Source organism: Rhodococcus sp. NPDC079359 (assembly GCF_040702585.1).
GTDB lineage: Bacteria > Actinomycetota > Actinomycetes > Mycobacteriales > Mycobacteriaceae > Rhodococcoides.
The window spans coordinates 224,503-281,301 of record NZ_JBFBLH010000007.1; the positions used below are offsets into that span (position 1 = coordinate 224,503).

Here is a 56,799-nt window from a genome sequence, read left to right on the forward strand (position 1 = left end):
ACGTCGTTCTCGTCGACGGCTGGAAGGACGCGGTGAAGGAGCTGACCGGCGGCCGTGGCGTCGACGTCGTCGTCGATCCGGTGGGTGGTGACCGGTTCACCGACAGCATTCGCTCGCTCGCACCCTCGGGCCGAATCCTGGTGCTGGGCTTCACCGGTGGTGAGATCCCGACGGTCAAGGTCAATCGACTGCTGCTCAACAACGTCGACGTCGTCGGCGTCGGTTGGGGTGCCTGGTGGATGACGCGCCCGGGTTACCTCGCCACTCAGTGGGCCGAGATCGAACCGCTCCTCGCCGATGGATCGCTCGGTGCGCCGGAGCCGTCGGTGTTCCCGGCTTCCGATGCTGCTGCTGCCATTGCCTCGCTGGAGAACCGCACTGCGGCAGGCAAAGTGGTGCTCGACTTCACTCGGTGATGCTGTGTCGAGCTGCCGGCTCATTCCGGTAGCTCGACACCCCTCGCCTCGGCCAGTGCCGCGATCTCGGCGGGAAAGACGTTCTTGAACACGAACGGGTCGGTACCCAGGGCCCAGTTCGGGGCCAGTTCGATGGCGTATCTCTCGAAGTAGCCGAGTTGCTTGGCCACCAGGATCAATTCCTCCGGGCTCGACGTCTTGTACTGCTTGCCCATGTTCACCAGCGCTCGAATGAAGTCGGCCAGGCTGAAGTGCGCGAGCGTTGCCGAGAGCATCGGAGCGAACACCGACTGCAGGATCGCCCCGACCTCGGCGTCCGAACCCATCTGCGGCGCAACGATTCCCAGCCGCTTGACGGTACCGGCCAGTCGGGTGAAGTCGCCGTCGATCACGGTGGCGTGAAACAGATCGAGCAGCAGTGCGCGCCACTGCTCGTCCACCTCGCCCATGACTCCGAAGTCGAGGAATGCCACCCTGCCGTCGTCGAGCACCCACACGTTGCCCGCATGCACGTCGCCGTGGAAGAGACCGTGCAGCACAAGGGCTTCCATCCAGACCTTGGCGGCGCGGCGGACGATGAGCTCGGACTGCTCCCCTGGCTCGTAGCGGTCGAGTGGGGAGCCGTGCATGCGTTCCATACAGATGACGCGGCCGCCGCAGTAGTCCAGGAACACCTCGGGCGCGGTGACGTGGGCGTTGTCGCCGAACGCGCCGATGGCCGCGCGAAAGCTGGCCTGACGCTTCGCTTCCACGGCGCTGTCGAGTTCGGCGAAGGTGGCGGCGTGCAGGTCGACGATGATCGCCGACGCGTTGGCCGTGGCGAAGAACGGAATGAACTTCTCCAGTCCGCGGGCGATGAGGTACGCGATACGAAGGTCGATCTTCATGCGGTGATAGATGCCTCGCCGCTGTACCTTCATGACCACTTCGCGGCCGTCGTCACGGCGCACGCACAGATGCACCTGAGCGACCGAGGCGGACGAGAGCGGCACGTCGTCGAACGAGGAGAACAGGTCGTCGATTCCGCGGCCCAGATCGGCCTCGATCACCGCTCGTGCCTGCGACCCGGGAAACGGTGGCACTTCGTCGAGGCAGCGCAGGCAGGTGTCGGCGAGGACCTTGGGAAACAGCCCGGGCGAGGATCCCATCAGCTGCCCGACCTTGACGAAGGTGGGGCCGAGAACGAAGAAGGCGTCGACGACGGCCTCCGAGGCGTGCAGCGGCCACCCGCGCCGTGGCGCGCGCACCCAGCGGCCGATCGCGACGACTTGGAAGTACGCCAATACCGTGCCGATGACGATGAGTCGCAGCAGTTCTCGTATTCCGAACGTCTTCAGCTGGGGTGCGGGCTTGGGATTCATACGTGCACCCCCACCGGCACGCGCGCCGCCGAGGCTTCCAGGCGCGTCAACAGTCGATCGAACCGCGTCGCATCGTCCGAGGCGCGTGAGAGCACCAGTGCGCCCTGAATTCCGGCCACGATCTCCTCGGCCAGTTCGGCTGCCGATTCGCCGTGTCCCAGGCGGCTCAGTACCGGGGTGAGCGCGTCGATCCAGTGGGTGAAATGGGCTGCGACGCGGCCCGAGAACACAGCACGTTCGAGACCGAGTGTGAATGCGCCGAACAGGCACACCAGACGATTGGACCGGAAGTATCGCGCGGTCTGCTCGAACATCTCGTGCGTCGTCGACGCGGCATCGGTGCCGTGTCGCAACGGCTCGAACACGTTGTGGTGGAACCACTGCTCCACGTCGTCGAGGACGGCCTCGGCCATCTCCTGCTTTCCACGCGGAAAGTAGTGGTAGAGACTGCCTTTCCCCAGGCCGGTCTGTTTGCTGATGACCGCGAGGGAGGAACCGTCGAACCCGTGGTCGCGGAACACCCCTGCGAGTATCGGCACCACGTCGTGGCGATCGCTCATGAGCCGGTACTGTACCAATCGGTACACGCCAGGTGTATCGGGGCTCCGGGAGTGGAGCCTGCGAAATGACCCATCGGGGCTCCGGGAGTGGACGTGCAGCTGTGAAGAGAACGACCGTCCTGGCCGCCGGGGCCTTCCTCGTCGGTGGAGTGACCTATCTGGCCGCCGAAGCCGTCGCCGCACTCGGTTGGACGGACCGGCCGTACAGCTACGCCCGCAACAACATCAGCGATCTCGGAATCCCCGACATCTCGCCGCTGCACGCGGTGATGAACACCGGCTTCGTCGTCGACGGCACGTTCTTCGTCCTGGCGGGGCTTGGACTGTCCGTGCTCTTCGAGGGCCGGGCGCGGTGGATCGTCGCCGGCACCTCCGTTGTGCACGGTGTCGGCAGCATCGTCGTCGGGCTCGCCCACGCCTCGGTGGACGGGGCTTCGACGCCCCATGCGGTGGGTGCAGGCATGGCTATCGTCGGCGGCAATCTGGTGTTGCTGGCGGCAGGTCGGTACGGCGGCCGCGTCGGCGCGCCGCGCTGGTACACCGTGGGCAGTGCGACTGCCGGAGTGGCCGGTCTGGTGGGGCTGACCCTGTTTCTCGCCGATACCGGAATCCTCGGCGGCGGAACCTTCGAGCGCATCTCGGTCTACACCATCATCGGATGGGAGATCGTCACCGGCGCAACGATTCTGGTCAAGCGTCGCCTATCCGAACTCGGGTGACTCCTTGGCGAGAAAGGCGCGCACGCCCTCCCTGCCGTCCGCCGACTCGAACGCCTCCTCGAACACCGGCAATGCCCGTTGCGCCGGTAGGCCAGGGGACTCGCCGAACGTGAGAGCGAGGGCACGCTTGTTCGCTCGAACAGCAGAACGGGACTTGTGCGCCAGCGTCTGCGCCAAGCCCAGTGCCACCGACAACGACTGCCCGCGTGGAGCGACCCGATTGATCAGACCCCACTCCAGTGCAGTCTCGGCCGAGATCGGCTCGCCGAGCAACACCAGTTCGGCGGCAAGCGCCTGACCCACCCGCCGCAGCGCGCGCATCGACCCGCCGCTGCTGGGGATCACACCGAGGTCGATTTCCGGGAGTCCGAGTCGAGCCCCCGCGTCGGCGACGACGAGGTCGCAGCACAGCGCCAACTCGAGGCCGCCGCCCAACGCGAATCCGTGGATTGCCGCGACCGTCGGCAGCGGCAGATCGTCGAGCATCTCGAGGGTCGCGTTCTCGAGAATGCTCTTGCGGGCGAGCACGTCACCGCGGTCCTGCATCTCGGGCATCTCGGAAATGTCCGAGCCGGCGCTGAACACCCGGTCGCCGGTGAGAACGACCGCCCGAATCGCGGCGTCGTCGGCCAACTCGAGAAGGACGGCGCGCAGTCGCCGCGTCGCCGGACGGGTCAGCGCGTTGACCGGCGGGTTGCTCAGCGTGATCTGCGCGACGGCGGCGTGCGGAAAGGTCAGGACTGGAGACGGCGCGTTGGGCATACCTGAACGGTAGAGCGTGCGGCTGACCTGGCGATTGGGAGACTGCCGAGATGGCATGTAGCGTGGTGAACACCCGACGCGGGGTGGAGCAGCTCGGTAGCTCGCTGGGCTCATAACCCAGAGGTCGCAGGTTCAAATCCTGTCCCCGCTACTACACAAGTCAGGCCCGACATCGATGATGTCGGGCCTGACTTGTCTCGTCGGTATCAGGGTTGCAGTCTGAACTGCACGACCGCCGTGACGTTCTCGATGGCGTCGTCGAGTGCGGTCTTGCGCGCTCTGGCGTTCGGTGCAGACAGGATGTCGAGTCGATCGGACTGACCCATCGGAATCAGTGCCGCCAGCGACCAGATCTTCTCGGCGGCCGAGATCGGCAGGCCCAGGAAATCCGGAACACCGGGCGTGGAAACGACTTCCGACGATTCGAGTCGACCGATCAGCTCGTAGAGATCCTCGACCCGCGCCCAAGTGGCGTCGAACTCGGTGTCGGCGATCACCGCATCGGTCTCTTCGTCCGGCCACGCTCGAACGTCGGCCTGTGGGTACGGATCGTCCGGCAGCCAGGCGTCGATCCTGATCCGTTCGCCGCCGACGCATTCGAGCAGATACCGGCCGTCGCCGATGGACTCGTGACCGATGATGTGTGCCGTCGTGGCCACATCGTGCCGGACGTCGCCGCCACCGGCCTCGTGCCCACGCGCGATGAGGACCACACCGAAGCTCGGATCGTCCTGCTTCAGGCAGTCGTGGACCAGAGCTCGGTAGCGCGGCTCGAAGATGTGCAGTGGTAGGCGTTCACCGGGGAGCAGCACGCTGCCGAGCGGGAACATCGGGGTCACGCTCACGGGTGCTGCAACGGAACAGCCGCCGGGGTGATGGCCGCAGGCGCGCTCTTGTCGGACTCGTTGGCACCGAGGAACTCGTCGAGCAAGCGGAAGAAGAAGTCCGGCTCGTCGAGCTGGGGAAAATGGCCGGCGTCGGGAAAGATCTCGACGCGACTGTTGGGAACTTCACGTCGAATGTTGTCGGCGTGCTTGGCGGGAATCATCCGGTCCTTGCCGCCCCAGACCAGCAGCGACGGAATCGACTCGAACTTTTCGAAATGTTGCTTCGCGCTCACGGTCTGCCCCCGCGGGCCCACCACGGCCCGCGTCGACGCCAGGAACGCTCCACGGGTGGAGCGGTCTGCGACCGAACGGAACGACCTCCAGGTCTCGGCCATGCTGGGACCGGGCTTGACCGGCAGACCCCATTTGCCCAATTGCGCCAGCGCGCTTTCGGTATTCCTACGGAACCAGTCCGATGCGAGCAGTGGCAACACCAGCTCACTGCCGGGCAGCGTCGCTGCCTTGAGCACCAGGCTCACCTCCGGACCGAGGCCGCCACTGCTGACCAGCGCGAGGCGATCGACTCGCTCGGGAAAGAGATACGTCAGCTGCATGGCGATGCCGCCGCCGAGAGAATGACCGACCATCGGTGCGGAGTCGATGTTCAGGTGGTCCATCAGGTCGCGAATGGTGGCCGCGTGCGAACTCAGCGAGTAGTCGCCGGACGGCTTGTCGGAGTCTCCGTGCCCGAACAGGTCCGGAGCGATGACGCGATACTTCTGCGACAGACGCTCGAGCTGCGGGCCCCAGGACCGATGCGATCCGAGCAGGCCGTGCACCAGAATCACGGGTGGGCCGTCGCCCATGTCCACGTATCGCAGGACGTCCTTGTGTAGTTCTACCGACTGCAATTCGTACGATGAACTCATGGTCGACCTCCTCGTCGTGTGATGCCCGGATCGGCGCGTGGCTCGGTGAGCCGTTGGCACAAACGTACAAGCTGAGCCCACACAACGACAGACCGTCGATCAGCGCGCGACGCCCGCTTCGTCGAAGGTGTTCGCGATCGTCTCGGCCAAGTGCTCGGCCATCGGTTCACGCAACATGTCGACGTGATCTCCGGAGATGTCGACGAAGGTCAGCTCACCACGGCCGACCGTCTGCCACGACCGGAGATCTTTCACGTTCTCCGCTGTGCGAACCACGGTCATCGAACCCGACCACGGTGTCGGCACATGCTTGTTCAACGCCACGTACCCGATACTTGCGAAGACCAACCACTCCATCGTCGTCGGGTACCGCAGCAATCCGGCGCACTGCATACGCAACCAGAGGGCCGCGGTGCCGATCCGGCCGAGGTGGAAGCCCGCCTCTTCACGCGTCTGAGCCGGCGGGGCAGCCGGAACCTCGGTACCGCCGGGCAACCTGTCCAGCAGGTGCCGAAACAGCCGCGTGTCGAGGAGCAGCAGGTGGGGAGACCCCAGGCCGGAGTCTCGGATCTCCTCCGCCATCGCGATGGCTATCCAGCCGCCGAGCGAGTGGCCGACCAGGTGGAACGGGCCGTCCGGCTGGACTGTGCGAACGGCGTCGACGTAGCGTTTCGCAGTTCGCCGGATGGTCCGGTCCGGTCGTCCGCGCTTGCCGCGGCCGTGCGCCTGCAGGGCGTACACCGGCCGGTCGGCGTCGATGTGCTTGACGAGATTCAGAAATGCCATCGCACCGACGCCTGCACCGCCGATCAGGAAGATCGGGGCCTTGCTTCCCTCTGTGCGCAGCGGCACGAGCACATCGTGTTCGCCGGCCGTGCGTCGTCGCGCAGTTGCCGCGTCTTCGAGGCGGGCGTCGACTGTCACGGCCAATTCTCGAACAGTGGTCGCCGCGAACACGTCCTCCGGTGTCAGATCGATCTTCAGGTTCTCGCGGAGTTGGGCCAGCATGGCCGTGGTGGTCAGTGAGTTTCCGCCCAGCGCCAGGAAATCCTCGTCCCGTCCGATGGTGTCCAGCCCGATCGCGGTGCGCGCGGCCTCGGCCACGATGTACTCGGTCGGGCCGACTGCGGTGCGCTCGACGCGTCGATCGGCTGGCTCGGGCAGCGCGCCGCGGTCGAGCTTGCCGCGTTCGTTGCGCGGCATCGCGTCGAGCGCGACGATGTGGGTGGGCACCATCCACTCCGGCAGCGTCCGGCGCAGCGACGCTCTGATCTCGCCCACGGAGGGTCGACGACCGGAACGCGCCGAGCACACGTAGGCAACCAGGTCGGTGTCGGTGCCGGAGGTCCTGCCGATCACCGCTGCGTCGCCGATCTCCGGCATGGCGCGCAGTGCTGCCTCGACCTCGGCCGGCTCCACCAGGTATCCGCGCACCTTGACGGCGTCGTCGATGCGGCCGGCCAGGTGCAGCGTCCCGTGTTCGTCGAGTCGTCCCAGATCGCCGGTGCGGTACCGGAACAGACCGTCGCCGAGCGCGGCGAATCGCTGGGAATCCCGACCGGCACCGCCGAGGTAGCCGTCGGCCAAGCAGCTCGACGTCACCCGTATCTCGCCGATCACGTCCGGTGCACACGACGAACCGTCGGAGGTCACGACTTCGACCAGCTTGCCTGCGATGGGTCTGCCCGCAGGGAGAAAGCCCGACGGCAGCGCTCGTTCGATCGGGTATTCGCTGTAGGCGACGGCACCGGCCTCGGTGGTCGCGTACCAGTTGACCACCGTGGCGCGGGTGTCGAATCGCCGCCGAAAACCGTCGGCATCGTCGGCGTGCAGGGATTCCCCGTATGTGATGACCAACCGCAGCGTGGGTACGGCCCGCCCGGTGGGTCCGTGATCGGCCGCGGCGACTGCGCGCAGCAGCGACGACGAGCAGTGCAGCGTGGTCAGGGAATGCGCGGCTGTCCACTCGACGGTGCTGCTGGGCACACCTGCCCTCGGGTCGCGGCAGTGCACGGCGGCACCGCTGAGCAACCCCGCGAACAACGTGTTCAAGCCGGCACCGAAGCTGACCGGAAGCGAGTTTCCCACGCGGTCGTGTGGGCCCAACGCCAAGGCGCTGGCGACTTCGTATGCCTTGGTCAGGCACATGCGGTGACTGAGGATCACGCCCTTGGCGGTGCCGGTGGATCCCGAGGTGTAGTTGATCACCGCGGTGTGGTCGCCCGACAGCGTCGGCAGCGGCACACACGAGTCCATGGCGGCGGCGACGGTGGTGGAGTCGATCGCCGTCGCACCTGCTTGGTCGATGATCGTGGCGCGGCGCTCGGCGGGAAGCATGGGGTCGAGCGGCACCAGGGGATGACCGGCGGCGACGACGGCCAGCATCAGCACGATCGAGTCTGTCGTCGCGTCGGTGTCCACGGCGAGCGGCCGAGAATCGGCGGGAAAGAGCGTGGCGATCTTGCGAGCCAGAGAGTAGGCGCGATGGAGGAGCTCGTCGAAGGTCAGGGAAGAGCCGTCGACATCGAGTGCGACGGCGTCGGGCAGTGCGTGAGCCACCTCGCGGTAGCGGGCCATCAGGGTGTCGCGGCGTTCCGGCCGGCACAGTGGGGCCAGTGAAAGACGGGTCGGCGCATCGATGTCCTGAATCGACATGATTCTCCTTGCACGAGCCCGACCCGTGATGTCGGAGTCGGTTTGAAACCTACAAACCGGCTCGAAGACTGTTTTACCGACTCAAAGGTAGACGTGCGGGACCTTTCTGTGCAAGCGGAAAACCGGACATTCCACAACAATCGGGTGACGTTGCGGAATGCCCGGTCTGTTTCGGACTTGGCCCTACAGGTCCGCGATGGCCTCCAACGGCTTCGTACGCGCGGCTCGCACGGCAGGCCACAGTGCCGCCAGAACACCGACTACGGCCGATCCGAGCAGCATCGCCACCACCTGGCCCCACGGCACGGTCATGGTGCCCAGGCCCTCGTCGCGCAGGGTCTGCACGAATCCCCACCCGAACGCGATTCCGAGGACCACGCCCACGATCGCGCCGAACAGCGCGATGAGCAGCGACTCGAGATAGATGATGCGACGGACCTGCGGCCGCTGCATGCCTATCGCGCGCAGCATGCCGATCTCCCGACGCCTCTCCACCACCGACAAGGCCAGCGTGTTGACGATGCCGAGCACAGCGATGACGACGGCCAATGCCAGCAAGCCGTACAACACCGCGAGCAGCGTGTCGATCTGCTGTCCCTGGCTACCCTTGAACTCCTCCACGTCTTGAACCTGGACGACGACGAACGGTTTGGTCGCGGCTTCGAGGTCGGTGCGCAGTGTGTCGAGGTCGGTGCCGGGTACGGCCTTGACGAGAACCAGAAGGTCCGAGCGGGTGATCGACGGCGTCACCTCCTGGTAGATGTCGCCCGAGACTATCCAGTTCCCGATCAGCGGATTGTCGGTGAAGACCCCGGTGACCGTCACCGGGACGGACGCACCGTCGACGGTGTCGAAGGTGACCTCGGTTCCGACGGTCCAGCCGCGGCTCGCCGCTTCGGTTTCCGACACCGAGAACCCGTTGCTGTTCAGATCTGCCGTGCCCTGGACCATCGACAGCTCGAGCAGTCCCTCGGGGGAGCCGTCGATCGCGGCGCCGAACTCCTCCTGGCCTGCGATCGTCACGAACACCGGGTGCAGCACCGCAGTACGGTCCACGCCGGTCACCTGCTGCGCGGCCGTGGTGGCACCGGTCGGAACGCCGATCGACTGCGGGCCGGAGAGGATGTAGTCCGCCTCGACCCCGGTGTCGACGAGTGAGTCGACGCTGGCCTTGGCGGTGGATCCGAGCACGCCGATAACGGTGACGAGCATGAGTCCGAGCATCAGGGCGAAGGCGGTGGCCGCGGTGCGTCTTGGGTTGCGTACCGAATTGGTCCTGGCCAGTCGCCCGATCGCTCCGAACGGACGGGTGATGACGGCCCCGAGTGCGCCGACGACCGGCCGTGACAGCGACGGCGCGGCCAGTGCGGTGGCGACGATCAGCGCGACGGCTCCCGCGCCGACCGTGGCAGCGGCCGCCCCGCCGGTCGACTGCGCGCCGATGATCAGTGCGGCAGCGCCCGCGATTCCGAGGCCGACGCCCACGAACGTTCGGGTACGCAGGGTGTCGCCCGCGGAGGCGAACTCCTCGCGCATCGCGGCGACCGGTGGAATCTTGGCTGCCCGCCGGGCCGGCGCGTACGCGCTCAGCACGGTGACGACGATGCCGACGGCGAACGCGACGACGACGGTGCGCGGCTCGAGTGCCAACGGTCCCGACGGCAGACCCAGATCGAAGGCGTTGAGCAGTGCCCGTAGCCCGTAGGCCAGCCCTACCCCGCCGACGAAGCCGAGGATGCTGCCGATGACGCCGACAACGAGAGCTTCGAGAACGACCGATCGGCTGACCTGCCCGCGGCTGGCTCCGACGGCGCGCAGCAGTGCCAATTCGCGGACGCGCTGAGCGACGATCATCGAGAACGTGTTGTAGATGATGAAGGTGCCGACCAGCAGGGCGATCCCACCGAAGGCCAGCAGGAAGTAGTTGATGAACGACAGTGCCGACTCGACCTCGGCCTGAGTCTCGGCCTGTACGTCCGCGGCGGTCTGGACCTTCAGGTCGGGGAACGCCGCGGCGATCTCGTCGCGAAGATCGCCCTGAGTCAGCCCTTGCGCGGAGAGATCGTTGCCTGCGACGTCGATGTACTGCACGTGGGCACCGTCGGTGAACAGCTCGTTCGCCTGGCTCTGCACGAACTGGATCCCGATGTATCCACCGGATTCTGTTGCTGTCGAATAGATTCCGGTGATCGTGATGTCGGTGATGCCCTTGGACGGCACGAGGACCTGGGTGGCGTCGCCCACCTTCAGTCCGGCGCGCTCGGCACCACCGGCGTTGATCGCGACCTGACCGGGAGCGGTGGGAGCCGAACCGTCGACGAAGGTGGTCGGATCACCGAGTCGTTGGTCGTCGGGGAGATACGACTCGCCGATGGTCGGTGCGCCACCGGACTGTACGGCGGCACCGTCGGACCCCAGCAGTACCAACTGTCCGCCGACGTACGGCGATACGGCGCGCACGTTCGGCAACGCCGAGATCGCCGCGATGTCCTCGTTCGGCACGCCGGACGAGCGTGCGTCCTCGGGGCTCACTCGAACATCCGCGCCCTGCGCGGTATCGGCGAACAGAGAGGAGAAGGTGCGCTGAAGGGTGTCGGTGAACACGAACGAGCCCGCGACGAATGCCGTGCCGAGCACGACGGACAGCACGGTCAGTGCCAGTCGAACCTTGTGTGCGGCAAGGTTTCTCAGTGACACCTTGCGCATGGGATTGCCCGACGACTTTTGTCGAGATGGTTTGTTGGAGACAGATTTCTTGGCGATGGAGTGCGCCATTATCGGACCGTCTCGAGTTTCTTCATCCGCTCGAGTACGGCGTCGGCCGTGGGCGAGTTCAGCTGATCGATGACTGCGCCGTCGGCGAGGAACACGACGCGGTCGGCGTAACTGGCCGCGCGTGGATCGTGCGTGACGATGACGACGGTCTGATCGAATTCGTCTGCGGCAGTGCGCAGAATCGACAGCACCTCGCCGGACGAGCGGGAGTCCAGGTTACCGGTGGGCTCGTCGCCGAACACGATGTCGGGTCGGCCTGCCAGTGCACGGGCGCACGCCACTCGCTGCTGCTGTCCGCCCGAGAGTTCGCTGGGGCGGTGATCGAGGCGGTCGCGCAGGCCGAGTCGGTCGACCACGGTGTCGAGCCATTCTTTGTCCGGCGTGCGGCCGGCGATGTCGAGGGGCAGGGTGATGTTCTCCAGCGCGGTGAGGGTCGGCACCAGGTTGAAGGCCTGGAACACGAATCCGATTCGGTCCCTTCGCAATCCGGTCATCTCCTTGTCGGAGAGCGCCGTCAACTCGGTGTCGCCGATGGTCACCGTTCCCGAGGATGCGTTGTCCAAGCCGGCCAGGCAGTGCATGAGCGTGGACTTGCCCGAACCCGAGGGGCCCATGATGGCGGTGAATTCTCCGCGAGCGAATTCGACGCTCACCCCGGACAGTGCGTGGACCTGGGTGTCCCCTGATCCGTAGACCTTCGATACGTCGACCGCACGTGCGGCAATGTCGCTCATGGGTGCCAGTGTTCCAGCGTTCTGCGCCGGTCGCTATCAGGGGAGACCCTGAACACCACCTCTATGATGGGCGTCATGCGCATCGGAGCCCACGTCCGCGACAGCAGCGACCCTCTCGGAACGGCCGAGGCTCTCGGCGTCGACCTCGTCCAGATGTTCCTCACCGATCCGCAGAAGTGGAACAAGCTCTCCCCACATCCTCAGGGCGAGGCGTTGCTGGCCGGCGATGTCGACGTGGTGGTGCACTCGTCCTACGTCCTCAATGTGGCGAGCTTGAACAATCGGATCCGCATTCCGTCGCGCAAGGCCGTCGTCGAGCAGGCTGCTGCTGCGGCCGAGATCGGGGCCATCGGTTTGGTCGTCCACGGCGGCCACGTCCGTGAGGGTGAGGACACTGCCAAGGGAATCGACAACTGGCGCAAGCTGTTCGAGCGCCAAGCGGAGCAGGGCGGCTTCGCCGTGCCGATCTTCGTCGAGAACACCGCAGGCGGAGACTCCGCGATGGCACGCCACTTCGACGACATCGCCCGGTTGTGGGACGCGATCGGTGAATTCGGTGCCGGCTTCTGCCTGGACACCTGTCATGCGTGGGCCGGGGGCGAGGATCTGGTCGACGTGGTCGACCGGATCAAGGCCATCACCGGACGAATCGATCTGGTGCACCTGAACAACTCACGCGACGAGTTCGACTCGGCCAGGGACCGGCACGCCAATCTCGGCACCGGGACGGTCGACGCCGAGATTCTGACCGCCGTCGCACTTGCGGCCGACGCGCCGGTGATCCTGGAGACTCCGCCCGAGGGGATCGAAGACGACGTCAGGCTGCTGAAGAGCCTGTAGTGGTGAGAGCGAGGTCGTTCACGGCCGACGCCCACAGCCGGATCAGTTCGTCGATGCCCGGCAGATTCGCAGCCCAGGCGATGCGCGCGAGTGCGGTACCCGCACCCGTCACGGTGATCCCGATGTCGATGGCGTGATCGCGACTGGGCTCTGCCAGTGCATCCTCGTGCACGATGATCTGTGCTCCTGCGCGCGAGGCCAGCGCGGGATAGTTGCGGGCCAGCGCGTAGTCGCAGCCGCCGTTCGGCACCGAGTCGAGTCGCCTCGCGACCTCGTCGACGAGGTGCTCACGGTGCGAAGGGACGGCGAGCGCGTCGACGGGAAGCGTGGGAAGCCGGACCGGGTGAAGTGCGCCGGTGCTCTCGAGGTCGAGGTCCACCAGCACGCCGGCCGAGGAGCCGCGACGGTTGTTTCTCTGCCACGTGGACACGGCCGAGCCCAGAGCGGCGAGCAGCAGAATGCGGCGGTGGTGTCGGCCGTCGGGCAGAGTGAACGTCATCGACGTCTGTTCGAGGACTGCGGTGTGTTCGGTGAGCAACGGCCGCTCCGCCGGAGTCAGGACGGCCACCCAGTACGGAACCTGTTCGGCTACCTCGGTGCAGAGAGTGCGTCCGAGCTGAGCCGGACTGATCGTCTCGCGGTGCACGAGTCTGAGCGGTGCGAACACGGTCACGGCGACGAACCCCACTTTCGGTGCAGATTGTCCTAGCCTTACCTAACCCTCGCCAGGCTAGCTCAAGCCGTGATCGGACGCCAGGACGCCCCCTGTCGGGATCGGTTCAGCCGGTGGCGCGCAGCGCCGGAATGCCGGGAGCGACCGGCAACCTTCCGGTCTCGAGCTCGCCGAGCAGGCCCTCCGACCAGGTCAGCAGCCCGGTGACGTCGAGGTGGTGCGGTGGGTTGCACTCGAAGCCGACGAGCCGGTCGTGTCCCTGCCGAAGCAGCGAGGCGGCGCCGACGCGATTCCCGCGCATCAGATGGGTCAACCCGACGGCGAGTTGGGCGAGGCCCTGCCACAGCGGACGCTCGTCGGACGGGCAGCTCCTCCAGGTGCCTTCCAGTACCTCGTGCGCATGGAACGGCATGTTCGCGTCCAGGAATCTCTGCGCTTCGACGAGAGCGGCGGTGGGCGGAAGCCGAAGGTCGTCCGGCACCCGTGGGGTTCCGTTTCCACCGCGAGCCATGGGACGCCCAAGACCGTCACGAGGCCTGGCATTGAGGGGTTTACCGTGCGCATCACGTTCGCGTTCGGCCATGGCGGAAACCCTAGTGTGTGGTGGCCCGCACCACCGTGCTCATCGGTGGGAAGACGAGCGCGCGGTGATGACACCCAGCGCGATCAGCGCTGCAGCAGAGGTCACGACCATCGTGGTGGCCACAGCGATCGCGTCGTTTCCGAGCACGCCGACGATCGGCGCGACGATGGCACCGAGTCCGAACTGAGCTGCTCCGAGGAGGGCAGCGGCACCGCCTGCTGCCTCACCGTGCCTGGACAGTGCGAGCGCGGGCGCGTTGGGCATCACGAATCCGACGGCCCCGAGCACGAACCACAGAGGGACGACGAATCCGGCCATGCCGCCGACCCCGGTGATCGCCAGGACCGTCATGACAGCACCCGCGAACACGGCGAAGGACAGCGCCGTCAGCACGATCTGCACCGGTGCGAAGCGTCCGAGCAGAAGGACGTTGAGCTGCGAAGCCCCGATGAGCGAGATGGCACCGGCGGCGAAGACGATCGCGAACTGCTGCTCGTCGAGGCCGAACTCCTCCTGCAGGACGAACGACGACCCGGCGATGTACGCGAACAGCGAGGCCATCGCCAGTGCGGCGACGAGGACGAGAACGACGAACTGGGCGTCCCGCAGCAGTGAACGGTAGGTACGCAGTACCGGCATGACGCCGCTGGCGCGGCGACGCTCGGGCGGCAGCGTTTCGCGGAGCGACACGATGGCAAGAGTCATCAGAGCGACACCCATGATCGCCAGCGCCGCGAACACGAGACGCCACGATCCGACCAGCAGCACGCCACCGCCCAGCGACGGAGCCAGCACGGGAGCGACGCCCATGACCAGCATCAGGCGGGACAGGACGGTCGCGGCGGCGCGGCCGCTGAACAGGTCGCGCACGATGGCCATCGCGACCACGGCTGCGGCCGCAGCACCCAGACCCTGTACGACGCGAAGGCCACCGAGAACAGCGATGTTGGGAGCCACGATGCATGCCACGGAGGCCAGGATGTGCACTCCGGTGCCGACGATGAGTGGCAGCCGTCGGCCGACGATGTCCGACAGCGGCCCGATGATCAGCTGACCGAGGGCAAGGCCGACCAGGGTGCCTGCGAGGGTGAGCTGCACGGCGGACGAGGACGTGTTCAGGTCGTCGGCGATCGCCGGAAGAGCCGGCAGATACATGTCGATGGTCAAGGGGCCGAGCGCGATGAGCGCGCCGAGCACCAGGATCACCCGCAGGCGTTCCTTGGAGGTCGGCTCGGGGGACGTCTTCGTTGCCTGTGCTTCGGCTACGGCTGTCTCGGTTGCTGACGTGTTCGGTGCTAGGGCCACCCGAGGTTCAGCAACCGGGGTACTCGTTCTGTTCCCGTTGCTGACTACAACTTTCGTGTTCTAGGCCACGGCATCGGACAGTACCGTCAGCTTCTCGACTTCCTGGCTGGTCAGAGCCAACGCCGGCGCATCGAGCAGGGCCGGTAGCTGAGATATCTTGCTCGCACTCGCGATCGGGGCGGTGACTCCCGGTCGGGCCAGCAGCCAGGCCAGCGCGACGCTCGAGATCTCTGCCGCACGGGATTCGGCGATCTCGCGCAGACCCTGCACCACGTCCAGACCGGCATCGGAGAAGTATCCGGTGGTCAGTCGTTCTCGCTGCTTGCCGGCCAAGTCCTCGCGGGTGCGGTACTTGCCCGTCAGGAACCCGGCGGCGAGGGAGAAGTACGGGAACACACCGAGGTCGTTCTCGACGGCCAGGTTCTGCAGCTCGCCCTCGTAATCGCGACGGGCCACGAGGTTGTAGTGCGGCTGCAGTGCGATCGGCGGAGCGAAACCGTTCTCCTTCGTCAGTTCCAGCCACTCGCGAACGCGTGCAGGCGAGTAGTTCGAGATTGCGACGTGCCGGACCTTGCCTGCTTCGACCAACCCGTCGAACGCGGCGAGGGACTCCACGAGTGGGGTCTTCTCGTCGTCGTAGTGCGCGTAGTAGACGTCGATGTGGTCGGTCTGCAGCCGGCTCAGCGACGCGTCGGCGGCAGCCCGGATGTTGTCCGCGGCCAGTCCGCGGAACTCGGGATGCTGGCTGACCTTGGTGGCGATGACGACGTCGTCCCGGTTTCCGCGGGCTCTGGTCCAGTTGCCGATGATGGTTTCGGATTCGCCGCCGGAGTTGCCGTCGGCGAATGCCGAGTACGAATCCGCGGTGTCGACGAAGTTGCCTCCGCCCGCGGTGAACGCATCGAGAATCTCGAAGGACGCAGCCTCGTCGCTGGTCCAGCCGAAGGTGTTCCCGCCGAGGGCGAGCGGAAAGATGTCGAGATCGGAACGGCCGATGGCAACCACGGACAAACCCCTTACGTTGGCGTACAACTCGACTGTACGAGCAGTTCGGGGCTCAATGCCACGTGTGGTCCACCAGAGCGGTTCGCGGACCGAATTTGGGCTTGGTGGCCTTGCCGCTCAGGTACAGCAGCCGAATCGCGCGATGCCGATGCGGGGCCAGGGGCTGCAGATACTCGACCATCTCCGCGTCGTCGATCGGTCTACCCAGCAGTGACCAGCCCACCACCGACGCCAGGTGGTAGTCGCCCACCGACAATGCGTCGGGATCCCCGAGGGCGCGTTGCGCGGTCTCGGCCGCCGTCCAGACACCGACGCCCGGGATGGCTCGCAGCCTGCGCGCAGCGTCCTCCGGTGTCATTCCCGACGCCTCCTCCAGGCGTCCGGCCGCGCAGGCAGCGCGGACGATGGTCTTGGATCGGGCCGGGTCGACGTTGGCTCGGTGGTAGTCCCACGACGGAATGCGGCGCCACACGTCGGGTGTGGGGAAGACGAACATCGGCTTGGGCGTCGGACCCGGTGCCTTGTCGCCGAACTTGCTCACCAGGTACCGCCACGATCCGAATGCCGAAATTCCGTGTACGCGTTGTTCGATGATCGCCGGAATCAGGGCCTCGAGTACCAGTCCGGTTCGACCCAGTCGCAGGTGCGGTAGCTGCCGATGGGCTTCCCGGAGAATCGGATGCTCCGGTGCGAAGGTGCCGGCGTCGTCGTCCAACCCCAGCAGAGCGGGTGCCGCGTCCAACAGTTCGGGTGCGCCGGGGCCCCAGGCTCGAACCTGCGCGCTCGTCGGCGACACCTGTGTCAGGCGGTAGGTCACCGGGCCCGAACTCATCCTCGACGTGCGCCAGATCCCGCCGTCCGGCGTCGACTCGTAGGTGGGATCACCGCCGCCACGGCGCAACGGCGACACCGACATCCGGACGTCGATGCGCTGCTCGGACGTGACCAGGCGCGCGATCCCGTCGGTACCGGCGTCGTCGGGCATCGGTTCGTCACCTCCGAACGGTCGTGGCCATGCGGACCGAGTGGGTCCCCGTCAGGGCGTCGGTCGACACTGTTGCAACGTCGACGGCAAGATACATAGTGCCTCGCGGAGCGCAGGAGTGCCGCACGGAGTCTCTCGCCGCCTCTGGCCAGGTCTACAGCGTCAGGAGGATTTTCGTGGCTCGATCGAGTGCCGCATCGTTCGTCGGAGTCGCGTACGCGTTCGTCGTGGCGATGATGGGTACGACCATGCCGACGCCGCTCTACGCGTTGTACGAGGTCGAGTTCGGGTTCTCCGTATTCGTCGTCACGCTGGTGTTCGCGGCGTACGCGGTCGGTGTACTCGCCGCCCTGCTGGCTTTCGGGCGGTGGTCGGATTCGCTCGGTCGTCGTCCGATGCTGTTGGCGGGCATCGGGTTCGGTCTGATCAGTGCCGTGGTGTTCGTGACTGCGGGCTCGCTCACGGCGCTGGTGATCGGGCGGGTGCTGTCCGGATTGTCGGCTGGAATTTTCGTCGGAACCGCGACGGTGACCCTGATCGAACTGGTGCCGGACAAGTGGCGGGACCGTGCCCCGGCGATCGCCACGGCGGCCAATATCGGCGGCCTCGGCCTGGGTCCGCTGGTGGCCGGGTTGCTGGCCGAATACCTTCCGCAACCGCTACGCCTGACCTTCTTCGTCGACATCGGCCTGCTCGCGGTGGCCGCTCTGGCGGTGTTTCTCGCTCCCGAAACCGTTCGGGTCGCAGCGGGGGCGCGCCCGCAGATGCAACGACTGTCCGTACCGGCGGACGTTCGTGGCACTTTTCTGCGCGCGTCGATCGGTGGTTTCGCCGGTTTCGCAGTGCTCGGCCTGTTCACCGCGGTATCACCGGGATTCATCGCGGGGGTGCTGCAGATCGACAACCATGCCGTCACCGGTGTCGTGGTGTTCGCGGTCTTCGCGGCATCCGCGACCGCGCAGATCCTGCTGGGCCGGGCCGATCCGACGTCGGCGCAGCGCTGGGGTTGCTTCGTTCTGACGATCGGGCTGGTGGTCCTGGCGCTGTCGCTGCTCCTGACGTCGCTGCCGGTCCTGGTGATCGCGGCGCTGCTGTGCGGCGTCGGGCAGGGCGTGACGTTCAGCAACGGTATGGCGGCCATCGCCGCTGGGCTTCCGCCGGAACGTCGAGCAGAAGTGACCTCGACGTTCTTCGTGGTGCTGTACGTCGCCATCTCGTTGCCGGTCATCGGGGCCGGGGCTGCGGCGAACGAATGGGGATTGGTGACTGCGGGACTGGTGTTCTCCGCGCTCGTCGCAGCGCTCGCGGCGGTGGCGTTCGTGCTGCTCACCCTCGACGGCAGGAAGGCCAGGGAGTCCCACTACGCCTGACCCGGTTGGCAGTGCGCCGGAATCGAATTCGCACTGCCGCGCAGTCGAGTGCCAAGTACCTCGGTGTTCGTGCGCGAGTCACCCGGAGTTTGTCGGTGCCCCGAAGTAGGGTCTGAGACCGTGATCATCGTGAGTACGGACGGCTCGTGTCTGCGTAACCCCGGCGGAGCAATCGGGTGGGCGTGGGTCAACCACACGGGGCCGAGCAACTCCGGCGGTGAGCCCTCGGGCACCAACCAGGTTGCCGAGCTCAGGGCCCTGCTGGAGGCGGTTCTGGCGCACCCGGGCCCCGAGCCGCTGTTGATCGAATCCGACTCGCAGTACGCGATCAAGTGCGCGTCGGAATGGCTCGCGGGCTGGAAGCGCAAGGGCTGGAAAACAGCGGGCGGTACTCCGGTGCGCAACCTGGAGCTGGTGCAGAGCATCGAGCGAGCCATCACCGAACGTGAGGGTCCGGTCCGGTTCCGGTGGGTCCGCGGACACGTCGGCAATCACTTCAACGAAGCGGCCGACGCCTTGGCCGGTGAGGCCGCACGCGCCGTGGCCGCCGCCGGTACGCCGGCACCGGTAGCGACAACACCGGCTCCGGTGGCTGCTGCCCCTGCCTCTCAGGCACCGGTGACACGGCCCACGTCCGACGACGCGGTCCCGACGCTGTTCTGATCGGGCATCCCGCCCGGACGTGAGAATTGGACAACGGCAGCCGGTAGAATCTGGACATTCCACTCGAATCGGATTCTCTGACACCGGAGGCGTCGAGCGCACTGTGCACTCCATAGACTTCTTTCGGCCACCCGTGGCCGCTGCTCCGGCCGTTCGTTCTCGCGTGATCGCATGGTGATCACCGCGCTGCTTTCCTTGCTCCTCGGCTTCGTGCTCACCGCCGCGATCATCGCGGCCAACGGGTACTTCGTCGCCCAGGAGTTCGCTTACATGTCCGTCGACCGGGCGACATTGCGTACCGGTGCCGAGAAGGGCGACGCGTCGGCCGAGCGGGCACTGAAGGTCACCAAGCGCACGTCGTTCATGCTGTCGGGCGCGCAGTTGGGTATCACTGTCACCGGTCTGATGGTCGGATACGTGGCCGAGCCGTTCATCGGAGAATCGCTGGGCGAGCTGCTCAGCAGTGCCGGAGTGCCCATCGCGGTGGGCATTTCCATCGGCACGGTTGGCGCTCTCGTGCTCGCGACCGTCGTGCAGATGATCTTCGGCGAGCTGTATCCGAAGAATCTCGCCATCGCCAGTCCCGATCCGCTGTCCCGACGCCTTGCCCGCTCGACGCTCATCTACCTGGCCGCCTTCGGTTGGCTGATCACCTTCTTCGACAAATCCTCCAACGCGATGTTGCGTCTGCTGCGAGTCGAGCCGGTGCACGACGTGGACAGCAGCGCCACCGCGAAGGATCTGGAGAGCATCATCGAAGACTCCCGCGCGAGCGGGGATCTGACCGAGGACCTCTCGTTGCTGCTCGATCGCATCCTGGACTTTCCCGAGCGCGATGTCGCACACGCGATGATTCCTCGCACTCGGGTGGATGCGGTCACGCCCACCACTGCCATCGGTGAGATGCGGGCGCGGATGGTGCGTGCGCACACCCGGTATCCGGTGATCGGCGACCGTGAGGAGCCGATCGGTGTGGTGCAGCTGGCCGAGGTGATGGCCGCTGCGCCCGACGACACGCGGCCGGTCACCGAGATCATGCGGGCACCGCTGATCGTGCCGGAGCTCATGCCACTCGAAGATGCCCTGGAGTTGTTGTCCAGCACCAAGAACGAACTGGCGTGCGTCATCGACGAGTACGGCGGATTCGCCGGGGTGCTCACCATCGAGGATCTCGCCGAGGAATTGGTCGGCGAGATCACCGACGAGCACGACGACGAGGACATCGCAGGCGTGCACGATCAGGAAGACGGAGTGTGGCTCATGGACGGCGACGTCCACGTCGACGAGGTCGAACGCACGATCGGTCGCGACATGCTGTTGCCGCGAGGCGATTACGAGACGCTCGCAGGCCTGCTCATCGCGGAGGGCGGGAATCTGCCCGAGGTCGGAGACACCGTTCGTATCGATCTCGCGGTGTTCGGAGCCGATCTGATGGAAGACGAACCGCCGCGTCCGTCCCTGGAAGTCGAGGTGCTCGAGGTGGACCGGCACGTGCCGAGTGAGCTGAGAATCAGACTGCACGAGAACTCGCCGGACGGCAGCGAGGCGTCGTCGGAGTCGGACGAGGACGCGGAGCGATGAACGCGTGGGTCGTCGTCGCGGTGACGGTACTGCTCATCGCGCTGAGTGCGTTCTTCGTCGTCATCGAGTTCGCGCTGCTCGGTGCCCGTAGGCATCGACTGGAGGAGAAGGCAGGCACGAGCCGATCGGTTCGGGCCGCGCTGCGCGGAATGAACGAGTTGACGATCATGCTGGCAGGCGCGCAGCTCGGCATCACTGCCTGCACCTTCGCTCTCGGTGCCGTCACCAAGCCTGCCGTCGATTCCTGGCTGGGCCCGGTGTTCACCTCGTGGGGTGTGCCGGGATGGTTGGCCGGAACCGCCGCGTTCGCGCTGTCGCTGTTGCTCGTGACGTTTCTGCATCTGGTGATCGGTGAGATGGCCCCGAAATCCTGGGCCATCGCACACCCCGAACTCGCTGCCACCATCATCGGGTTGCCGTCTCGGGCGTTCATCCGCCCCTTCCGGCTGTTCCTGGTGTGGGTCAACAAGATCGCCAACACGCTCGTCCAACGGTCGGGAGTGGAGCCGGTCGAGAACGCTGCGGTCGGCGGCCGCGACGCCGAGACCATCCGCAACCTCGTCGAGTACTCGTCGCAGGTCGGCGTACTGGAACCGGAACTGCAAACCCAGATCACCCGGGTGATCGAACTCGAGACGCTGACCGTCGAGAAGATCACGGTGCCCGACTCCAAGGCGACGTCGGTTCCGCACGGTGCCACGGTGTCCGACGTGCAGGCCGCGGCGCTGCGGTCCGGTCACCTGCGGGTACTGCTCACCGACAGCGCAGGCGCGACGCCCGGTGTCGTGCACGTGCGCGACACGTTGCTGGCAGCCGCCGAGGAACCCGCCGCCGACTACGCACGGGAGGCCTACTCGGTCGACGGATCGACACCGGTGTACGAGTTGCTACGGCAGATGCGCAACCGCAGCGTTCAGCTCGCGGTTGTCGAGACCGACGGACAGTTCCTCGGCATCGTCACGCTCACCGACGTCATCAAACGCGTACTGCCCACGGCTCGTGCTGCACAGCAGGACAATTCAGCCGCGCGGTTGCATCCGACTGTTGGGTAGCGCAGGTGCGTGCAGTCGAGATCCCGGATAGCCCTCGACGGTGCCGAACTGCTCGCTGCCGCGCTCGTAGGCGGCCCGGTACTCGACGACGTCCTCGTGGCTGCGGCCGACGAAGTTCCACCACATGACGATCTGCTCCCCGAACGGCGGTCCACCGAGCAGCAGCATCCGCACCGGCTCTCGGGTCGGATTGTGCAGATCGAGCGTCGAATCGCCCGGTTCGCGATAACCGAGTTCGGCTGCGGCGAGGACGGTCTCGTCCATCGTCACGGTGCCCTGATCGACGATGACGCCGTGTTCGAACGTCGGGTCGACGTCGAGGGTGACGCGGGCTCCGGCGTCGAGCACGATCTCGGCTCCGAGGAGTGGGGTGAACGTGGCCACCGGCGAGGTCTCGCCGAGCAGTGAGCCGAGAAACACTCGAGCCGTCAGCCCCTGGCTCGTGTGAGTCCGCGGCACGTAGTGCTCGAAAGCCGGCTCGGTGAAACGAGAGCGAGCCGGAAGTGCCACCCACAGTTGCATGCCGTGCAGAATTTCGGTCTCCGGGGTGGAGGTTTCGGAGTGACTGATGCCGTAGCCGGCCGTCATCAGATTGAGCTCTCCAGGACGCACCATGGCATGCGATCCGACGCTGTCGCGATGCTCGATCTCGCCGGAGAACAGCCAGCTGACGGTCTGGAGTCCGGTGTGCGGATGCGGCGGCACGTCCATCGACGACGTGTCGGGGCCGTAGTGGTCGGCGAAGCACCACGCGCCGATCAATGAACGCTGTCGCTGGGGGAGCGTGCGCCGGACCTTCAAGGCGCGAGGACCGCCGAGGGGAACCTCGCGTGGGGTGAGAATCTCGATGGTCATACGTGCAACGCGGTTCCGCTGAGCAGCCGCACGTCGTAGGACTCGGCCGCACCGTGCACCTCGGTCGATCCACCGTGGACCGTGTACAGCACCGCATACGAGGTGAAGGTGGCCGGTTGGCCGTCGTCGGAGTCGATGGTGACGCGTGGCAGTACGACCAGCAGGTGGGTCCGGTTGCCGTCCGACAGATTTTCGACGACGGTGCGAACCTCGAAACCCAGGTCGGATCGAGTGACATCGGTGGACTCGAGCGTCTGTCCGCTCAGAACGAGTTGCGCCGCCCAGACGCCTGCGGATCGATGGGCATCGAGGGTCCCGGTGATGTCGTCGCCGGTGAAGTCGTAGTGATTCGCTGCTGTGAAAGGCATGGTCACAGGCTATGCCTCGGGTCGACGAAAAACTTCGAAAGAATTTCTCATCCGGTACCCATCCGCCTTGCGAGGTGCTGCGAATGTCCAATGAGACACCCGCTACTGCTGTCGCCCCCGACCGCCGTCAGTAGTGGGTGTCTCCCTTTGTGTGTGGAGCACAGGTGTCCACACCGGTTGGGCAAGCGACCGTCGAGCGCTACGCAGGCTGGGCGAGACCGGATCAGGAGATTTCGGGCGAGCCGAAACGATGATCGGTACGCTTTCGCACCTGGGCAGTTCGTTTCACAAGGGGAGCCACATGCACGAAGACTCTCGATTGCCCGCATCGCGCCACGGCGAGCGAACGAATGCGTCCCTACGACCACGTTCGGGGCGGGTACACGGCGAGACACGTAGTCGCCACCGCAAACGGTCGACCACCGTCTCGTCGCCGAGATCGATCTCGAGCATCACCGTTCCACCGCTCGGTCCGCAACCCAGTGCGGCTCAGGTCATCCGCCATTGGTTCGCTGCTCCGCACGATTTCGACTGGATTTTCGTGCACAAGTCGACTCGTCCGCTGCACCGATTGATCCGAGTCGTGTTCGCGAGCTGTGTGGCGCTGTACGCCGCCGTGTCGATGCTGATGCTGGCCTCACCGAACGGGCCGACCGGATCGGGTCCGGTTGCCTACGTGATCTTCATCCTGGTTCTGCAGTGCGCCGCCATCGTGTATCTGCTGTTCGGGCCGCTGCCGGACCGCAAGTGGCAGGTGGTGACTTTCCTGGTATTCGGCGATGTCGGTCTGGCGTCGGTGATTCTTCTCGATGTACCCACGTCGGCGCTGATCGGCACGTTCCTCTTCGCGCTGACGGGGTCGATGTGCACCTTCTTTCTCGGACCGAGGCTGCTCGTAGCGCACCTCGTGTTCGCCAATCTGGTGATCGTCTACATCGGGGCGGCCGCGTACGTACAGGGATTGTGGGGTCCGTGGGATGCGATCGCCGCAGTCCTCGTCGCCGGAGGTGCGACGTCGGGTGTCCCGATCTTCGCCCAGATCGCCTGGTCGCTGGTGTGCGAGGATGCACGGCAATCCGAGATCGATCCGCTGACACGGATGAAGAACAGACGCGGACTGCAGAACGCCATCGAGGATCTGTGGTCGGTCGCTCGCGGCGAGCGGTTGGCATTCGTTCTCGTTCTGGTCGACATCGATCGGTTCAAGAGCGTCAACGATCGCTACGGTCACGACCAGGGTGATGCCGTCATCGTGCTCGTTGCCGACCGTCTCCACGGTCACCTCGGGAAGTCGGGCGTGGTGGCGAGAACCGGGGGCGAGGAGTTCGTGGCCGTCCTCGTCGGCGAGGCAGAACAACTGTGTGAACTGGTACTCGAGGTGAGTGGCACTCTGACGGATTGCTCGGATCCGATACCGGTGACAGTGAGCGCAGGCGCAGTCGTGATCACTCCTGATTCCGACGCGTGGACATCAGGGGTCGACGTGGTCAACGATGTCACGCGCGCGGCGGACTCCCTCATGTACCGGGCGAAGGCGAACGGCGGAAATCGAACGGTGCTCGAGTCGATGTAGGGCCCAACTCACTGAGCCTGCTGACCAATCGATCGGTGTCGAGACCCGAACATCCGACGGCGAATTCATCCAGCGGGACGAGGGCGTGGAAGTCGACCCGCACATCACGGTCGTAGGCGACGTCCACGAGATTCGCGAACCGCTGCGCGGCGAACTCGTCGACAGTCGACAGCGGGGGCACCTCGGTGACGGTCAAGCTGGCTGTCTCCTCGAACAGTCGAAGGTAATCGCCCGTCGAGCGAGCGGCGCAGCAGAGATCGGCAAACGTCCGACCGTCGATGCCAGACTCGAGGATCCAACTTCCCGACGCGAATCGCGACCCACTGGTGCCGGCGGCGCGGTAGTCGACGGGACCGTCGACGCAGATCACCTCGAGATTCCTCTTCAGCTTCTCGATCGTCGGAACGAAGGTTGGGTGGTACAGCGGATTGGGCAGCAGGTCGTCGGGGGCGTAGTTGGAGGTGACGACCAGAGCGACCTCGCGGGCGAAGAGGGCGTCGAGCATGCGCGTGATGAGCCGGGCGTTGTCGATGTCGTGGACGTGGAACTCATCGAAGCACAGCAGTTCGGCCTGCACTCCGGTGTCGCCCGTCGAGAGGACGTCGTCGATGGCAGCGTCGATCGAGAAGCCGTGACGGAAGTACGCAGCGTGCAGGTCGCGAAAGAAGCTATGGAAGTGGACGCGCTTCTTCGCTGTGGTCTCGGCCCCGGCGAAGTAGGCGTCGAGCAGCCAGGTCTTGCCGCGGCCGACCGGACCCCACAGGTAGACGCCGACGGCACCGGGGGTCGAGAGCGCGTCGGCGGCTGCGGCTTGCGCGTCGTCGAGGGTGAAGTCGGCTTCGAACGTGTCTCGCGGTGCGCTCGGCCTCATGATCGAACCGTACGCCGCGATCCTCTACTTTTGTAGAGTGGGTGTGTAGGGTCACGCTCATGGATCGCCGAACCGCCATCGCAGATACGGCGCTCGAAGTCATCGCCCGCGACGGCCTGCGGGCACTGACGCATCGGGCGATCGATTCGGCGCTCGACTACCCGGCAGGGTCGACGTCCTACTACTTTCGCACCAAGTCCGATCTGTTGGCTGCAGTGGCCGCCCGCCTCGTCGAGCGTTCGCATGCGTCGTTCATGGAAACAGCCGGCGACGAGAGCGATGTCGCCACGGTCGTCGCGCGCTATCTCCACGATGCGCTCACTCATCGAATGATCGAGCTTCGGGCCCGCTACGCTTTGATGCTCGATCCTGCTGTTGCGCAGGATGTTCGGGATGTGCTGGCTAGATCGTTCTTCTCGCTCGACAGGGCGCGGGAGTTGTTCGACGAGCCGGCTCATGGAGGTGGCCTGGTCTCGCTCTGCGAGGGCTTGATCGCCGACGTGGTGTTCGGCCGCCGCACATCGAAAAATGTTGCAACGCTGCGAATACCGATCTCCGTCTACCTGCAGGGTACCGGGAGTTCACTGCGAGGGACCCGGGTGGACACCGACCCTCCGTAGCCTCGTCGAGCATGCGATTCGGTCGATTCCTGCCTCTGGTGTGCGTTCCCCTCGCGGTGTTGACGGGGTGCGGAACGGACACGGCAGCGGACCCGACCCCGCTCGGCTCGTTCGATCTGCAGGCGCACCGCGGCGGACTCGGCTTGGTTACCGAGAGCACCATCGAATCGTTCACCAACGCACTGCAACTCGGGGTGAGCACCCTCGAATTGGATACTCAGATCACCGAGGACGGCATCGCGATCGTCACCCACGACCGCAAGGTCTCGGACAGCAAGTGCGTCGATACCGGTGCGCTCACACCGGGGGACTCCGAGTTTCCGTACGTCGGGAAGTTCGTGAACACACTGACACTCGCGCAGATTCGCACTCTCGACTGCGGAGCCCTACCTCTCACGGACTACCCGGAGCAACGACGCGTGCCCGGCGCTCGGATGCCGACCCTCACCGAGGTGTTGGATCTGGTGAAGTCGGCCGAAGCGCCGGATGTGAAGCTGAACGTCGAAACCAAGGTCGAGGCGGGCAGCCCCACCGAAACTGCTCCGCGCGAGCAGTTCGTCGACACGGTTCTGGCGACCATCCGCGACGCAGACATGCTGGACCGGGTCACCGTGCAGAGTTTCGATTGGGGCGCACTGAAATTGGTCCGCGACGCCGAACCCGAGGTGCCTGTGGTGGCGCTGACCAACGGTGACTTCCTGCAGGTGGGCCAGGACGGTGCTTCTCCCTGGCTGGGCGGAATCGACGTCGACGATTTCGGTGGAGATGCGATTGCCGCGATCGATTCGTTCGGAGCGTCGGCGTACTCACCCGTGCAGGGGACCCCGCAGAGCGGGAAGGTCGGCGACCCCGACTTCGAGCTCTACGTCACCCAGGACATGGTGGACTCCGCGCACGAGCGCGGAATACGAGTGATCCCGTGGACCGTCGACGATCCCGACACCATGCGCGCGCTGATGGATCTGGGCGTCGACGGCCTGATCACCGATTACCCCGACCGATTGCGCACCGTCATGAGCGAGCGCGGACTAGCATTGCCCGCGCCCGCCCTGTGACGATTCCCCGTCAGAACGGGTAGCCGACTCCGGTCAACTTCTCGCTGGCGTCCCACAGCTTCGCAGCAAGAGCGGGGTCCTGTGCGGTCTTGGTCATGCTCGCCGGGCCCGGCTTACCGCGCGTCTCGAACAAGGACTTGGGGCCGCTGTACGTGCCGCCACCCGCAACGTCGACCGCGTAGAGCGTGGGACGTGCTCCGGCACTGGCGGATTGCGAAAAGAACTTCAGTCCGATCGGAGCGAGAGTGGACAGGATCTTGTTGCTGCCCAAACCGTCTGGGCTCGAGTACAGCTCGGTGGCCGAGATTCCGGGGTGCGCGGCATTGCTGGTGATCTTCAGTCCGGCCTTGTCGATCCGGCGCTGGAGTTCGAGCGCGAACAGGATGTTCGCGAGCTTGGAGTTCGCGTATCCACGCTGGGGGTTGTACCCACGTTCGAGCTGGAGATTGTCGAAATCGAGCTTGGGGCCCTGCCGGTGCGCGACGGAAGCGATGGTGGTGATCTTGGCGTCCGCAGCGAGCTTGGGGAACAGCAGGCCGGTCAGGGCGAAGTGGCCGAGGTGATTGGTGCCGAGCTGGAGCTCGAACCCGTCCGCCGTCTCGGTTCGCAACGCAGGCATCATGACGCCGGCGTTGTTGATCAGCACGTCGATCGACTCCGGTGCCGACGCGGCGTACTCACGAACCGAGGCCAGGTCGGCGAGATTCAGGGTGGCGGTGTCGACGGTTCCGTTGGGTGCCTCCGCCGAAATTTTGGCCGCGGCGGCATCGGCCTTGTCCTTGTTGCGGCACGCGAGCGTCACGTGGTCGCCTCGCTTCGCCAACTCCAAGGCGGTGTAGTAGCCGATACCGGTGTTCGCACCGGTGATGACAACGCGTCTCTGCTTGGTTTCGGGCACGCCGCCAGGCTACCGGTCTGTTTTAGACTTTGCCCGTGAGCAGAGCAGAAGCCGACGAACATGCGGAGTTTCCGAAGGGCACCGGAAATCCCGCGTCTAGGGCACTCCGCGCGGCGGGATACCGGTGCCTGGACGATCTCGCCGGGGTGCCCGCGGCCGAGCTAGAGACACTGCACGGTGTCGGTCCGAAATCGCTGGCAGTCATCCAGGCAGCACTGGAGCAGACCGGTCGATCGCTGGGTTGAATGCCCCAAGTCTCAGACTCAGTGACTCGGTTGCGTCAACGCCGACCTGCCGGTTCTGCCTCGAAACTTCATCGTCGTGCGTGCCTACCAGGGCCGAGCAGATCCGATGGGCCGTGGAATCCACGTTTATCGGACTCTCCTCTCCTGCGACATACCGGGCTACAGTGTTTCGACGAAGCAGCTGGGCGCACGGCATTTCAGGAGGCCGTCCATGGCGGAACTCGAGTACGACGCGGTGGTGACCTCGCTGCGCGCTGCCGGGTGTGTATTCGCCGAGGAGGAAGCAGAGATCCTCGCCGAGTCCGCGTCCACTCCGGCCCAGCTGCAAGAGATGCTCACACGCCGCATCGCCGGCGAACCGCTCGAGCACGTTGTCGGGTGGGTGTGGTTCTGTGGTCGACGCATCGCCGTCGAACCGGGCGTGTTCGTTCCGCGACGCCGCACCGAGTTTCTCGTCGAATGTGCTGCAGCGCTGCGTCCTTCGGTGCTGTTGGATCTGTGTTGTGGATCTGGAGCAATAGGGCTGTCGGTCGGTGGCGTCATGGAATTGCACGCCGCCGATATCGACGCCGCGGCGGTCGCGTGTGCCAGGCGCAACCTCGATGCCGACGGGGGCGCGGTGCCGGTCGGTCACGTGCACGGCGGTGACCTGTACGACGCACTACCGCCGGAACTGCACGGCAGATTCGACGCGATCGTCGTCAACGCTCCCTACGTCCCGACCGGCGACATCGGGCTGATGCCGAGAGAGGCGCGGATCCACGAGCCGCACATCGCGCTCGACGGCGGTACGGACGGTGCCGGGATTCATCGTCGCGTCGCCGTCGGCGCGCCGGAATGGCTGGCCCCAGGCGGGCATCTCCTCGTCGAAACCAGTGCAGCACTGATGCATTCGACGCTGCAGACCGTGGTCGAGGCGGGATTCGCAGCCAGTATCAGCGAGTCCGAGATGTTCGACGCCGTCGTGGTGATCGGTTCGATGGGCGAGCTGTGATCGACCGGGTGTTTCGATCGTGGGTCTTCGTGGCATTCCCCGGGGCATGACTACACTGCTGTTTGCGGTAACCGCTGCCGATCACTGGACCTTGAACGACGGAAGTAAGCACCCCACCGGATACTGGGCCGAGGAGCTCGTCGAGTCCCATCGCACGTTCGTCGACGCAGGCTGGGACATCACGGTCGCCACGCCGGGCGGCAAGGCTCCGGTCGTCGACCAGGGCAGCCTCGCGGTCGATGCCAACGGCGGCGACGAAGAGAAGGTGGCGGATCAGAAGAGCTACCTCGCCTCTATCGAGTCGATCCTGTCCTCGCCCGCAAAGCTCGAGGAGCAGAAGGCGTCGGACTTCGACGTCGTCTTCGTTCCCGGCGGTCACGGACCGATGGAAGACCTCGCCGTCTCCGAGAGCTTCGGTGCACTGGTTGTCGACTTCCTCGACTCGAACAAGGTGGTGTCCGCGGTGTGCCACGCACCGGCCGCTCTTCTTCCTGCCGTCCGCAGTGACGGAACCTGGGCATTCGACGGGTACGAGCTCACCGGATTCACCGACGAGGAAGAGACCCAGGCCGGTCTCGCCGAGAAGGCTCCGTGGCTGCTCGAGACCCGGCTGCGCGAGAACGGCGCGAAGTTCGATTCCGTCGATGCGTGGGCACCGAACGTCGTCGTCGACCGCAACCTGTACACGGGTCAGAACCCGGCGTCGACGCGTCCTCTCGCCGAGAAGCTGGTCAGCGCGCTGAAGTAGCAGGTCTGGACGGTCGGCGTTCTGCCCACGGAGAACAGTGGACACCGAAGGGAACATCACTACTGCTTTCGAAGTTGAGCCCCAATAGCTCAATCTTTTGGAGGAGAAGTGACCGAAACCGTTCGTGTCCCCGTGCTTTTTCTGACCGACCCGATCGTCCTGCCCGGAATGGTGGTGCCCGTCGAGCTCGACGAGGCTGCGCGCGCCGCCGTCGACGCGGCGAAGGCGAGCAACGATGACACGTTGCTCGTCGCGCCGCGTCTCGAAGACCGCTATGCCGCGTACGGCGTCCTCGCCACGATCGTGCAGATGGGACGCCTGGCCGACGGCCGTCCGGCCGCGGTCATCAAGGCCGGCCGCCGCGCCCACATAGGCCACGGCGTCAGCGGACCCGGCGCTGCCCTCTGGGTGGAAGCCGAACCCGTACCGGACGAGGCCGCAGGCGATGACCTCAAAGCCCTTGCTGCCGAATACAAGCAGCTCGTGGTGGCGATGTTGCAACGTCGCGACGCATGGCAGGTGATCGACTCGGTCAACAAGCTCACCGACCCGGGCGCGATCGCCGATACCGCCGGCTACGCGTCGTATCTCACCGACGTGCAGAAGCGGGACCTTCTCGAAACACCGGACGTGGCAACGCGTCTGACGTCCTTCATCGAGTGGACCAGGGCCCATCTCGCCGAAGTCGAGGTCAACGACAAGATCTCCGGCGATGTCCGCGAGGGCATGGAGAAGACCCAGAAGGAATTTCTGCTCCGGCAGCAGTTGGCGGCCATCCGCAAGGAACTCGGCGAGGACGAGCCCGACGGTGCCGACGACTACCGCGGCCGTGTCGAGGCTGCGGACCTGCCCGAGAAGGTGCGCGAACAGGCGCTGCGTGAGGTCGGCAAACTGGAACGGGCCAGCGATCAGAGCCCCGAGTCTGGCTGGATCCGCACCTGGCTCGACACCGTGCTCGATCTGCCGTGGAACAACACCACCACCGACAACAACGACATCGATTCTGCACGTGCGGTTCTCGACGCCGACCACCACGGCCTCGACGACGTGAAGGATCGAATCGTCGAGTACCTGGCCGTCCGGGCGCGTCGCTCCGAACGTGGTCTGCAGTCGGTCGGTGGGCGTGGGTCCGGTGCCGTCATGGTGCTCGCGGGCCCGCCCGGAGTCGGCAAGACCTCGCTCGGCGAGTCGGTGGCCCGTGCGCTCGGTCGAAAGTTCGTGCGCGTCGCTCTCGGTGGCGTCCGCGACGAGGCCGAGATCCGTGGGCACCGTCGTACGTACGTCGGTGCATTGCCGGGTCGGATCGTGCGGGCCATCGGTGAGGCGGGATCGATGAATCCCGTTGTCCTGCTGGACGAGATCGACAAGGTCGGCTCGGACTATCGCGGCGACCCCAGCGCCGCTCTGCTCGAGGTGCTCGACCCGGCGCAGAATCACACGTTCCGTGATCACTACCTCGATCTGGATCTCGACCTGTCCGACGTGGTGTTCCTCGCCACCGCCAACGTGATCGACCAGATTCCCGGCCCGTTGCTCGACCGGATGGAACTGGTGACCATCGACGGCTACACCGAGGACGACAAGGTCGTCATCGCCCGGAACTACTTGCTCCCCCGTCAGATGGACAGGGCGGCAATCACATCCGAGGAGGTGACGGTCACCGACGCCGCGCTCCGCACCATCGCGGCCGAGTACACCCGTGAGCCGGGAGTGCGCCAGCTCGAACGCCTGCTGGCCAAGGCCTTGCGCAAGGTCGCGACGAAGTTGGTGGGCACAACCGAGGTTCTGTCCATCGACGAGCCGGACCTGGTGACCTACCTCGGTCGTCCGCGCTTCACCCCCGAGGCGCACGAGCGCACCGAAGTGCCTGGTGTGGCAACGGGTCTGGCGGTCACCGGACTCGGCGGCGACGTATTGTTCATCGAGGCTGCGTCGACCGAAGGCGATCCGGGTCTCAAGCTCACCGGTCAACTCGGCGACGTGATGAAGGAGTCCGCGCAGATCGCACTGTCCTACGTGCGCTCGCACGCAGCACGATTCGGCGTCACGCAGGAATCTCTCGACCGCAGCATCCACGTGCACGTTCCGGCGGGCGCGGTGCCGAAGGACGGTCCGTCGGCGGGTGTGACGATGGTGACGGCCCTGGTGTCGATGGCCACCGGACGGCCGGTGCGCTCGGATGTCGGCATGACCGGTGAGGTCACGCTGAACGGTCGGGTGCTGCCGATCGGCGGGGTGAAGCAGAAGTTGCTGGCTGCGCAGCGTGCGGGCCTGAAGACGGTGTTCATACCGGCGCGCAACGAACCGGATCTGGACGATGTGCCCGCAGAGGTGTTGGAGGCGTTGGATGTTCGCCCGATGACCGACGTCGCCGACATCATTGCGCTCGCCCTCGAGCCGACGGCCGCAACCGTGGCGGCGTGAGTTCGGTGCAGTCGAGGTCGGTAAGGGGATCCGCACTTGACCTCGACCTATGTCGAGGTTCTACGTTGGTGACATGAGGTTGATGACATGAGCATGGAGATGACCGCCTGGAACCAGATGTATCGCACGATGAACAGGCCGGACACTCAGTCGTCGTTCTCGAAGGTGACGGCCCGCAGGATCCTGAGGTTCGCTGCGCCGCATCGCCGTGCCCTCGGTGGGTTCCTGGTGCTCAGCGTGGCCCTGGCCGTTCTCGCCGTGGCCACGCCGGTGTTGGCCGGCCGGGTGGTCAACGCCATCGTCGACGGGCGCGAGCTACGAGTGGTGGTGTGGCTCGCCGTGGCGATCGCGGCCATCGCTCTGGTGGACGCCGTGGTCGGTCTGATCAATCGGTGGCTCTCGTCGAACATCGGCGAGAGTTTGATCCTGGATCTGCGGACCGCGGTGTTCGATCACGTGCAGCGCATGCCGGTCGCATTCTTCACCCGAACCCGCACCGGTGCGCTGGTGAGTCGACTCAACAACGACGTCATCGGCGCGCAGCGCGCATTCAGCACCACGCTGTCCGGGGTCGTCAGCAACCTGGTGACGTTGGTGCTGACCCTGGTGGTGATGATCGGGATCTCCTGGCAGATCACGCTTCTGGCATTGATTCTGCTTCCGGTGTTCGTGCTTCCCGCTCGCCGGATGGGTCGACGCCTCGCGCGGTTGCAACGTGAAGCGGCAGCTCACAATTCGGCGATGAGTACGCAGATGACCGAACGATTCTCGGCACCGGGAGCAACACTGGTGAAACTGTTCGGTCATCCCGAACAGGAATCGGTCGAGTTCGCGGTGCGCGCCAAGCGCGTCCGAGACATCGGTGTACGCAGCGCCATGGTGCAGACGGTGTTCGTGACGGCGCTGACTCTCGTCTCGGCACTGGCCCTGGCCGTGGTGTACGGGCTCGGCGGCTTCTACGCCCTGCGGGGGACGCTCGACCCGGGTTCGGTTGTGGCGCTGTCTCTTCTGCTGGCTCGCCTGTATTCCCCGCTGACTGCGCTGGCAAGTGCTCGGGTGGAGATCATGAGCGCACTGGTCAGCTTCGAGCGGGTCTTCGAGGTTCTCGATCTGGTTCCACTCATCGCAGACAAGCCGGACGCCCAGACTCTGCCGCCGGGGCCGGTGGCCGTCGAGCTCGACGACGTTCGGTTCGCGTACCCGTCTGCGGACAAGGTCTCGCTCGCCTCCCTCGAGGAGGTCGCGACCCTGGATTCACGAGGGGGAGAGGAAGTGCTGCACGGCGTCTCGTTCCGAGCCGAACCCGGTCAGATGGTCGCGCTGGTCGGTACGTCCGGTGCGGGCAAGTCCACGATCGCACAGTTGATCGCACGGCTGTACGACGTCGACGGCGGTGCGGTTCGACTCGGAGGCGTCGACGTGCGAGACCTGACGGCCGAATCCGTCCGCGGCACAGTGGGAATGGTGACCCAGGACGGTCATCTGTTCCACGAGAGCATCCGGTCGAATCTGTTGTTGCCTCGGCCCGAGGCAACCGACGACGAACTGTGGGATGCGCTGTCGAGGGCGCGGCTGGCCGACCTCGTGCGATCGCTGCCCGACGGCCTGGACACCGTCGTCGGCGAGCGAGGGTACCGACTCTCCGGCGGTGAGCGTCAGCGCCTGACGATCGCGCGGTTGCTGATCGCGCAACCACGAGTCGTCATTCTCGACGAGGCCACGGCTTCACTGGATTCGACGTCCGAGGCCGCCGTGCAGGCTGCGTTGGCCGAGGCGTTGGAAGGAAAGACGTCGGTGGTCATCGCGCACCGGCTCTCGACCATCAGGGTAGCCGATGTGATCCTGGTGATCGAGGACGGGCGAGTCGCCGAGCGAGGTACGCATGACGAGCTCCTCGCCGCGGGAGGTCGTTACGAGGAACTGCATCGGACGCAGTTCGCACAATCCGGTTAAGCGTCCGGAACCACCGTGGACGGGTCGTCGTCGGTCGCCGCTGCGAGCATCGGGGTGAATCCGTCGATGGCGTAGTCCAGGGAGAGCGGACTCGAATATCCCAGGGCCGAGGGCAGATCGGTGCTGAACGAGCCGATGTAGACGGTTCGATCCTGCTCGACGACGTCGAGTGCGGCGATGATCGGGTTGGCCTCTAGCTGCTCGCGGCTCTGGCCGGCGATGACAAGGACGTCGGTGTCGAGTCGGTCGAGGTTCTCGGGACTGATGGTCTCGGAGGCGTCGGGAATCTCGAAGCCGAGGTCGGTGAAGAACAGAGCGCGGATGTCGTCCCTGCCGAGCAGTAGGTAGCTGCCGTCGTCCATGACGAACGCGAGAGACAGTGACTTGCCGGTGAACTGAGGATTCTCGGCCTCGGTGTCGGCGAACTTCTGCTCGAGCGTGGCCGTCCGGTCCTGTGCTTCTTGCTGCTTGCCGAGTGCTTCGCCGACGACGGCGAACTCCTGCTGCCACGTCGCGGCCGGAACGTTGTCATAGCCGCCGATGTCGGCGATCGTCGGGGCCATCCCGGAGAGCTGGTCGTACTGGCCCTGGTTGATGAAGGAGTACGGGCCGAGAATCAGGTCGGGTGCCTGCGCCGCGATCTGTTCGAGGTTGAGATCGGTGCTGCCGACCTCGGGAATCTCGGTACCGCCCAACGCTTCCTGGGCCCATGGGCGCTGCCGGTAGTCGTAGCTGAGGTTGCCGCGGGTCGCGACGGGCTTGACGCCGAGCGCGAGGGCGAAGTCCTGCTCGTTGAACCCGATCGTCACGACGCGGGTGGGCTCGGTGTCGATGACCGTCTCACCGAATCGGTGATCGACGGTGACCGGAAATCCGTCGGCGCTCCCGGAGTTACCGGTGGGTTCGGGCTCGTCGGTGGACGAGCAGCCGACGGCCAGCGCCAGAACCGAGGCACCGGCGACGACGAGCTGGACGGACTTCTTCACGGGGTCTCCTCGCAACGGAACTTAGCGAGGTTAGCCTAACCGACCCATCGAAGCGTCGATCATGTGCCGGGGTCGGACGTCCCGATCAGCAGGTGGACGTCGCCGGTACACCGGCGAATCGCTGGTCGATCCATTCGAGTGCCTGCGGAAGGCCGAGCACTGCAGCAGTCAGGTGATCGTTGCTGGGCACCTTTACCTCGGTCACCAGTACTCCGGCGCGGCAGTACCGGGCAATCGTGTTGTCGATGGCGCTGACCGGGATCAACGCATCGGAGGGGCTGTGCCACTCGAAGTACGGTGCTTTCGGTACGCCGGGGTACAGCTCGACGCTGTTGTCGTTGACGGCGGCGATCGCTTCCGGGCTGCTGATCAGGTCCAGCGTGCCAGCGACCTCCATGGCGCTCTTGCCTGCGCCTGCCGCGATGATGTCGTTGGTGCACCCGTTCTGGATCTGGCTCTCGATCTGCTTGCCGAGCGGGTTGAGCTGAGAGCTGATCGGGATGCGGGTGGGGTACTCGCGCTCGATTCCGAGCGCGGCAGCGAACGCCAGACCGAACATGGGGTGCGGGGCGAAACCGAGATCTCGGGCCATGCGCTCGAGGTTCATCGGAGCACCACCGTTCGCGCTGCCGACGATGTTCAGCTCGGGTGCGTAGTCGTTCTGAAGCGCAGCTGCCCATGCTGTCGCCATTCCGCCACCGGAGTAGCCGGCCAACGCGACCGGGCTCTGCTGAACCTGGATGGGATCGAAGCGCTGAGTGGCGCGAATGCTGTCCAGCACGATCTGTCCGCCGAGCCTGGCGGCACCGTAGGCGCTGTTGGGTCCGAGGTGATCGGCGATGACGACGGTCCAGCCGCGCTGCAGTACTGCATTCAGTGCGGGTGCTTCACGAATCTGGAGATTGGGGTCGTTCGTCCACAGCGCTTGTGAAGGTGCACATTCGAGACCGAGAGCATTGATGATGTGTTGGTAGGAAAGCACCGGCCCGTTGGGTGCTTTGTTTTGCGGAACCAACACGGTATTGATTGCGGCGATGGGATCGCCGGCCGAATTGGTGGAGCGGAAATTCAGCTGCCACACGTCGACGCCGAAGAATCCGGGGGGCGGGGGCATCGGACGGCTCGAGATCACATCGCCCGGTGCGAGCGCATCGAGATCCACAGGCGGAGAGTAGAAGCCGTCGGCGATAGGCGTCGGATACAACGGCGCTGCAACTGCCTGACCTGCGCCGACGAGTGACGAACACAGGACAGCAACCGCCGTCATGCTGACAGCACCTGCCAACTTGAGAACCCGCATGTGGTAAACCCCTCCGTGCCTGAACCGAAGCGACGAGCGCTGCGGTGATCTGGCAAGCCCCCATAGAGCCGGCCCGCAAACCGTTATAGCTGACGACTCGTGACTTGTTACGCTCCCCCGGAAACGATGTGCGCCACGGTACGCATCCGCTCATTTTATGGCAACCGAACGTTACCTATGCTCGTTTCTTCGGTAGAAATCAAGTATTCGACCGAGGGCATTCTTGTCATTCCTGACGCACCGCCTTCGGTTCCTTGTCCGGGCGCAGACCGCGCCAGCTCGGATGCCGCAGATGGCCGGATTCCGTGGCCTCGTAGAACCGGACCTCGCCGACGAGTACAGGCTCGACCCACACCGCTCCGTTCCGATCGGCCGGGGGCAACACCGAGGAGAAGGGACTGTCCGACGCCTCGAGAGGGGCCAGGAGGGCACCGAGCGTATCGAGCGCACGATCGTCGAACCCGGTTCCGACGCGTCCCACGTAGCGCAGTCGCTCCCCGTCGGGGATGCCCATCAGTAACGATCCGAACCCGCCGGAACGGCGACCCTGTCCCCGACGCCACCCACCGATGACGACTTCCTGGGTGCGCCAGTTCTTGAACTTGATCCAGGTGTGGGCGCGCTTGCCGGGTTGGTAGACGGAGTCGGTGCGTTTGGCGACGACACCTTCCCAGCCCCGCTCTCTGCTTTCGGCGATGGCATCCGCAGCGGTCCCCGTCAGTCGTGGTGGCACCAGCACGGAGTCGAGTCCGGTGGTGAGAAGTTCGAGCAACCGTCGTCGATCCGAGTACTTCTTGCGCAGCAGTGACGTGCCGTCGAGGTGAAGCAGATCGAACGCGATGAATCGGATCTCGTCACGGGTCGCGTTCTGCAGTTTCTCGAAGCTGCTGACACCGCTGTCGTCGAACACGACGACTTCCCCGTCGACGACGGCGTCGTGCTCGGCAAGGTCGTCGGCGAACGATTGGAGTGCACCGAATTTCTCGGTGTAGTCGTTACCGCTTCGCGTGCGCAGCGTCATCGAGCCGTGCGTCAGTTCGGCGACGATGCGGAACCCGTCCCACTTGCCCTCGAACGACCACTCGTCGTTCGGAAGATCGCGGATGTCGCCTGCGGTGGCGAGCATCGGTGAGATGTTCTTGGGCTCGGGCTTGTCGGGTGCGTCTTTCATCAGGTGCATCAACCACTGGCTGCCCTTGGTGCGGATCAGCGCGAACCGCCCGCGCGCCTTCTGTCCGTGCAGGACGACGATGACTTCGTCGTCTCGCCACTTCTCGAGTTCGTAGGTTCCGCTGTCCCAGATCGTGACGTCGCCGCCGCCGTACTCGCCCTTGGGTATTCGTCCGGAGAATGTCGCGTATTCGAGCGGGTGGTCCTCGGTGTGTACCGCCAGTCGATTCTGCTGCGGGTCGACCGGGATGTTCTTCGGAACGGCCCACGACACCAGGACGCCGTCGTGTTCGAGTCGGAAGTCGTAGTGCAGCCGTCGGGCATGATGTTCTTGAATGACGAAGGTGTCGTTGTTGCCCTGCGGCTCGGTGGTGGTCGGTATCGGCTCGGGAGTCTTGTCGGCGCTGCGCATGCTGCGGTACTTGACGAGTTTGTCGGTGGTAGCGCTACTTTCGGGTGCCGACTCCATGGTGGGGTCCAGTTCTGCCAGTAGATCGCCCAGGTCACGGAATCGCTCGAGCACCTCCTCGAACCGAAGCTGTTGCAGGCCCGTCGCTTCCAGCTCGTCCCACGTGCGTGGTGCTGCGACGGTGGGTAGGGTTCGCCCGCGTAGCGAGTACGGGGCGACCGTCGTCTTCTTGCCGTTGTTCTGGCTCCAGTCGACGAACACTCGACCGGTTCGCTTTGCCTTCGCCATCGTTGCCGTCACCCGGTCCGGAGAGCGCTCTTCCAGCAGCGTGGCAACACGTTTGGCGACGGTGGAGGCCCCCGAGGTCGACAGCGGTTTCTCCAGCGGGACGTACAGGTGAATTCCCTTGCTGCCGCTGGTGACCGGATACGCGGTCATCCCGATATCGCCGATCAGATCCCTTATCTCGCAGGCGACTTCGGCGCACCGGGCGAGATCCACGTCGTCACCGGGATCGAGGTCGAAGACCATGCGGGTGGCGGGGCCGGGATCGTTGCCGTCGAATCGCCACTGTGGCACATGCGCTTCGATGGCCGCCTGCTGGCCGAGCCACGCGAGATCGGCTGCGGTGGAGAACAGTGGGTAGGTGACGACGCGGTCGGAATGCTGCATCGAACGTCGATCGAGCCAGTCGGGGGCAGACGCAGCGAGGTTCTTCTCGAAGAACGACGACTGGTCGACGCCGTTGGGCCAGCGCTTACGGGTCACGGCTCGGCCGACGAGGTGCGGGAGCATGGCGGGTGCGATGGCAACGTAGTACTCGATGATGTTGCCCTTGGTGGTGCCGGTTTCGGGGAACAGCACTTTGTCGAGGTTGGTGACGGAGACCTTCCGACCCTCGATCTCGAGCGTGGCCATCGTCATAGGTTAACGGCCGCCGTCTGAAGATGCGGGGGAGTTGTGACAGGCTCGAATACATGGCGACGATCAGTGTCTCGGTACAGATGCCCGAAAATCCGCAGGGCGCGTGGGACAAAGCTTCCGCGCTCGATCGGTTCGACGAGTGGATGACCATTCACGGTGGATGGTGCAGCCCACCGCCGAAGAAGGTCGGCAAGGGCACCGAGGTGGAGTCGCTGGTCAAGGTCAAGGGCTTCAAGAACACGATCAACTGGACCTTCACGGAGTACGAAGAGCCGAAGTTGATCGAGATGTCCGGCCGCGGCAAGGGCGGGGTGCGGATCTCGCTGACGGTCCATGTGCGTGAGGCCGAGGGTGGTTCGGAGCTGACACTCGACGCGAAGTTCGGCGGGGGTGTGCTGTTCGGTCCGGTGGGATCGGTGGTGGCGCGGGCGCTGGACACCGATGTCAAGAAATCCGTTGCGAACCTGGCGGCGTTGAGCTGACAGGTACCTGCTGAAGTAGCTGCACGACAACCTCTTCCAGCCCCGCATCGATGTTTCGGTGCGGGGCTGGAGACTGCATGGGATGCTCCACTCAAGGCCTCGATCGAGAGATTCCCCGCGTGCGACCCGTCCGAGTGGAGCAAAAATTGCGGAAGACCCCTACCGCTGCCGAGTCTTTCGCAACCACCACAGTCCCGCGATGGGGAGCACTACCGGGATGAAGACGTAGCCCGATCCGAAGTGCGACCACACCGTCGGCTCCGGGAAGTCCTGGGGCTGGATGTAGCTGAGGGCACCGATGCCGACGACTCCGACGAGTTCGATGATGCAGGACACCGTCACCACGCGTCGGGATGCCTCGGTTGCTCGGGCCAGTCCTACCGTGGCCACGATGTAGACCACCGCCGCGAAAGCCGACAGCAGATACGCGATCGGGGCGTCGTCGAATCGAGTGGCGAGCTGAACGATCGAGCGTGCTGTCGCCGCGACGGCGAACACGGCGTAGACGGCGATCAGGAAGCGCCCGAATCCGGTGCGCGTTGCTTGCTGGAGGTTGTCAGGCATATCCGGCCCAGATCTGGCTCAGGCGCAGCACCATGGCCGCGAGGGTGAGGACGGCAACGAGCAGTACCGCGGTGCCGCCGCGGGAGCGGTCGCCAAGGGACCACCACGTCCCGAGCGGAAGCAGAAACAGCAGTCCGACGAGGTAGGACCCGAACGTCAGCCGGTGTATGTCTCGATCCGAGGTGAACATCATGACGAATCCGATGACGGCCTGCAGCGCGACGACGGCCTCGGTGGCAGCGATGGTCCAGAACAGGGCTCGATCGGACTTGTTCTTGAGCAGGACCGGTCGGTTCATGGCGAGCTTCGCGAGCACCCAGATGCCTACGACCAGGGACAACGCGTACAACAAGCCGGTGACGGCGCCGATCATCGAGTTCCTCGTCAAGTTCGGAGTGGATGGGTGGTTCGACCTCCACACTATCCGCGTAACGCCACGTCAACACTGTGAGGCCCTCGAAACACGGCGTTGTTCCGGGTGTGACCAATCGGAAATGGATGGGGCTTGTACTTGTTCCATGCCCGCAGAGGATCTGCTCTCTCGCCGGACATGACCTTTCTTCCCACGGTGGCCACAGGCGTCCACCTCATCCAGCCAGCTCTGCGAACTTCAGGAGACACCCGTGTCAGACATCGACCAGGCCATCGCCGAGAACATCAAGAAGTCGCTCGAAGAGATTCCGCACCCCTCACTCCCCAAGGGCAGCAACATCTACGGCTCCACCAAGATCTTCCCCGACTACAAGGCCGAGAACGGCGAGAGCTACTTCACGCTGGTGCACGGCATCGCACACGAGTCGTCGGTCTCCTTCGTCGCTGTGCTCCAGGCCACCCGCGCTCTGCGCAAGGGCTTCGAGTCCGCCATGTACTTCTACGGCCCCGGCGCTATCAATTGCCTTGCCACTCGGGGCTTTCCGACGACCGGTGACTCCGGCTTCCCGGGCGAGCAGAACATCAACGATTCGCTCGCGACATTCATCGCCGAGGGCGGCACCGTGTTCTGCTGCCGCTTCGGGCTCGCACTGCACGGTGGCCGCGAAGAGGACCTCATCGAGGGCGTCATCCCGGCCCACCCCCTGGACGTGCAGGACGCGTTGATCCACTACGCGCGCAAGGGTGCCATCATCAATTCGACCTACATGGTCTAGGGGATCCCGATGTCCATCTCTACACGCGTGGATCTGGCGTTGCTCGGAATTCGAGGAGCAACGCCGGTGTCCAGAACTGCCGGTGCAGGCCCGAGTGACGATGGACATGTCCGCATCGATGGCCTCGGCGCAGCCATCCCCCGCAATCCGCTCAGCCCGTACGTTCTCGAAGAGGGTCGAGTGTTGTTCGACGGCAACGACATCGGACTCGATGTTCAGGCCGTCGATCGCCCGAAGTTCTACGACCTCGCCACCGCCGACGGCGTCGCCTACGAGAAGATCGCCAAGCTGCACGGCTCCAGCGTCCTCGCTACGACAGTGGTGCAGACGTGCATCCGCTACGACGCCGACCAGCGGTGTCGCTTCTGCTCCATCGAGGCCTCGCTCGAGGCCGGCGACACCATCGCGGTCAAGACCCCGGCGCAGTTGGCCGAGGTGGCCGAGGCGGCGGTGCGACTCGACGGCGTCACACAGATGGTCATGACGACGGGCACCTCGGCTGCAAAGGACCGCGGTGCTCGCCACTTGGCCCGATGCGTGCGCGCGATCAAGGCGGTGGTTCCACAGCTGCCGATCCAGGTGCAGTGCGAACCTCCCGGCGATCTGCAGACGATCCAAGATCTGTACGACGCCGGAGCCGAATCCATCGGCATCCACGTCGAATCTCTCGACGACGACGTTCGACGCCGGTGGATGCCGGGCAAGGCCTCGGTCTCGATGGACGAGTACCGCGCGGCGTGGAAAGAAGCGGTTCGTGTCTTCGGACGAAACCAGGTTTCGACTTACATCCTGGTGGGACTCGGTGAGGATCCCGACGAATTGGTCGCAGGCGCAGCAGAACTGATCGAGATGGGGGTCTACCCCTTCGTGGTTCCGTTCCGGCCGCTGGCCGGAACGTTGGCAGTGGACATCGACCGAGCGACGGCCCCCGGCCGAGACGTTCTCGAAAACGTCACCCGACGCGTCGCCAAGGAACTTCAGGCCGCGGCGATGCTCGGATCCGAACAGAAGGCAGGCTGCGCGGCATGCGGTGCGTGCAGCGTTCTGCAGAATGCGGGAGGCTGACATGTTCGGTGTCGTGGAACTGGGCGACCTTGCCGGATTGTCCGGTACTGCAACCACTGTCGTCGAGCCCGGGTTCATCGTCCAGCCGTGCGGAAGTACAGCGGAGCTCGACGCCTATCGTGCACTCCGGAGGGCGACCTTCGTTGCCGAACAGGGCTTGTTCGCCGGCACCGATCAGGACGACATCGACGACGACCCTCGAGCAGTCGTTCTGGTCGCCACCGATCGGGACGGCACCGTGCTCGGCGGAGTGCGGCTGGCACCCTGCACCGCGGCGGATCTGGGGTGGTGGGCGGGAAGCCGGCTCGTGGTCGCTGCTTCGGCGCGCACCTCCGGCGTCGGGCCTGCCCTTGTTCGGGCTGCCTGCGCTCACGCCGAGAGCAGAGGTGTTCTTCGATTCGACGCGACTGTGCAGAAGAGCAACGAGCAACTGTTCACCCGCCTCGGGTGGATTCGCCGCGGCGACGTCGTGGTGGCCGACACTCCGCACGTGGCGATGTACTGGCCGATCGACCGGATCGAACGGCTCGTCTCCTCGACCAAGGCGATGCTCGCCGGGGTACTCGCACCTCTCCGGGCGCAGCCACTCGGACTCGGTGCCAAAGGCTTTCGCGGAGACGACGGCGTTCCGGTACCGGGGAGCGACATGATCGCTGCGTGCGATGCCATCATCCCGTCCATGGTCGATCGCGACCCCGAGTGGGCCGGCTGGTGTGCCGCGCTGGTCAATCTGAACGACCTCTCGGCGATGGGTGCCCGAGCAGTCGGCATGCTCGATTCCGTCGGCGCACCCACGCAGAGTCGGCTGACCCGCATCATCCGGGGTCTCGCCAATGCCTCTGCAGCGTGGCAGGTTCCGGTGCTCGGAGGCCACACCCAGGCCGGGGTGCCGTCGTCGCTGTCGGTCACCGCACTCGGCCGGACCTCGCGACCGGTGCCGGCCGGTGGCGGTGGCGTCGGCGATCGGTTGACGCTCACCGCAGACATCGAAGGCGAGTGGCGACGCGGATACCATGGTCAGCAATGGGATTCGTCGTCTCGTCGGAACTCCGACGAACTGACGGCCATGGCGACGTTCGTTTCCCGCACCGCACCCAAGGCCGCCAAGGACGTCTCGATGGCAGGCCTGGCGGGTACCACCGGAATGCTGGCCGAGGCGAGCGGGACGGGTGCAGTACTCGACGTCGCCTCGATACCGAAGCCCGACGCAGCGTCGATGGGCGAATGGATCACGTGTTTTCCAGGGTTCGCGATGATCACCGCGGACCGTCCCGGTGCACCCACTGCACCGTCCGGACCTGCGCTGTCCGCAGTCTGCGGAGAGCTCACCGACATTCCGGGCGTCGCACTGCGATGGCCCGACGGAATCACCACTCGCGCGGTCACGTCCACCGTGACCGGATTGGGAGAAGCATGACCACCCACCCGAAGCCCATCACCATTTCCGTCGCCGCAGCCGAATTCGGACGCGACATGGAACAGGGCTACGCCACCATCGCCGCGTTGCTCGAGGAATCGCGCAATCGCGGTAGCCAACTGCTCGTCCTGCCCGAGGCCTGCCTCGGCGGCTACCTGCCGAGTCTCGGCGGGGGTGACGAGACCGAGGAATCGCGGCAGCGTCGACTCAAAGCCCTGCCGCCGGCCCTCGAACTCGACGGCCCCGAGATCAGACGAGTCATCGACATGGCCGGTGACACCGTCATCACGTTCGGCTTCTGCGAGAAGGACGGCGATACCCGCTACAACGCCGCAGTGACGGTCGACGGCAGTGGAATCCTCGGCTCGTACCGCAAGGTGCACCAGCCGCTGGGTGAAAATCTCTGCTACGACGCGGGAGACAGCTACTCCGCCTTCGACACTCCGATCGGCCGCATGGGGATGCAGATCTGCTACGACAAGGGATTTCCAGAGGCAGCAAGGGAACTCGCCCTCGACGGTGCCGAGATCGTCGCCTCCATCTCGGCCTGGCCGACGGCCCGCACCGCCACTGTCGAGAACATGGAAGAGGACCGCTGGAAGCAGCGGTTCGACATCTACGACCGCGCCCGCGCTCTCGAGAATCAGATCATCTGGGTCGCAGCCAATCAGGCAGGTACCTTCGGATCTCTCCGATTCGTCTGCAGCGCAAAGATCGTCGGGCCCGGCGGGGAGATTCTCGCCGGCACGGGCGTCGAACCGGGCTTGGCCACGGCCACCGTCGACGTCGCTGCCCTCATCGGCGCAGCACGTGGCGGCGGCATGTACAACCTTCGTGATCGTCGGCCGTCCGTGTACCGGACCATCACCAAGGAGCCGATCCATGCCTGAGATGTCGTTCCTCGTTCGATGGCCCGACGGACGCGAACAGTCCTGCTATTCACCGTCTCTGGTGATGCACGACTACCTGACGCCCGGCCAGGACTACCCGGTGGCGGAGTTCGTGCAACGGACGTCGGAGGCGTTGACGATCGCCAGCGATCGAGTGCTCGCCAAGTTCGGCATGCGGTGCACCTCGGCCGCACAACAGATGGAGGAGATTCACGGTGTCAGTGCCTCGTACGAGGCCGGTGCCGTTCGCGTACTGAGCATGTCGGGAGCTGAATTGCTATGACGGAGAATCACAGTGGAATAGAAAACTACTCGGTGATCGTCATCGGCGGCGGACAGGCCGGCCTGTCCATCAGCTGGCATCTGACTCAGCGTGGCATCGAACATGTGGTGTTGGAGCGTGAGACGATCGCGCACGAGTGGAAGGACTCCCGCTGGGACAACTTCACCCTCGTTACTCCGAACTGGCAGTGCGCGCTCCCCGGGTACTCCTACGACGGTGACGATCCCGACGGATTCATGCAGCGTGACGAGGTGTACGCCTTCGTACGCCGCTACGCGGAAAGCTTCGATGCACCGGTCCGAGAGCACGTTTCGGTCGATCAGGCACTTCAGTCGGTGGCGGGTGGCTTCGACCTCCAGACTTCCGCCGGCCCCATGCATGCCGATCAGATCGTCGTCGCCGTCGGTGGGTACCACATCCCCACAATCCCGAGGTTCGCCGAGAAGCTTCCCCGTGACATCGTCCAGATCCACTCCTCCGAATACCGCGGGTCACACCAGTTCCCTGACGGCGACGTGCTGGTGGTCGGCACCGGCCAGTCCGGTGCCCAGATTGCCGAGGACCTGCACCTCGACGGCCGCCGCGTCCATCTGGTGGCGGGCACCGCTCCCCGCGTCGCGCGCTTCTATCGCGGCCGCGACTGTGTCGCCTGGTTGCACGACATGGGGGTTTACGATGTCTCCATCGAAGATCAACCCGGCGGCGTCGGCAAACGCGAGAACACGAACCACTACGTCACCGGACGTGACGGTGGTCGAGACATCGACCTGCGCGCATTCGCCACCGAGGGCATGAAACTCTACGGCCGCCTACTGGGAGTCGAGGACGGCGTTCTGCAGTTCGCGCCCACCCTCAAGGCATCCCTCGACGCTGCGGACCGCGTGGCCGAGAGCATCAAGGACAACATCGACGCCTACATCAAGCGCGAGGGAATCAGCGCGCCGAGCGAGGAGCGTTACGTTCCGGTGTGGCGTCCGGAGACCGAGACCACCGAACTCGACCTCGTCGCCGCCGATATCAAGGCCGTCGTCTGGTCCGTCGGCTTCCGTACCGATTATCGCTGGCTGAAGGTCGGCGCGTTCGACGGCGAGGGCCACCCGACGCACAACCGCGGCGTCACCTCGGTGTCCGGCCTGTACTTCCTCGGTCTGCCGTGGCAGCACACCTGGGGTTCGGGGCGATTCGCCTCGGTGGCGAGGGACGCTGCGTTCCTCGCCGATCAGATCGGTCTCGAGATCAGTGCCGCACAACCCCAGAGTCAGATGGTCTGAGCTTCTCGTGGCCCCCATCAAGATCGGCGCGCTGGCAGCGCATTTCGGGAGAGATGTCGACCGAGCCGTACTGAAGATCACCACGATCATCTCCAGTGCGGCCCGAGAAGGCATCGATCTCCTGGTGCTGCCCGACGCGTCCCTCGGGGGCTACATCAACAGTCTGAGCAATCCGGATCCCGCGGAACTGCCGCCCACCCTCGATCCCGACGGTCCGGAACTGGCGGCGATCATCGCCGCGGCCGGGAACATGACGATCTGCATCGGGTACACCGAGCTGTCGAAAGGACTGCGGTACAACGCTGCCGCCTGTCTGACCGGAGACGGCATCCTGGGTAGTCACCGCAAGGTGCACCAGCCGCTCGGGGAGTCGCTCGCCTACGCGGCCGGTGACCACTTCGAGGCCTTCGACACCCCGGTGGGGCGGATGGGCATGTTGATCGACTACGACAAGACGTTCCCGGAGTCGGCGCGGACGTTGGCGCTCGACGGCGCGAGAATCATTGCGGCCCTGTCTGCGTGGCCCGCCAGCGTCACGGATCGAGCGTCTTCTCTTCCGAACGATCGGCAGTCCCGTCTGTTCGATCTGTACGACGCAGCCCGCGCGGCCGAGAACCAGGTGGTGCTGGTCTCGTCCAATCAAACCGGAGTGATGGGTTCGCTGCGCTTTCTCGGGCAGGCGAAGATCGTCGGCCCCGGTGGCGACGTGCTGGCGCGGACCTGGTCCAAAGGAGGCCTTGCGGTGCACGAGATCGATGTCGACGCCGAAGTCGACCGAGCGCGCCGGGGGCTGCATCACCTGGCCGAGCGTCGAGTGGATGCTTACCCGAATCTGTTGCAGGAGAAGCCGGGTCAGTGAAGATCAGCCTGTCGACCTACTCGTCCAAGCCGCGCGGCGGAGTGGTGCACACACTGGCGCTGGCCGAGGCGCTGGCGCGCGCCGGGCAGGACGTGTCGGTGTGGTCCCTCGGCCGCGGTGGCGACAGTACGTTCTTTCGTGACGTGGACCCCGCCGTCGACATCAGAATGGTCCCGTTCGAGCACCGGGAAGGGGAGAACGTCGGAGAACGAATTCTGCGGTCGATAGATGTTCTGCGGCAGGCGTTCACACCGGAGGAGTACGACATCGTCCATGCGCAGGACTGCATCTCCGCCAATGCCGTCGGCCGCTGCATCAGGACCATCCATCACCTGGACGAGTTCACCACGCCCGAGCTGGCCGCGTGCCACGAACGCGCGATCACCGCCCCGTACGCGCGCATCTGCGTGTCGGCGGCGGTGGCGAGCGACGTTCGCCGCGGATGGGGATTCGAGCCCACGGTCATCCCCAACGGCGTCGACGCCGAGAGGTTCACCGCAGCGGCGCAATCGGGCCGATCGCACTGGCGCGAGAAGCTCGGCCGATACGTGCTCGCCGTGGGAGGTATCGAACCGCGCAAAGGCAGCCTGGATCTGCTCGACGCCTTCGCCCGGCTGCGGGCGCACGACCTGAGATTGGTCTTCGCCGGCGGCGAGACGCTGTTCGACTATCGCGACTATCGCGCGGAATTCGACCGCCGCGCAGCCGAACTCGGTATCGAACCGGTGATACTCGGTACCGTCGACGACGACGAGTTGCCGCATCTCGTGGCACAGGCTGCTGTGCTGCCGTTCTTCTCCACCAAGGAGGGCTTCGGACTGGCCGCCATGGAAGCACTCGCGGCGTCGACTCCCGTCGTCGCGCGAGATCTGCCGGTACTGCGAGAAGTGTTCGGCAACAGCGTCACCTACGCGTCCTCGGCGCAGACCATGGCAGTCGAGCTCGACCGTGCCGTGCGAGAACCGCAGGATCCGCTACCGGGCCTGACGCTGGCGCACAGCCTCACGTGGGACGAGGCTGCGCGTAAACATCTGGAGTTCTACTCCTCGCTCCGGTGACCGCTGCGCTTGTTGCGCTTGAGCCGATGGGGCTTGAGCTTGTGGAAACCCTTGACCCTTAGTGAGCGAATCGATTTGAGGTAGAACTCGGAGTCGTGACGCAGTTCCTCGGTCATGACGGTGTCGACGAGAGTCGTTCCCGGATTGGCCGAACTGGTCAGGCGCGCAGCGATGTTGACCACCGACCCGTACAGATCACCGTAACGCGCGAGAACCGGCCCCCAGGCCAGCCCGACCCGCAGGTCCGGCATGTCTTCCTGTTCGGCGAACGCGTCCTGCAGGTCGAGGGCGATGTGGGCGGCGTCCTCGGGAGTCTGCGCGCTGAACATCACCTCGTCGCCGACGTTCTTGATCACCGAACCACGACCGCGCGCAATGATATTGGTGGCGAGAGACTCGAACTCCTCGAGGAGCGTGGTCAGTTCGCCGATATCGAGTCGACGCGTCAGGCTGGTGTAGCCGACCATGTCCGCGAAGCCGACGGCCATGACGGGGCTGTCGGTGGCGTCGTCGGGAGCGGCGATGGACCGTCCGGCCGCCGCGGCCAAGTGCCGTCGCCAGGTGTACGCCTGGAGCGCTTCGAGGGTGGGGACCGTCTCGGCAGCGATATCCCTGGCGTTGTGCCGGATGGCGTCGATGTCGTTCTGGTCCTCGTCGCTGCTGGTGATGCGCTCGAGGATGTGAGAGTTCACCACGCCCACTTGCCATTCCGCGAGTCTGGACATCGACTGGCCGAGAGTGCGCGCGATCGCGACCTCCATCTCGGGCTTGATGACCTTCTGCTCGGTGAGTCCGGTGATCAACTTCAGTGCCTCGAGGTCCGCATCGGTGTAGACGACGGCCTCGGTATCGGTGTGGATGGGAAAGCCCATGCCGATCCACAGCGCGATGACCCGTTCGAGCGGCAACCCCGACCTGTCGACGATGTCGGACCGGGTGTACTTCGGAGTGCCCCCCAGAAGATTGCGTTCGATCTCCGCTTGCACCACCGAGTGGATCTGGTTCTCAGGCATATCCCAACGTTCTGTCGAAATAGGAACGGACATCGTCCACGTACGCGTCGATCTTGTCTGGCTCCCAGTCCGTGGTGGGAATGGGCTCGCCGATGGTGACCTTGACGGTACCGGAATGGACGGTGAAATCCTTTTTCCACATCACGTCACCCGCGTTGTGGATGACGATGGGAACGATGGGGACTCCGGCCTGCATCGCCAGGTGGAAGCCGCCCTTCTTGAATCGGCCGAGACGCGACGTCGGCATCCGCGTGCCCTCGGGCGCGATGGCGACGGAAATGCCACTGTGCAATTTCTCTATGGCCGGACGCATCGCCTCGCGCGCCTGAGAGGGATCACCACGATCGACGTAGGCGACGTCGAAAATCCTGCCGAGCAGTGCGAATCGTGGGTCGCGTTCGAGCTCTCGTTTGGCGACCGCGGTGATGTCCCGTCGAAGAATGGAGGTGACGATGATCGAGTCGGCGGTGCTCTGATGGTTGAACATGAACACGGCAGGCCGCGCCGACCACGCGTTCTCGGTGCCGGTGACGTCGAGCTTGACTCCGGCAATGGTCAGAGCGATGTCCGGCGCAATGGTGCTCGTGATGTTCGCTCCGTTGCGCCTGCTGCGCGTCAGTAACCCGAGGCCGAGGCCGATCGATGCGCTGGCCAGCACCGACCCCAGGGCTGCGGTGCTGCGCACGGCCGAGGTCAGATCGGTGCCGCGCTTGGGGCTCTCCAACGTGAGGGAGGGCCACTTCTTCTTGGCGGCGTAGCGCTGCAGCTCGGGATCCGGGTTGAGGGCGATGGGACGGCCGACGGCCTCGAGCAGTGGAATGTCCTCACCGCCGTTGGAGTAGGCGAAGCAGCCGGCGAGAGCGATTCCCTCACGTTCGGCGTAGTCGATCGCGGCCTGGGCCTTGCGTGGTCCCCACAGCGAATCGCCGACCAGCTCCCCGGTCAGGATGCCGTCGGTGACCACCGGAGTGGTGCACAGCAGTGTCTCGAACATCATGTCCTGCTGTACGGGCAGCGCCTGGTACGGCGTGGCCGAGGTGGCCATCACCAGTCGATGACCGGCGTGACGGTGTGCTTCGACGAGGATGCGGGCCTGTGGGTAGATCATCGGCGCGATCTCGTTGCGGAACAGCGTGTCTGCCTGTTCCATCAGATCGTCTTCCCGACGGCCCTCCAGGCCCCGGACGGCCTTGCCCATCAGGTTGTCGACCGGGGAGTTGCGCATCCGCATCTCGACGACGGCACTCGATATCTCCCACAGTTCCTTGACCGTCACGTCGAGAGTCTTGAGCCGTTCGAGAAATACTGCACGGGCGGAGAACCCGTTGATCAGGGTGCCGTCCAGATCGAAGAACGCAACGGTGTCTCGGCCGGGTGGAGCGGCGGCGATCGCGATCAGTCGATCGTCGAACTCGGTCATGAATTGTTCTCCTCGGGGGCCGAGATCGGTTCTACCTCGCGCAGCATCTGGTGGGCCATGTCGCGGATCGTGCGTACCTTGCGTGCCCACTCGTCGATCTCGAGCGCGAATGCTCGACGCCGCCGGGCTATACCGTCGGACGTGGAGTCGACGAGATCGCGATTCTCGGCCAATTGCAATGCTGTATCGAACAATTCGCCGGAGATCGACTCGCTGTGATCGAGCTGCTGACGAAGTCGTCTGGCCTGAGCCGCACCGAGGCATTCCGTGATGAACTTCGCCTTGTCGAACTCACCGCTCTGCGGCAGCAACATCAGCTGATCGGCAACCACCTGGTACGCCTCGAAGATCGGCTGCAACACGCGGTGCGCCAGATGCAGATCCTGCGACTGCAGTTGCCGTGCAGCATATTCGGGGTCGCTGATGTTGGCGCGCCAGTCCGGGTCGATGAGATCGACCTCGGATTCGAGCCGTTCGCCGAAGTCCTTCTTGTCGCCGAAGAAGAACTCGAACTTGAGCAGATCACGTAACTGCAGTGCCGACTGCCACAGCGACTCCTGGGTCAGTGGCGTCGAATCGCCGCTGGTCGGCAGCACGACCAACTCGCCGATGGCGCGCATGACGAAGAAGTGGATTGCGTTGTTGCGGAAGAACGCTGCGACCAGATGCTTGTCCTGAGCCAGGTAGAACAGGGGCTCGGGACCGTCGTCGAAACGCTTGACGACGTTGGCGTTGACCTGTGCGATGACGGCCGAGCGCACGACGTCGACGTCGGCGATGTCCACGCCGCCCGCGGTGGGCAGGTTGCGGCGCTTGATGTAGCGGGCGAGCGGGGCGATGATGGCCCACATCTCGTTGACGTTGAGGGCGCGATCCTCGATGCCCAGCAGGGCCATGGTGACCAATGCGGCCGGCGTCACCGGAGTCGCGTCGTTGATCGCGTGCGAGACACCGAGCGCGATCTTCTGCACCGCCACTCGCTTGTCGGAGTTCTCGGCGACGATCGACGCCACCGACATCGGCTCGCCGAAGTTCAGGTACACGTTGCCGCGCAACGTGCCCTGCGCGCGGATGTACCCGATGGCCATCCGAATGCCCTCGGCCTGCTTCTTCGCGCCGTGCGATTCCTCGGCCATCGCACCGACCTCGTGCAGCCGGTCGTAGGTGATGGACGTCGGAACCAGGTACACGTCCTCGGCATCGCTGGTCTCGAGTGCGTCCACCAGATAGGTCAGCAGGCCGAACCGCGGCGGGCGGAGCTTCCCGGTGCGGCTCCGGCCGCCCTCGATGTACCACTCGAGGTTGAACCGCTTGCTCAGCAGGAAGCTCATGTACTGACGCAGCGTCCACTTGTAGATCGCGTCGGAGAACTTGCGCTGGATGAGCACGACGCCACTGCGCTTGGCGATCGGACCCAGCGGCCAGAAGCCGACGTTGATGCCGCCCATGACGTGGTTGAGCGGCAGGCCTTCGGCCAGCAGTGCCGGACGCAGTACGAGCGGGTCGAGATAGGAACGGTGGTTGGGCAGGAACACCAGCGGATAGTTCTTGTTGAGTTCGCGCACCTTCTGCAACTGATCACGGTCCACGTCGACCTTGTACGCCCGGGAGAAGTACGCCCCGAGGGTTCCCCACATCTCGACCGCGCGGCGGGTCTCGGTTGCGACCATCTCACCGAGGATCTCCTGGACGCGGGTGTCGACGGCGTCGCGATCCTGGCCGACCTCCTCCGCGAGTTCGGTGATTCCGTCCCGGAACTTCTTCTGTTCCGTCATGTCCTCGACGACGAATCGCGGGATCTTGTACTCGGAGCCGATGACGCCGCGCTCGGCCTTGTCCAGCGCCAGACTGGCCTGACGAAGAATGAACGACGACAGGGACGTGCCGCCGCCGCGCTCGAACCGGTCCTGCAGATCACTGAGAGTCGCGGGCTCACCGACCAACACCGCGGAGTGGTCCGGGTCGTCGCCTGCCACCCATCGCTGCCACACCTGCGTTGGCTTGGACCGACCACGGGGCGCGAAGATTCGGTGCAGAATGCCGCTCTTGCGATCGGACAGAGTCACTCGCAGCGGGATCAGCAGCGGATCGTCGGCGTAGCCGCGAACACTGTCCGACAGTGACGTTTTCGCCTCACCGGAGAGCACCACCGAGGGTGGTCGCGGTTCGCCGTCCGGCGTGGTGGCGTCGATCCACTGATTCAGAGCCTGAACCTCGAGGGTGGATTTGGCGTCGAGCAAATACACGTGCGGACCGTCGCTGAGCGACTGTTCGTCCGCGTCGAGGTGGTACATCGAAACTCCTGTTCCGTACCTTCGCAAGGAGGCACGCCGCCAGGCTACGCGGCAGAAACCGTGTGCGAGGGCGGTTCGGTGAGGTGGTTCCGGGACGCCGATGTCGCCGAGAGTCGCGCGGCTACTGGCGGGTACCCCGGTGGGGTCGATGGCACCTCGAGTGCGCGCGCGGCGCGCAGGCCGGCTGTCGTATACAGTGAGAGGCATCGGCTTTCTCGGCCAACCAAATCTAAGTGTTAATCCAAGTTACAGTTACTTGTGGTTACAGTTACTTGGATTAACAGATAACCCCCTCCCGATACGCCGATCCGACGCGCCCTGCGCTGCCCCGGCCGCATCTCACCTGCAAGTGTGCGACAGTATTCGCAAACACTTTCGAGAAAGGCCGGTAGTCGATGCCACCCCGTGGGCGCGCCGTGAACGATTCGTTGACTCCCGAGAATCTGACGGCTCTGGCCGCGGCGCTCGCCGAGGGGCGTCGGGCCACAGTCTATCTTCGTGAACCCAACCCAAGTCTGGGCCTGCCCGAGGGTACGTCGGCGAAGGTCGTGTCGATCGACGGCACCACGGTCACCATCAGCCCGAAGGGTGTCAACGACGAATTGCCCTACGAGGCAGAGGAACTGCGCATCACTCGCAACGCGGCAACTCCGCCTGCGCCGGCCAAGCGCGTGCCCGCGAAGAAGGTGGCACCGCCTCAGGCGACGCCGGCAAGGAGCGCCGAGGCGATACAGCCGAAACCTGTGGTGGTTCGGCCCGACGCCGAACCGGCACAGCCCAAGACGGTGGCGGAACGCCCCAAGGCCGTGCAACCGCCGAGTCCGGCTCCCCGTCGAGCCAAGAAGGCACCGGGCGGCGTCAGCGTCACCATTCATGCCGGGGCCGACAACGATTGGTCGGTCACGGTCACCCAGGGGGCGAAGCGGCCCACCAAATCGCAACCGGTGAGCCCCGAGTCGGTGAGCCGCGCTGTTCGGGAATTGGGCGATCCCACCGCACGCGACGCAGTCGAGGCCGTCATCTCCCACGCGCGCGAGGAGGCCGCTCGGCGCGTCGCGGAACTGAGCCGACAACTCGAGGAGGCGCGCACCACCCTCGCAGCCCTCGAGCAGGACGTATGAGCGACTCGCTCGTGTTCGTACACCTGTTGTTGCTAGGGTTCTGCCGACACCGCTGAGAGGGAGTACATGTTCAAGAAATTCATGCTCGTCGTCGTGGGGGCGGCTGCAATCGTAGCCAGCGTCGGCGTGGGGACCGCATCCGCGGCCACTCCAGCTGCTCTCGGCGGCGGCTCGGGAATCATCGTCGGAGGTCAGGCGGAGTGCACGCTGACGACGATCGGAAACGACCGCAACGGAAACCTCGTCGGCTTCACCGCAGGCCACTGCGGCCAGGCAGGCGCTTCCATCGTCCCCGAGTACGACACCTCCCTCGGTGAGGTCGGCCGCATCGCGTTCTCCAATCCGGAATTCGACTACGCCCTGATCGAATTCCAGCGTGACAAGGTCGCACCGATCAATCGCGTCGGCAACGTGACCATCTCGCAGGTCGGCCCGCCGACGGCGTTCCCGAACATCGTCTGCAAGGAAGGCCGAACCACCGGCAACACCTGCGGACTCGCCTACGGCGACATCCTGCAGTCGCAGGAGACCTGGGCTCAGCTGTGCGTCGTCGAAGGTGACTCGGGCAGCCCGGTCGTCGTCGGCAACACCCTCGTCGGCATGGTCAATGCCTACCTCGGCGTGGCGTGCTTCGGACCCGAGGTCGGCACCAACTTCGACGCGATCCTCCGCAACGTCGATCAGGGCAACGGACTCGGCGCAGGATTCGTCCCGGCTCCCTAGATCCACCCGTTTTCGGCCGAAGGCCCCGTTCGCGCAACACACCGCGACGGGGCCTTCGTCGTGCGTGGGGTCGGTACTGCTCTCAGCGGGCGCGGGCGGACGACCGAACATCTGCGACTATGCGTTCCGCGTCGTCCGGTGCGATTCCCAATAGCACCAGGCTCGACGTCGTCGCCGCTCCGGCGGGGTCGCCGATCAATCCTGCGTTGGTGGCGTCGAGGATCGACAGCGCAATGGCCTCGATGTTGAGGATCAGCACCTCGGCGGCGAGGTACGAGGAGAACACACCCTCGCGCTGTCCCCGTCGGATGACCGCGGCAGCCGACTCGCGCATCGGAGTCAGTAGATCGTGAATGCTGTTGTGTCCCAGATCGGACCGTGCGACCGCGAGTAACAGCCGGTACTGATCTCCGACGCGGGCCAGGGCCAGTGTCTGCCGAACGAACACCGTCACCGCCGATTCGTCTGCGGCAGGAACGCGGTTGAGCGCAGCCGAAATTCGTTCCGCTGCCTCCACGGCCATACCGTCGATCAACGCTTCGCGAGAAGCGAAGTGGGCGTACACGGTTCGCCGGACCACTCCCGCAGCGGCGGCGACGTCGTTGATGGTCGCATCGGGATTGTCCGCCAGCACTCCTTGCGCAACGTGCAGAATTCGCGCTCGATTGGATCGGGCGTCACGTCGTTGCACGGGCGGCGCAGCTGCGTCCCGTGCAATCGAACTCGACTCCGTCGTCTTACGCACAGGACAACATCTAGCACGATCGCGGGCGGGGAGTGTGGTTGCCGCCACAAAAGATTGCCGATCCTAGTCGACGCTTCCTAAGCTGCACAGCACTGTGCAAGGTGTGTCTCGCACTTTGCCAACGGGGGGGAACACACGATGACACTGCTTGCGATGACGCCTGTCCAAGATATGCACAAACCGTACCCACGACGCTGGTCGGCGCTGGTGGTGTTGTGCCTGAGCCTGCTGATCGTGGTCATGGCCAACACGTCCCTGTTGGTCGCGGCACCGTCGATGACACTCGACCTCGGTCTGACGAGTAGCGACCTGCAATGGGTGATCGACGGCTATACGGTCCCTTACGCGTCGTTGATGTTGCTGTGCGGGGTGATCGGAGATCGCTACAGCCGCCGCGGCGCTCTGATTCTCGGTCTGATCATCTTCGTCGCCGGATCTGTGGCCGGTGCACTCACCGATGCCACCCTCGGGGTTATCCTGGCCCGCATCGTCATGGGTGTTGCCGCAGCCATCGTCATGCCCGCCACCCTGTCGCTGTTGGTCGCGACCTTCCCCAAGCGGGAACGCGCCACCGCTGTCACCGTGTGGGCGGCAACCTCGGGACTCGCCATCGCGGCCGGGCCGCTGTTGGCGGGCTGGTTGCTCGAGAGCTTCACCTGGCACTCGACGTTCCTGATCAATGTTCCGATCGCGTTGGCCGCCATCGTCGGTGCCGTCGTGCTGGTCCCGCCGTCACGGGCCGTCGACCCGGGTGCGATCGACTGGATCGGTGGACTGCTGTCGGTGCTGGCCGTGTCGACCATCGTGTACGCCATCATCGAGGGGATGCACTTCGGCTGGACGGTAGGGCCGCTGTACTTCGCGCTCGTCGGGCTGCTGTCGGTCGTCGGCTTCGTGGGATGGGAACTGCGCCATCCCACTCCGTTGCTCGACGTTCGCATGTTCTCTTCCCGCATCCTCAGCGGTGCCACTCTCGCGGTGCTGATCTTCTTCCTCGTCACGTTCGGCGCGATCTACTTCGTCGCCCAGTACCTCCAGTTCGCTCTCGGCTACGGTCCGGTGTCCACCGGCGTTCACCTCCTGCCGTTGGCCGGCGCAGTCTTCGTCGGATCCGGAATCACGATGTGGCTCACGCCGAAGCTGGGACCGCGCGTCACCGTCACCGCAGGCATGATCGTGGGAACGCTGTCGGTCGTCTCGCTCATCGGGATCGACTCGACCGCAACGTATTCCGACTTTCTTCCGGTGCTGACGCTGC

At 65.2% G+C, this 56,799-nt stretch carries 53 protein-coding genes and 1 tRNA gene (2 of these 54 cut by a window edge); 28 read left to right on the forward strand and 26 right to left on the reverse strand.

The window, feature by feature from the left end; all coding sequences use genetic code 11:
- Nucleotides 1-416 carry the final stretch of an NADPH:quinone oxidoreductase family protein gene (locus AB0362_RS18225; RefSeq protein ID WP_283347218.1) on the forward strand. The gene continues 562 nt to the left of window position 1, outside the view, so 416 of the gene's 978 nt are visible here — the last part of the coding sequence; its start codon lies beyond the left edge, outside the window; its stop codon occupies nt 414-416.
- Between the two features lie 20 nt (nt 417-436).
- Here AB0362_RS18225 and AB0362_RS18230 read toward each other — a convergent pair whose 3' ends face one another.
- On the reverse strand, nt 437-1,777 hold the full coding sequence (locus AB0362_RS18230; protein WP_283347219.1) for an AarF/UbiB family protein: 1,341 nt from the start codon (nt 1,775-1,777) through the stop codon (nt 437-439).
- Nucleotides 1,774-2,337, reverse strand: a complete 564-nt coding sequence (locus AB0362_RS18235) for a TetR/AcrR family transcriptional regulator (RefSeq protein WP_283347220.1) — start codon at nt 2,335-2,337, stop codon at nt 1,774-1,776. The genes AB0362_RS18230 and AB0362_RS18235 overlap by 4 nt, the downstream gene beginning before the upstream one ends.
- Before the next feature lie 101 nt (nt 2,338-2,438).
- On the opposite strand from AB0362_RS18235, the gene AB0362_RS18240 reads away from it, so the two are divergent.
- Complete coding sequence (locus AB0362_RS18240; protein WP_188078732.1) at nt 2,439-3,056, forward strand: DUF998 domain-containing protein; 618 nt, start codon at nt 2,439-2,441, stop codon at nt 3,054-3,056.
- On the opposite strand, the gene AB0362_RS18245 is transcribed toward AB0362_RS18240, so the two are convergent.
- Nucleotides 3,039-3,818, reverse strand: coding sequence for an enoyl-CoA hydratase-related protein (locus AB0362_RS18245; protein WP_317549212.1), 780 nt, complete (start codon nt 3,816-3,818; stop codon nt 3,039-3,041). The genes AB0362_RS18240 and AB0362_RS18245 overlap by 18 nt on opposite strands.
- A 77-nt stretch (nt 3,819-3,895) precedes the next feature.
- Here AB0362_RS18245 and AB0362_RS18250 point away from each other — a divergent pair.
- Nucleotides 3,896-3,969, forward strand: a tRNA-Met gene (locus AB0362_RS18250).
- A 55-nt stretch (nt 3,970-4,024) separates the two neighbouring features.
- Here AB0362_RS18250 and AB0362_RS18255 read toward each other — a convergent pair.
- The 5 genes from AB0362_RS18255 to AB0362_RS18275 form a co-directional block, all read right to left on the reverse strand.
- Nucleotides 4,025-4,663 carry an LON peptidase substrate-binding domain-containing protein gene (locus tag AB0362_RS18255; RefSeq protein ID WP_149406842.1) on the reverse strand — a complete coding sequence of 213 codons (639 nt, stop codon included), beginning with the start codon at nt 4,661-4,663 and terminating at the stop codon, nt 4,025-4,027.
- Entirely contained in the window at nt 4,660-5,574 is a 915-nt protein-coding gene (locus AB0362_RS18260; protein ID WP_317549213.1) for an alpha/beta fold hydrolase, read from the reverse strand. The genes AB0362_RS18255 and AB0362_RS18260 overlap by 4 nt, the downstream gene beginning before the upstream one ends.
- A 99-nt stretch (nt 5,575-5,673) precedes the next feature.
- Nucleotides 5,674-8,229: an alpha/beta fold hydrolase gene (locus AB0362_RS18265; RefSeq protein ID WP_317549214.1), complete on the reverse strand. Its 2,556-nt coding sequence runs from the start codon at nt 8,227-8,229 to the stop codon at nt 5,674-5,676.
- A gap of 183 nt (nt 8,230-8,412) precedes the next feature.
- Complete coding sequence (locus tag AB0362_RS18270) at nt 8,413-10,935, reverse strand: FtsX-like permease family protein (RefSeq protein ID WP_317549215.1); 2,523 nt, start codon at nt 10,933-10,935, stop codon at nt 8,413-8,415.
- Nucleotides 10,936-11,003: 68 nt separating this feature from the next.
- On the reverse strand, nt 11,004-11,738 hold the full coding sequence (locus AB0362_RS18275) for an ABC transporter ATP-binding protein (RefSeq protein ID WP_068048639.1): 735 nt from the start codon (nt 11,736-11,738) through the stop codon (nt 11,004-11,006).
- A gap of 75 nt (nt 11,739-11,813) precedes the next feature.
- Here AB0362_RS18275 and AB0362_RS18280 point away from each other — a divergent pair, with 75 nt between their 5' ends.
- Nucleotides 11,814-12,578, forward strand: coding sequence for a deoxyribonuclease IV (locus AB0362_RS18280; protein WP_317549216.1), 765 nt, complete (start codon nt 11,814-11,816; stop codon nt 12,576-12,578).
- Here the strand turns inward: AB0362_RS18280 and AB0362_RS18285 are convergent.
- The 5 genes from AB0362_RS18285 to AB0362_RS18305 all read right to left on the reverse strand — a co-directional run bounded on the left by AB0362_RS18285 (nt 12,556) and on the right by AB0362_RS18305 (nt 17,129).
- Complete coding sequence (locus AB0362_RS18285) at nt 12,556-13,251, reverse strand: hypothetical protein (RefSeq protein ID WP_149406848.1); 696 nt, start codon at nt 13,249-13,251, stop codon at nt 12,556-12,558. The two genes, AB0362_RS18280 and AB0362_RS18285, sit on opposite strands and share 23 nt — an antisense overlap.
- Nucleotides 13,252-13,357: 106 nt before the next feature.
- Nucleotides 13,358-13,834, reverse strand: coding sequence for a DUF309 domain-containing protein (locus AB0362_RS18290; protein ID WP_317549217.1), 477 nt, complete (start codon nt 13,832-13,834; stop codon nt 13,358-13,360).
- Nucleotides 13,835-13,873: 39 nt separating this feature from the next.
- Nucleotides 13,874-15,046 (reverse strand): multidrug effflux MFS transporter, encoded by a 1,173-nt coding sequence (locus AB0362_RS18295; RefSeq protein WP_283347281.1) that lies wholly within the window; start codon nt 15,044-15,046, stop codon nt 13,874-13,876.
- A gap of 153 nt (nt 15,047-15,199) precedes the next feature.
- Nucleotides 15,200-16,144: an aldo/keto reductase gene (locus AB0362_RS18300; protein WP_283347282.1), complete on the reverse strand. Its 945-nt coding sequence runs from the start codon at nt 16,142-16,144 to the stop codon at nt 15,200-15,202.
- A 52-nt stretch (nt 16,145-16,196) separates the two neighbouring features.
- Nucleotides 16,197-17,129, reverse strand: a complete 933-nt coding sequence (locus AB0362_RS18305) for a DNA-3-methyladenine glycosylase 2 family protein (RefSeq protein ID WP_283347225.1) — start codon at nt 17,127-17,129, stop codon at nt 16,197-16,199.
- 176 nt (nt 17,130-17,305) lie between these two features.
- On the opposite strand from AB0362_RS18305, the gene AB0362_RS18310 reads away from it, so the two are divergent.
- The 4 genes from AB0362_RS18310 to AB0362_RS18325 all read left to right on the forward strand — a co-directional run bounded on the left by AB0362_RS18310 (nt 17,306) and on the right by AB0362_RS18325 (nt 21,795).
- The gene (locus AB0362_RS18310; RefSeq protein ID WP_283347226.1) at nt 17,306-18,499 is read left to right on the forward strand and encodes an MFS transporter; all 1,194 of its coding nucleotides are present in this window, start codon (nt 17,306-17,308) and stop codon (nt 18,497-18,499) included.
- A gap of 120 nt (nt 18,500-18,619) precedes the next feature.
- Nucleotides 18,620-19,162: a ribonuclease H gene (locus tag AB0362_RS18315; RefSeq protein WP_283347227.1), complete on the forward strand. Its 543-nt coding sequence runs from the start codon at nt 18,620-18,622 to the stop codon at nt 19,160-19,162.
- Nucleotides 19,163-19,333: 171 nt separating this feature from the next.
- Nucleotides 19,334-20,743 carry a hemolysin family protein gene (locus AB0362_RS18320; protein WP_223145655.1) on the forward strand — a complete coding sequence of 470 codons (1,410 nt, stop codon included), beginning with the start codon at nt 19,334-19,336 and terminating at the stop codon, nt 20,741-20,743.
- Nucleotides 20,740-21,795, forward strand: a complete 1,056-nt coding sequence (locus AB0362_RS18325) for a hemolysin family protein (protein ID WP_149406853.1) — start codon at nt 20,740-20,742, stop codon at nt 21,793-21,795. Before AB0362_RS18320 ends, AB0362_RS18325 begins: the two co-directional genes overlap by 4 nt.
- Here the strand turns inward: AB0362_RS18325 and AB0362_RS18330 are convergent.
- Together AB0362_RS18330 and AB0362_RS18335 are read right to left on the reverse strand one after the other, a co-directional pair.
- Nucleotides 21,763-22,650 carry a pirin family protein gene (locus AB0362_RS18330; protein ID WP_317549218.1) on the reverse strand — a complete coding sequence of 296 codons (888 nt, stop codon included), beginning with the start codon at nt 22,648-22,650 and terminating at the stop codon, nt 21,763-21,765. The genes AB0362_RS18325 and AB0362_RS18330 overlap by 33 nt on opposite strands.
- Nucleotides 22,647-23,018 (reverse strand): hypothetical protein, encoded by a 372-nt coding sequence (locus AB0362_RS18335; RefSeq protein WP_317549219.1) that lies wholly within the window; start codon nt 23,016-23,018, stop codon nt 22,647-22,649. The genes AB0362_RS18330 and AB0362_RS18335 overlap by 4 nt, the downstream gene beginning before the upstream one ends.
- Nucleotides 23,019-23,559: 541 nt before the next feature.
- Here AB0362_RS18335 and AB0362_RS18340 point away from each other — a divergent pair.
- The gene (locus tag AB0362_RS18340; protein ID WP_366236017.1) at nt 23,560-24,591 is read left to right on the forward strand and encodes a GGDEF domain-containing protein; all 1,032 of its coding nucleotides are present in this window, start codon (nt 23,560-23,562) and stop codon (nt 24,589-24,591) included.
- On the opposite strand, the gene zapE is transcribed toward AB0362_RS18340, so the two are convergent.
- Nucleotides 24,536-25,462 (reverse strand): cell division protein ZapE, encoded by a 927-nt coding sequence (gene zapE / locus AB0362_RS18345; protein WP_317549221.1) that lies wholly within the window; start codon nt 25,460-25,462, stop codon nt 24,536-24,538. The genes AB0362_RS18340 and zapE overlap by 56 nt on opposite strands.
- A gap of 59 nt (nt 25,463-25,521) precedes the next feature.
- Here zapE and AB0362_RS18350 point away from each other — a divergent pair, with 59 nt between their 5' ends.
- Nucleotides 25,522-26,082, forward strand: coding sequence for a TetR family transcriptional regulator (locus AB0362_RS18350; RefSeq protein WP_317549222.1), 561 nt, complete (start codon nt 25,522-25,524; stop codon nt 26,080-26,082).
- An 11-nt stretch (nt 26,083-26,093) separates the two neighbouring features.
- Nucleotides 26,094-27,137, forward strand: a complete 1,044-nt coding sequence (locus AB0362_RS18355) for a glycerophosphodiester phosphodiesterase family protein (RefSeq protein ID WP_317549223.1) — start codon at nt 26,094-26,096, stop codon at nt 27,135-27,137.
- Nucleotides 27,138-27,147: 10 nt separating this feature from the next.
- Here the strand turns inward: AB0362_RS18355 and AB0362_RS18360 are convergent, their stop codons facing one another.
- Nucleotides 27,148-28,035 (reverse strand): oxidoreductase, encoded by an 888-nt coding sequence (locus tag AB0362_RS18360; protein WP_317549224.1) that lies wholly within the window; start codon nt 28,033-28,035, stop codon nt 27,148-27,150.
- 35 nt (nt 28,036-28,070) lie between these two features.
- Here AB0362_RS18360 and AB0362_RS18365 point away from each other — a divergent pair, with 35 nt between their 5' ends.
- From AB0362_RS18365 to AB0362_RS18385, 5 genes are all read left to right on the forward strand, one after another.
- Nucleotides 28,071-28,280: a DNA-binding protein gene (locus AB0362_RS18365; RefSeq protein ID WP_269595683.1), complete on the forward strand. Its 210-nt coding sequence runs from the start codon at nt 28,071-28,073 to the stop codon at nt 28,278-28,280.
- Between the two features lie 211 nt (nt 28,281-28,491).
- Nucleotides 28,492-29,274 carry a putative protein N(5)-glutamine methyltransferase gene (locus tag AB0362_RS18370; protein ID WP_317549225.1) on the forward strand — a complete coding sequence of 261 codons (783 nt, stop codon included), beginning with the start codon at nt 28,492-28,494 and terminating at the stop codon, nt 29,272-29,274.
- 46 nt (nt 29,275-29,320) lie between these two features.
- Nucleotides 29,321-30,022 (forward strand): type 1 glutamine amidotransferase domain-containing protein, encoded by a 702-nt coding sequence (locus AB0362_RS18375; protein WP_149406861.1) that lies wholly within the window; start codon nt 29,321-29,323, stop codon nt 30,020-30,022.
- 108 nt (nt 30,023-30,130) lie between these two features.
- Complete coding sequence (lon, locus tag AB0362_RS18380) at nt 30,131-32,446, forward strand: endopeptidase La (protein WP_317549226.1); 2,316 nt, start codon at nt 30,131-30,133, stop codon at nt 32,444-32,446.
- A gap of 87 nt (nt 32,447-32,533) precedes the next feature.
- The gene (locus AB0362_RS18385; RefSeq protein ID WP_366236018.1) at nt 32,534-34,399 is read left to right on the forward strand and encodes an ABC transporter ATP-binding protein; all 1,866 of its coding nucleotides are present in this window, start codon (nt 32,534-32,536) and stop codon (nt 34,397-34,399) included.
- Here the strand turns inward: AB0362_RS18385 and AB0362_RS18390 are convergent.
- From AB0362_RS18390 to AB0362_RS18400, 3 genes are all read right to left on the reverse strand, one after another.
- Nucleotides 34,396-35,385 carry an iron-siderophore ABC transporter substrate-binding protein gene (locus tag AB0362_RS18390; protein ID WP_317533507.1) on the reverse strand — a complete coding sequence of 330 codons (990 nt, stop codon included), beginning with the start codon at nt 35,383-35,385 and terminating at the stop codon, nt 34,396-34,398. The two genes, AB0362_RS18385 and AB0362_RS18390, sit on opposite strands and share 4 nt — an antisense overlap.
- Before the next feature lie 85 nt (nt 35,386-35,470).
- Entirely contained in the window at nt 35,471-36,685 is a 1,215-nt protein-coding gene (locus tag AB0362_RS18395; RefSeq protein WP_068048673.1) for a lipase family protein, read from the reverse strand.
- 226 nt (nt 36,686-36,911) lie between these two features.
- Complete coding sequence (locus AB0362_RS18400; RefSeq protein ID WP_149406865.1) at nt 36,912-39,182, reverse strand: ATP-dependent DNA ligase; 2,271 nt, start codon at nt 39,180-39,182, stop codon at nt 36,912-36,914.
- A gap of 59 nt (nt 39,183-39,241) precedes the next feature.
- Between AB0362_RS18400 and AB0362_RS18405 the strand changes: the two genes are divergently transcribed.
- On the forward strand, nt 39,242-39,670 hold the full coding sequence (locus AB0362_RS18405; protein ID WP_179272040.1) for an SRPBCC family protein: 429 nt from the start codon (nt 39,242-39,244) through the stop codon (nt 39,668-39,670).
- Between the two features lie 159 nt (nt 39,671-39,829).
- Here AB0362_RS18405 and AB0362_RS18410 read toward each other — a convergent pair whose 3' ends face one another.
- Both AB0362_RS18410 and AB0362_RS18415 read right to left on the reverse strand, forming a co-directional pair.
- Nucleotides 39,830-40,234 (reverse strand): hypothetical protein, encoded by a 405-nt coding sequence (locus tag AB0362_RS18410; RefSeq protein WP_149406866.1) that lies wholly within the window; start codon nt 40,232-40,234, stop codon nt 39,830-39,832.
- Nucleotides 40,227-40,607, reverse strand: coding sequence for a hypothetical protein (locus AB0362_RS18415; protein WP_149406867.1), 381 nt, complete (start codon nt 40,605-40,607; stop codon nt 40,227-40,229). Before AB0362_RS18415 ends, AB0362_RS18410 begins: the two co-directional genes overlap by 8 nt.
- A 250-nt stretch (nt 40,608-40,857) precedes the next feature.
- Between AB0362_RS18415 and AB0362_RS18420 the strand changes: the two genes are divergently transcribed.
- The 8 genes from AB0362_RS18420 to AB0362_RS18455 are packed head-to-tail and all read left to right on the forward strand — an operon-like array spanning nt 40,858 to nt 48,225.
- Nucleotides 40,858-41,382 (forward strand): MSMEG_0572/Sll0783 family nitrogen starvation response protein, encoded by a 525-nt coding sequence (locus AB0362_RS18420; protein WP_068048684.1) that lies wholly within the window; start codon nt 40,858-40,860, stop codon nt 41,380-41,382.
- 9 nt (nt 41,383-41,391) lie between these two features.
- On the forward strand, nt 41,392-42,447 hold the full coding sequence (locus AB0362_RS18425) for an MSMEG_0568 family radical SAM protein (protein WP_149406868.1): 1,056 nt from the start codon (nt 41,392-41,394) through the stop codon (nt 42,445-42,447).
- The gene (locus tag AB0362_RS18430) at nt 42,434-43,864 is read left to right on the forward strand and encodes an MSMEG_0567/sll0787 family protein (RefSeq protein WP_262498485.1); all 1,431 of its coding nucleotides are present in this window, start codon (nt 42,434-42,436) and stop codon (nt 43,862-43,864) included. The genes AB0362_RS18425 and AB0362_RS18430 overlap by 14 nt, the downstream gene beginning before the upstream one ends.
- On the forward strand, nt 43,861-44,754 hold the full coding sequence (locus tag AB0362_RS18435; RefSeq protein ID WP_094640561.1) for a carbon-nitrogen hydrolase family protein: 894 nt from the start codon (nt 43,861-43,863) through the stop codon (nt 44,752-44,754). Before AB0362_RS18430 ends, AB0362_RS18435 begins: the two co-directional genes overlap by 4 nt.
- The gene (locus AB0362_RS18440) at nt 44,747-45,037 is read left to right on the forward strand and encodes an MSMEG_0570 family nitrogen starvation response protein (protein ID WP_149406870.1); all 291 of its coding nucleotides are present in this window, start codon (nt 44,747-44,749) and stop codon (nt 45,035-45,037) included. The genes AB0362_RS18435 and AB0362_RS18440 overlap by 8 nt, the downstream gene beginning before the upstream one ends.
- Entirely contained in the window at nt 45,034-46,308 is a 1,275-nt protein-coding gene (locus AB0362_RS18445) for an MSMEG_0569 family flavin-dependent oxidoreductase (RefSeq protein ID WP_366236019.1), read from the forward strand. Before AB0362_RS18440 ends, AB0362_RS18445 begins: the two co-directional genes overlap by 4 nt.
- A gap of 7 nt (nt 46,309-46,315) precedes the next feature.
- A complete protein-coding gene (locus AB0362_RS18450; protein ID WP_037194809.1) occupies nt 46,316-47,167 on the forward strand; it encodes a carbon-nitrogen hydrolase family protein in 852 nt (283 codons plus the stop codon).
- Nucleotides 47,164-48,225, forward strand: coding sequence for an MSMEG_0565 family glycosyltransferase (locus tag AB0362_RS18455; protein ID WP_366236020.1), 1,062 nt, complete (start codon nt 47,164-47,166; stop codon nt 48,223-48,225). Before AB0362_RS18450 ends, AB0362_RS18455 begins: the two co-directional genes overlap by 4 nt.
- On the opposite strand, the gene AB0362_RS18460 is transcribed toward AB0362_RS18455, so the two are convergent.
- From AB0362_RS18460 to AB0362_RS18470, 3 genes are read right to left on the reverse strand one after another with little or no spacing between them, the layout of a single operon-like run.
- A complete protein-coding gene (locus AB0362_RS18460) occupies nt 48,207-49,238 on the reverse strand; it encodes an adenylate/guanylate cyclase domain-containing protein (protein ID WP_366236021.1) in 1,032 nt (343 codons plus the stop codon). The genes AB0362_RS18455 and AB0362_RS18460 overlap by 19 nt on opposite strands.
- The gene (locus AB0362_RS18465) at nt 49,231-50,658 is read right to left on the reverse strand and encodes an HAD-IB family hydrolase (RefSeq protein ID WP_149406874.1); all 1,428 of its coding nucleotides are present in this window, start codon (nt 50,656-50,658) and stop codon (nt 49,231-49,233) included. The genes AB0362_RS18460 and AB0362_RS18465 overlap by 8 nt, the downstream gene beginning before the upstream one ends.
- Complete coding sequence (locus AB0362_RS18470; RefSeq protein WP_149406875.1) at nt 50,655-52,952, reverse strand: glycerol-3-phosphate 1-O-acyltransferase; 2,298 nt, start codon at nt 52,950-52,952, stop codon at nt 50,655-50,657. Before AB0362_RS18470 ends, AB0362_RS18465 begins: the two co-directional genes overlap by 4 nt.
- Before the next feature lie 395 nt (nt 52,953-53,347).
- Between AB0362_RS18470 and AB0362_RS18475 the strand changes: the two genes are divergently transcribed.
- Nucleotides 53,348-54,073, forward strand: a complete 726-nt coding sequence (locus AB0362_RS18475) for a DUF6319 family protein (RefSeq protein ID WP_366236022.1) — start codon at nt 53,348-53,350, stop codon at nt 54,071-54,073.
- A 66-nt stretch (nt 54,074-54,139) separates the two neighbouring features.
- On the forward strand, nt 54,140-54,796 hold the full coding sequence (locus AB0362_RS18480) for a serine protease (protein WP_149406877.1): 657 nt from the start codon (nt 54,140-54,142) through the stop codon (nt 54,794-54,796).
- Nucleotides 54,797-54,878: 82 nt separating this feature from the next.
- Here the strand turns inward: AB0362_RS18480 and AB0362_RS18485 are convergent, their stop codons facing one another.
- Nucleotides 54,879-55,541, reverse strand: coding sequence for a TetR/AcrR family transcriptional regulator (locus AB0362_RS18485; protein ID WP_366236023.1), 663 nt, complete (start codon nt 55,539-55,541; stop codon nt 54,879-54,881).
- A gap of 153 nt (nt 55,542-55,694) precedes the next feature.
- Here AB0362_RS18485 and AB0362_RS18490 point away from each other — a divergent pair, with 153 nt between their 5' ends.
- Nucleotides 55,695-56,799: the 5' portion of an MFS transporter gene (locus tag AB0362_RS18490; protein ID WP_366236024.1), read on the forward strand. It continues 1,019 nt past the right edge of the window; 1,105 of the gene's 2,124 nt are visible here — the first part of the coding sequence; it begins with the start codon at nt 55,695-55,697; the stop codon falls past the right edge of the window.

What these genes read in the sequence shown, in the direction of transcription:
- AB0362_RS18230 (WP_283347219.1), bottom strand. Translation starts at nt 1,777, where the DNA reads ATGAATCCCAAGCCCGCACCCCAGCTGAAGACGTTCGGAATACGAGAA.
- AB0362_RS18235 (WP_283347220.1), bottom strand. Translation starts at nt 2,337, where the DNA reads ATGAGCGATCGCCACGACGTGGTGCCGATACTCGCAGGGGTGTTCCGC.
- AB0362_RS18245 (WP_317549212.1), bottom strand. Translation starts at nt 3,818, where the DNA reads ATGCCCAACGCGCCGTCTCCAGTCCTGACCTTTCCGCACGCCGCCGTC.
- AB0362_RS18260 (WP_317549213.1), bottom strand. Translation starts at nt 5,574, where the DNA reads ATGAGTTCATCGTACGAATTGCAGTCGGTAGAACTACACAAGGACGTC.
- AB0362_RS18265 (WP_317549214.1), bottom strand. Translation starts at nt 8,229, where the DNA reads ATGTCGATTCAGGACATCGATGCGCCGACCCGTCTTTCACTGGCCCCA.
- AB0362_RS18270 (WP_317549215.1), bottom strand. Translation starts at nt 10,935, where the DNA reads ATGCGCAAGGTGTCACTGAGAAACCTTGCCGCACACAAGGTTCGACTG.
- AB0362_RS18275 (WP_068048639.1), bottom strand. Translation starts at nt 11,738, where the DNA reads ATGAGCGACATTGCCGCACGTGCGGTCGACGTATCGAAGGTCTACGGA.
- AB0362_RS18280 (WP_317549216.1), top strand. Translation starts at nt 11,814, where the DNA reads ATGCGCATCGGAGCCCACGTCCGCGACAGCAGCGACCCTCTCGGAACG.
- AB0362_RS18290 (WP_317549217.1), bottom strand. Translation starts at nt 13,834, where the DNA reads ATGGCCGAACGCGAACGTGATGCGCACGGTAAACCCCTCAATGCCAGG.
- AB0362_RS18305 (WP_283347225.1), bottom strand. Translation starts at nt 17,129, where the DNA reads ATGCCCGACGACGCCGGTACCGACGGGATCGCGCGCCTGGTCACGTCC.
- AB0362_RS18320 (WP_223145655.1), top strand. Translation starts at nt 19,334, where the DNA reads ATGGTGATCACCGCGCTGCTTTCCTTGCTCCTCGGCTTCGTGCTCACC.
- AB0362_RS18325 (WP_149406853.1), top strand. Translation starts at nt 20,740, where the DNA reads ATGAACGCGTGGGTCGTCGTCGCGGTGACGGTACTGCTCATCGCGCTG.
- AB0362_RS18330 (WP_317549218.1), bottom strand. Translation starts at nt 22,650, where the DNA reads ATGACCATCGAGATTCTCACCCCACGCGAGGTTCCCCTCGGCGGTCCT.
- AB0362_RS18335 (WP_317549219.1), bottom strand. Translation starts at nt 23,018, where the DNA reads ATGCCTTTCACAGCAGCGAATCACTACGACTTCACCGGCGACGACATC.
- zapE (WP_317549221.1), bottom strand. Translation starts at nt 25,462, where the DNA reads ATGAGGCCGAGCGCACCGCGAGACACGTTCGAAGCCGACTTCACCCTC.
- AB0362_RS18350 (WP_317549222.1), top strand. Translation starts at nt 25,522, where the DNA reads ATGGATCGCCGAACCGCCATCGCAGATACGGCGCTCGAAGTCATCGCC.
- AB0362_RS18355 (WP_317549223.1), top strand. Translation starts at nt 26,094, where the DNA reads ATGCGATTCGGTCGATTCCTGCCTCTGGTGTGCGTTCCCCTCGCGGTG.
- AB0362_RS18370 (WP_317549225.1), top strand. Translation starts at nt 28,492, where the DNA reads ATGGCGGAACTCGAGTACGACGCGGTGGTGACCTCGCTGCGCGCTGCC.
- AB0362_RS18375 (WP_149406861.1), top strand. Translation starts at nt 29,321, where the DNA reads ATGACTACACTGCTGTTTGCGGTAACCGCTGCCGATCACTGGACCTTG.
- AB0362_RS18385 (WP_366236018.1), top strand. Translation starts at nt 32,534, where the DNA reads ATGAGCATGGAGATGACCGCCTGGAACCAGATGTATCGCACGATGAAC.
- AB0362_RS18395 (WP_068048673.1), bottom strand. Translation starts at nt 36,685, where the DNA reads ATGCGGGTTCTCAAGTTGGCAGGTGCTGTCAGCATGACGGCGGTTGCT.
- AB0362_RS18400 (WP_149406865.1), bottom strand. Translation starts at nt 39,182, where the DNA reads ATGGCCACGCTCGAGATCGAGGGTCGGAAGGTCTCCGTCACCAACCTC.
- AB0362_RS18405 (WP_179272040.1), top strand. Translation starts at nt 39,242, where the DNA reads ATGGCGACGATCAGTGTCTCGGTACAGATGCCCGAAAATCCGCAGGGC.
- AB0362_RS18410 (WP_149406866.1), bottom strand. Translation starts at nt 40,234, where the DNA reads ATGCCTGACAACCTCCAGCAAGCAACGCGCACCGGATTCGGGCGCTTC.
- AB0362_RS18415 (WP_149406867.1), bottom strand. Translation starts at nt 40,607, where the DNA reads ATGATCGGCGCCGTCACCGGCTTGTTGTACGCGTTGTCCCTGGTCGTA.
- AB0362_RS18425 (WP_149406868.1), top strand. Translation starts at nt 41,392, where the DNA reads ATGTCCATCTCTACACGCGTGGATCTGGCGTTGCTCGGAATTCGAGGA.
- AB0362_RS18430 (WP_262498485.1), top strand. Translation starts at nt 42,434, where the DNA reads ATGCGGGAGGCTGACATGTTCGGTGTCGTGGAACTGGGCGACCTTGCC.
- AB0362_RS18435 (WP_094640561.1), top strand. Translation starts at nt 43,861, where the DNA reads ATGACCACCCACCCGAAGCCCATCACCATTTCCGTCGCCGCAGCCGAA.
- AB0362_RS18440 (WP_149406870.1), top strand. Translation starts at nt 44,747, where the DNA reads ATGCCTGAGATGTCGTTCCTCGTTCGATGGCCCGACGGACGCGAACAG.
- AB0362_RS18445 (WP_366236019.1), top strand. Translation starts at nt 45,034, where the DNA reads ATGACGGAGAATCACAGTGGAATAGAAAACTACTCGGTGATCGTCATC.
- AB0362_RS18460 (WP_366236021.1), bottom strand. Translation starts at nt 49,238, where the DNA reads ATGCCTGAGAACCAGATCCACTCGGTGGTGCAAGCGGAGATCGAACGC.
- AB0362_RS18465 (WP_149406874.1), bottom strand. Translation starts at nt 50,658, where the DNA reads ATGACCGAGTTCGACGATCGACTGATCGCGATCGCCGCCGCTCCACCC.
- AB0362_RS18470 (WP_149406875.1), bottom strand. Translation starts at nt 52,952, where the DNA reads ATGTACCACCTCGACGCGGACGAACAGTCGCTCAGCGACGGTCCGCAC.
- AB0362_RS18475 (WP_366236022.1), top strand. Translation starts at nt 53,348, where the DNA reads ATGCCACCCCGTGGGCGCGCCGTGAACGATTCGTTGACTCCCGAGAAT.
- AB0362_RS18480 (WP_149406877.1), top strand. Translation starts at nt 54,140, where the DNA reads ATGTTCAAGAAATTCATGCTCGTCGTCGTGGGGGCGGCTGCAATCGTA.